This is a genomic window from Pseudomonas sp. NMI542_15 (assembly GCF_021283425.1).
Classification (GTDB): domain Bacteria; phylum Pseudomonadota; class Gammaproteobacteria; order Pseudomonadales; family Pseudomonadaceae; genus Aquipseudomonas; species Aquipseudomonas fortuita.
The window spans coordinates 55,797-96,794 of the sequence record NZ_JAJSRO010000024.1 but is presented as its reverse complement, the minus strand read 5'-3'; the positions used below and the strand labels follow the sequence as shown (position 1 = coordinate 96,794).

Sequence of the window (40,998 nt, the reverse complement as noted above, 5' to 3'; positions counted from 1 at the left end):
CAACTGAGCCTGGTGCAGACCGACCCAAGCGGCAACGCCTCCGCTGCCCTCGAATACGACGTACCGCTGACCACGGCGCCGACTAGCCCAAGCAACCTGGCCATCGATGCCGACGGCACCACCCTCACCGGTTCCGCCCCGGCGGGGACTCGCGTGGAGGTGCATGACGCCAACGGCACCCTGATCGGCAGCGCCATCGCCAATGCCGACGGCACCTTCAGCATCGAGCTGAGCCCGGCCCAGGCCAACGGCGAACTGCTGGATGTGGTCGCCATTGATGACAGTGGCGTTTCCTCACTACCTGCGCAGATCACCGCGCCGGACATCACCGCGCCGGCCGCACCGACCGAACTGGCCGTCAGCGCTGACGGCAGCGTCATCACCGGCCGTGCCGAACCCGGCAGCACTGTGCGGATCGTTGCCGCCGATGGCACCGAACTGGGTACGGCCGTGGTCGGCCCGACCGGCGTGTTCAGCATCAACCTTGCTCCGCCACAGGTAGACGGTGAAGTCCTGCAAACCACTGCGACTGATGCTGCTGGCAACACGTCCGTGGCCAGCTCCGTTACTGCACCGGATATCGACGGTGTGGATACCACACCGCCTGAAGCCCCGACCAATCTGGTAATCGGTCTGGCCGGCAGCCAACTGAGCGGCCGTGGCGAAGCGGGCACCACGGTGCAAGTGCGTGATGCCGCAGGCAACATCATCGGCACGGGTGTAGTCGGCGCCGATGGCCTGTTCAGCCTGACCCTGAACCCTGCGCAAGCCAACGGCGAAACACTGGACGTACGCCTGGTGGACGCGGCCGGCAACAGTTCGATACCACTGGAATTCACAGCCCCGGACATCACCCCGCCCAATGCCGTAACCGACATCCTGGTCGGTGCGGGTGGCGCGGCCCTGAGCGGTCGTGGCGAACCGGGCGCCACGGTCGAAGTGCGCGATGCCAACGGCAGCGTGATCGGCACTGGCGTAGTCGCTGCCAACGGTACCTTCCTGATCGACCTCAGCCCAGCTGCGCAGCCTGGCGAACAGCTGAGCCTGGTGCAGACCGACCCAAGCGGCAACGCCTCCGCTGCCCTCGAATACGACGTACCGCTGACCACCGCGCCGGACAGCCCGAGCAATCTGGCCGTCGATGCCGACGGCACCACCCTCACCGGCTCGGCCCCTGCAGGGACGCGCGTGGAGGTTCATGACGCCAATGGCACCCTGATCGGCAGCGCCATCGCCAATGCCGACGGCACCTTCAGCATCGAGCTGAGCCCGGCCCAGGCCAACGGCGAACTGCTGGATGTGGTCGCCATCGATGACAGTGGCGTTTCCTCGTTGCCCGCACAGATCACCGCGCCGGACATCACCGCGCCGGCCGCACCGACCGAACTGGCCGTCAGCGCTGACGGCAGCGTCATCACCGGCCGTGCCGAACCGGGCAGCACTGTGCGTATCGTTGCCGCCGATGGCACCGAGCTGGGTACGGCCGTGGTCGGCCCGACCGGCGTGTTCAGCATCAACCTCGCGCCGCCACAAGTCGATGGTGAAGTGCTGCAAGCCACCGCAACAGATGCCGCCGGCAACACATCGCCCACCAGCGTGGTGACCGCACCGGACATCGACGGTGTCGATACCACGCCACCGGTAGCCCCGACCGACCTGGTAATCGGTCTGGCCGGTAGCCAGCTGAGCGGGCGCGGCGAGCCTGGCACCACTGTGCAGGTACGCGATGCGGCAGGTACTGTGCTGGCCACCGGCACTGTCGGCGCCGATGGCAGCTTTGCAGTTACCCTGACCCCTGCCGTGAACGACGGCAGCGCCCTGCAAGTGACCCTGACCGATGCCGCTGGCAATGTCTCGCCACCCGCTTCGGTCACCTCGCCAGACCTGCAGGCCCCTGCCCAGCCTACCGAGCTGGCCTTGGCTGACGGCGTGACCTTCACCGGTCGCGGCGAACCGGGCGCTACCGTGCAGGTGCGTGATGCCGGTGGCAACCTCATCGGCACGGGTGTAGTCGGCGCCGATGGTCTGTTCAGCTTGACCCTGAACCCCGCACAGGCCAACGGCGAAGCACTGGACGTACGTCTGGTGGATACCGCCGGCAACAGCTCTGCACCGCTGCAGTTCGATGCACCGGACATCACTCCGCCGACGGCGGTCAGCAACATCGTGGTCGGCAACGGCGGCCTGGCCCTGAGTGGTCGTGGCGAAGCCGGCGCCACCGTCGAAGTGCGTGATGCCAACGGCACCGTAATCGGCACCGGTGTGGTAGCCGCCAACGGCACCTTCCTGATCAACCTCGACCCGGCTGTGCAGCCAGGTGAGCAACTGAGCCTGGTGCAGACCGACCCAAGCGGCAACGCCTCCGAAGCGCTGCAGTTCGAAGTGCCGGTCACCACTGCCCCGGCAAGCCCCAGCGACCTGGTGTTCGCCGAAGACGGCAGCAGCATCAGCGGTACGGCACCTGCCGGCACCCGTGTGGAAGTGCATGATGCCAACGGCACGCTGATTGGCAGTGTCGTGGCGAGCCCCGATGGCAGCTTCACCGTGGTCCTCGACCCGGCCCAGGCCAATGGGGAACTGCTGGACGTGGTGGCCATCGACGATGCTGGCGTAGCGTCCCTGCCAACGCAGGTCACCGCACCGGACATCACCGCACCTGCCGCCCCGAGCGACCTGGCCGTCAACGCTGACGGCACAGTAGTCACCGGCCGTGCCGAACCGGGCAGCACCGTGCGTGTGCTGGCCGCCGATGGCACCACCGTGCTGGGTAGCGTGGTGGTGGGCGCCACGGGCAGCTTCAGCATCACCCTGGACCCGGCACAGGTCGACGGCGAAGTGCTGCAAGTCACCGCCACCGATGCGGCAGGCAACACCTCGACCGCTGGCTCGGTCACCGCGCCAGACATCGACGGGGGCGATACCACGCCACCTGACGCACCGACCAACCTGGTGATCGGCCTCGCCGGCAGCCAGTTGAGCGGGCGTGGCGAGGCCGGCACCACCGTACAGGTACGCGATGCGGCAGGCACTGTGCTGGCAACCGGCACTGTCGGCCCGGATGGCACCTTCGCGGTAACCTTGTCCCCTGCCGTGAACGACGGCAGCACGTTGCAAGTCACCCTCACCGATGCCGCTGGCAACGTCTCGCAACCGGGCTCGGTCGCCTCTCCAGACCTGCAAGCCCCGACACAACCGACCGAACTGGCCCTGGCCGATGGCGTCACCTTCACCGGCCGCGGCGAACCTGGCGCCACGGTGCAGGTGCGCAATAGCGCCGGCAACGTGATTGGTACCGGCCTGGTCAACGCAGACGGCACCTTCAGCGTCACCTTGTTCCCGGCCCAGGCCAATGGCGAGGCGCTGGACGTGCGCTTGGTGGATACCGCTGGCAACAGCTCTGCACCGCTGCAGTTCGATGCACCGGACATCACCCCGCCTGCGGCGGTCAGCAATGTCGTGGTCGGTACCGGTGGCCTGGTGCTCAGCGGTCGCGGCGAGGCCGGTGCCACTGTTGAAGTGCGTGATGCCGGCGGTACCGTCATCGGCACTGCCACGGTCGGCGCCAACGGCACCTTTGTGGTCAATCTCGACCCGGCAGCCCAACCGGGCGCCGCACTGAGCCTGGTACAGACCGACCCGAGCGGCAACGCGTCCGAAGCCTTGCAGTTCGAGGTGCCCGTTACCCCTGCCCCCGCCAGCCCAAGCGACCTGGTAGTGGCCGCGAATGGCACCAGCATCACGGGGTCTGCACCGGCCGGCAGCCGCGTGGAAGTCCACGATGCCAACGGCACGCTGGTGGGCAGTGTGGTAGTGGGCGCTGAAGGCACCTTCACCGTCATCCTCAACCCGGCCCAGGCCAACGGCGAGCTGCTGGATGTGGTCGCCATCGATGGCACGGGTGCATCGTCCCTGCCGGTGCAGATCAGTGCGCCGGATATCACCGCCCCGGCCGCCCCGAGCGAACTTGCGATCAACGCCAACGGTACCGTCGTCACTGGCCGCGCGGAAGCGGGCAGCACCGTGCGCGTGCTGGCCGCCGATGGCACTACCGTGCTGGGTACGGCGGTGGTAGGCGCCACCGGCAGCTTCAGCATCACCCTCAGCCCCGCGCAAGTGGACGGTGAAGTGCTGCAAGTCACCGCCACCGACACCGCCGGCAATGCCTCCAGTGCCGGTAGCGTCACGGCCCCAGACATCGACGGTGTCGATACCACGCCACCCCAGGCGCCGACCAACCTGGTCGTCGGCCTGGCCGGTGGCCAACTGAGCGGCCGTGGCGAAGCGGGCGCCAGCGTGCAAGTACGCGATGCCCAGGGCAACGTGCTGGCCAACGGTACAGTCAACCCGGATGGCACCTTCCAGATCACCCTGGCCCCGCCGGTGAACGATGGCAGTACCCTGCAAGTGGTACTGACCGATGCCGCCGGCAATGCCTCCACCCCTGGCACGGTGGCCACCCCAGACCTGCAGGCCCCCGCCCAGCCGACCGGCCTGGACCTGGCCGGCGGCATTACCTTGACCGGTAGCGGTGAGCCTGGCGCTACCGTGCAGGTGCGCGACGCCTCGGGCAACGTGATCGGCAGCGGCGTAGTCAACCCGAACGGCAGCTTCAGCGTTACCCTGTCCCCTGCCCAAGCCAATGGCGAGGTCCTCGACATTCGAGTGGTGGACGCCGCGGGTAATGTCTCCACCCCATTGCAGTTCGATGCGCCGGACACCACGCCCCCAGCCGTAGTCGGCAACATCGTGGTCGGTACCGGCGGCCTGACCTTGAGCGGTCGCGGCGAAGCCGGTGCTACCGTTGAAGTACGCGACGTCAATGGCACCGTGATCGGCACTGGCACGGTGACCGCCAACGGCACCTTCCTGCTCGACCTGGACCCGGCCGCGCTGCCGGGCGAGCGCCTGAGCCTGGTGCAGACCGACGCCAGCGGCAACGCGTCCGGGGCCTTGACCTTCGATGTACCGCTGGTGCCCACGCCGGCCAGCCCGAGCGACCTGGTAGTCGCTGCGGATGGCACAAGCGTCAGCGGCTCCGCGCCGGTCGGCAGCCGCGTGGAAGTGCAGGATGCCAATGGCGCGGTGGTGGGCAGCATCGTGGTCGGCGCCGAGGGCACCTTCACCGTTGTGCTCAACCCGGCCCAGGCCAACGGCCAATTGCTGGACGTGGTCGCCATCGACAACAACGGGGCTTCGTCACTGCCGGTACAAGTGACCGCGCCGGACATCACCGCACCTGCCGCCCCCAGCGAACTCGCTGTCAGCGCCAATGGCAGCGTGGTGACCGGGCGCGCCGAAGCTGGCAGCACCGTGCGCGTGCTGGCAGCCGACGGCACTACCGTGCTAGGCAGCGTCGTGGTGGGGGCCGGCGGTACGTTCAGCATCGGCCTTACCCCGCCTCAAGTGGCCGGCGAGCAATTGCAGGTAACCGCCACCGATACCGCAGGCAATGCCTCCGCAGCCGGCACCGTCACTGCACCGATCGTTGATAACGGTGGTGATACCACACCGCCAGCGCCTGCCACCCAACTGGTCATCAGCGTCGATGGCCGCACGGTCTCCGGCCGGGGTGAAGCAGGCACCACTGTGGAGGTGCGCAACGACCAGGGCCAGGTGCTGGTGAGCGGCACCGTGCAACCGGATGGCAGCTTCAACGTGCAACTGCCAACCCCGGTGGTGGATGGCTCGTCCCTGCAAGTGACCCTGACCGATGCCGCCGGCAACGTCTCGACACCTAGCCCGCTGACAGCGCCGGACCAGGTGGCACCGCTGCAACCAACCGACCTGGTGCTGAGCAATGGTGACAGCCTGGTCGGCACTGCAGAAGGGGGCGCCCGGGTGGAGGTGAAAGATGCCTTGGGCAACCTGATCGGCAGCGCCATTGCCGGGCCCGATGGCAGCTTCAGCCTGACCCTCGACCCGCCTCAGGCCAATGGCGAAACCCTGTCCATCACTGTGACCGATGCGGCCGGCAACACCTCGGTGCCGCTAAGCTACACGGCGCCAGACATCACCGCACCGGCGATCGTCACCGACGTGGTGGCAGGCGATGGCAGCCTGGCCGTGTCTGGCCGTGGTGAGCCCGGTGCCACGGTGCAAGTGCGTGACACCCAAGGTGTCGTGCTCGGTTCCGGCATCGTGGCGCCCAATGGCACCTTCGTGGTTGACCTGGAGGCACCGCTGGCCGCAGGTGAGAACATCGTCCTGGTGCAGACCGATGCCGCCGGCAATACCTCGGCAGGGGTCAGTGTGACCGTTGCCGATACTCCGCTGCCCGAGAGCCCGAGCGGCGTGCTGGTGGCCGGCGACGGCTCCAGCGTTTCCGGTACCGCACCGGCCGGTACGCAGGTGCAGGTGCGTGACGCACAGGGCAATGTCCTGGGCAGCGTCCAGGCTGGCCAGGATGGCAGCTTCACCATCGGCCTGAGCCCGGCCCAGGCCAATGGCGAGACCCTGGATGTGGTGGCGGTTGATGGCGCTGGCAACAGCTCGCTGCCGACCCAGATCACCGCCCCTGACATCACCCCGCCCAATGAAGCCAGCGAACTGCAACTGAGTGCCGATGGCGGCCTGCTCACCGGCCGCGGCGAACCGGGCACCACCGTGCAGGTCATCAGTGCCGACGGCACTGTGCTGGGCAACGCCCAGGTCGGTAACGATGGTGTGATCAGCGTGGTCCTGAACCCACCGCAGACAGACGGCCAGGAACTGGACGTGGTACTGCGCGACCCCGCTGGCAATACCTCGACCGCCACCATCGTGGCGCCCGATACCGATGGCCCGCTGCAACCCTCGGGGCTGGCCATCGATACCGCTGGCATTCACCTCACCGGCCAAGGCCAGAACGGTTCCATCGTCACCGTGCGTGACGCCGATGGCAACGTGCTGGGCACCGCCACCGTAGGCGCCGACGGCCGCTTCGATGTCACCCTCAATGCACCGCAGCGCAATGGTGAAAGCCTCACAGTCGAAGCCACTGACAACCTGGGCAACAGCGCAGGGCCCGTAGACTTCACTGCACCCGACTCCACCCCTCCGCAAGTGGTCACCACCCCGGCCATCGATGGCACCGGCACCACGGTCACCGGCAACGGCGAACCCGGTGCCACCGTCACCGTGCGCGGGCCGGACGGCAGCGTGCTGGGCAGCACCGTGGTCGGCACTGGCGGCGCATTCGAAATCACGCTCGACACGCCTCAGACCAACGGCCAGGCACTGACCGTGGAGCAACGCGACCCGGCTGGCAACCTGTCAGCGGCGGTCGACTTGCCAGCACCGGATACCCAGGCACCCGATATACCCACCGGCCTGATTCTGGCTGGCGACGGCAGCAGCCTGAGCGGCAGCGGCGAGCCTGGTGCGCAGGTGACCGTGACCGGCGCGGGTGGCGCAGTACTGGGTACCGCAACGGTCCAGCCCGATGGCACCTTCCAGGTGACAATCGACCCGCCACAGCTCAACGGCCAGACCCTGTCCGTCACCCAGACGGACAACGCCGGCAACGACTCACCAGCCGGCACCGTCACCGCACCTGACTTCGAGGCACCGCTGCCGGCGCAAGGCCTGGGCCTCGACCCTACGGGCACGCTGCTCAGCGGCCAGGGCGAAGCCGGGAGCACCGTCGAGGTTCGCAACGCCGCCGGTGACCTGCTGGGCACCATACCGGTGGCGGCAGACGGCACCTTCGAAGTTCTACTCACCCCCGCCCAGACCAATGGCGAGGTGCTGTCGGTGGTGCTGATCGATGGGGGCGGCAATGCCTCGCCGTCGGCTACTTTTACCGCCGACGACAGCACTGCACCGGCCGCACCGAACGGCCTCACCATCACCCCGGGCGGCAACGCCATCCAGGGTACGGGTGAAGCGGGCTCTACGGTGGAAGTGCGGCTGGCAGACGGCACCGTGGTCGGTACCGTAGTCGTGCCGGCAGGCGGCAACTTCACGGTACCGCTGTCGCCTGCGCAACTGGACGGCCAGGCCCTGAACGTGACCTTGACCGACGCGGCGGGTAATGAGTCCCTGCCCGGCCAGATCACTGCGCCGGACATCACGCCACCGGCTGCGCCCACAGGTGTGCTTGTCAGCGACGACGGCACCACGGTCACCGGTAACGCACCTGGCGCGGACTCGGTCACCGTGAGCGATGGGGCTGGCAATGTGATCACTGTCCCGGTCAACCCGGACGGCAGTTTCAGCGTGCCACTGGATACAGCGCAGAACAACGGCCAGACCGTGACCGTGGTAGTGACCGACGCTGCCGGTAACGACTCGGCACCGGTCTCTGTCACCGCCCCGGACACCACTGATCCACTGCCGGCCACCGGCATTAGCGTGAGCCCGGACGGCGGCACGGTCGGCGGCACCGCCGAACCCGGCAGCACGGTAGAAATCCGCAACCCGGATGACACCGTGCGCGGCACAATCACCGTAGGGCCAGACGGTACCTTCGTGGTGCCGGTCGACCCGCCACTGACAACCGGCGAAACTGTCGCTGTGGTGGTGATCGACCCTGCCGGCAATGAGTCACCCCAGGTGCCAGTAGCAGGCCCGACTGGCACGGAAGTGGCCACACCGTCGGCCCTTGCCATCAGCGCCGACGGCTTCCTGCTGACCGGCCAAGGTACGGTCGGCTCGCTGATTACCGTGACCTCCGGGGGCACTACCCTGGGCACCGCCACGGTCGGCAGCGACGGCACCTTCCGGGTGTTCTTCCAGAACGCCCAGCTCAATGCCCAGACCTTGCAAGTCAGTGCCAAGGCTACTGTCGACGGCCAGCCTTCGGTGCCGGCCATCGTGGTGGCCAATGACACCACGGCACCGAACGCGCCGGCCCAGGTAACCCTCAACGCCACCGGCAGCACACTGACCGGCCAGGGCGAAGTGGGCGCAACCGTGCGCGTGACAGACGCTCAAGGCACGCTGCTGGGGACTGCCACCGTCGGCAGCAATGGCCTGTTCAGCGTCAGTTTCTCGCCGGCCGTGGCCAATGGGCAGAACCTGATCGTGACCCAGGCCGATGCTGCGGGTAACGTTTCGCTCGCGGCCACGCTGCAAGCACCTGACCTGCAAGCACCGCTGGCGGCCAGCAACCTCAGCCTCAACAGCGCGGCCACCGTGCTCAGCGGCCAGGGTGAAGCCGGCGCCAGCGTCACCGTCCGCGACGCCAGTGGCGCCATCCTGGCCACCGGCACCGTCAACCAGAGCGGCCAGTTCCAGATCACCCTGCCCAGCGCGCAAACCACCGGCAGCCCGCTGCAAGTCACCCTCAGCGATGCTGCCGGCAACGTCTCCGGCCCGGCCAGCCTGGCCACGCCCGACCGCACGCCACCCGCCGCCATCACCAACCCGCTATTGAGCCAGGACGGCCGCCAGCTGTCCGGCAGCGGTGAAGTGGGCGCTACCGTGCAGGTGCGCAACGCCGCCGGCACCGTGCTGGGCACCGCCACCGTGGGCGCCGACGGCCGCTTCACGGTGACCTTCGACACCCCGCAAGCCAATGGCCAGGCCATCGGCGTCACGCAGGTGGATGCCGCCGGCAACACGTCGCCAGCCATCAACGTGTCGACCCCGGACCTGACCCCACCCGCGCCGCTGACCAATGTGGTGCTGAACAACAACGGCCTGACCCTGACCGGCCTGGGCGAAGCCGGCGCCACAGTCACCGTGCGCGGCCCGGACGGCACCATCATCGGCAGCGGCCTGGTGGCGGCCAATGGCAGCTTTACCCTGACCCTGAACAGCGCCCAGCTCAACGCCCAGCACCTGAACGTTACGCAGACCGATGCGGGCAACAATACCTCAACCGCCGTGCCGGTCACTGCGCCGGACTTCACCCCGCCTGCGGCACCGACCACACTCGCCCTGTCCGGTACCGGGCTGCAACTGACCGGGAACGCCGAAGCCGGCAGCACCGTGACCGTACGCGATGCCAGCGGCAACGTGTTGGGCACGGCGGTGGCCGGCAGCAACGGCACCTTCCAGGTCACCCTGAACAGCGCCCAGACCAATGGCCAGACGCTGCAGGTGACCGCCACCGACGCCGCCGGCAACGTGTCGCCGGCCGCGCCTTACAGCGCAGCCGACACCACGCCGCCAGCGGCCGTGACCAATCTGGCGGTCTCCGCCAATGGCGCGACCCTGACAGGCAATGGCGAAGCAGGCGCAACAGTCACTGTGCGGGCACCCGACAATACCGTGCTGGGCACCGCCACGGTCGGGGCCGACGGCCACTTCAGCGTGGCCCTGTCGCCGGCCGCGATCACCGGTGAAAGCCTGAGCGTGATTCAGGCGGATGCCGCACAGAATGTCTCCCCTGCGCAAAACGTCACCGCGCCGGGTGTTCTGGCACCGGCAACCCCGGACAACCTGGTCCTGGCCGCTGACGGCCTGTCGGTGACCGGCACCGCAGCGGCGGGCAGCACAGTCAAGGTGTATGGCCCCAATGGTGTCTTGCTGGGCAGCAGCCCGGTCGCCAACGACGGTACCTTCACTGTCAACCTGGGCAGTGCACAGGCCAATGGTGAAGTGCTGCAGGTCAGCGCAACGGGCACCGATGGCAGCGTATCGCTGCCTGCCACCTTGCAGGCACCGGACACCACGGCACCGCAACCACTGACCAACCTGGTGCTGTCCAACGACGGCCTTGTCCTCAGTGGCCGCGGCGAGGCAGGTGCCACCGTTACCGTGCTAGGCGAAGGCGGTATCGAGCTGGGTACTGCCGTGGTCGATGCCAGTGGCAACTTCAGCGTCAACCTGAGCGCGCCGCAGATCAATGGCGAACAGCTCAACGCCAGCCAGTCCGATGTGGCCGGCAACGAGTCCAACAGCGTCAGCTTGATCGCCCCTGACCGCGTCGCCCCGGATGCTGCCGGCAACCTGGCCTTCGCAGGGGGCGGCAGCTTGCTGAACGGTACCGGCGAAGCAGGTGCCGGCGTGCGCGTGCTCGCCGCCGACGGTTCGGTGCTGGGCAGTGCAACGGTGCGCGCGGACGGCACCTTCCAGGTCAACCTTGCATCGCCTCAGGCAAACGGCCAGCAAGTGCAAGTGGTACTGACCGATGCGGCTGGCAACCAGTCCGCCGCCAGCGCCATTACCGCACCCGATACCACGCCGCCAACGGCACCAGCCGAACTGGCCGTTTCCGGGGATGGCGTCACCCTCACCGGCCGCGGCGAAGTTGGCGCGCTGGTGACCGTGACCAACCCGGCCGGCGACGAAATCGGCAGCGCCACCGTCGATGCCAGCGGCCACTTCACCATCACCCTGAACCCGGCACTGGGCAACGCCGAGCTGCTTAGCTTTACCCAGGCCGACGCAGCCGGCAACGTGTCGGCAGTGGCAACCCTGCAAACCCCGGACTTCACCCCACCCGCCCCGCTCACCCAAGTGGTGATCAACGCAGACGGCAGCGTTGTCAGCGGCCTGGGCGAAGCCGGCGCGACCGTCATCGTAAGCAATGCCGCCGGCACGGTGCTGGGTACTGGCACGGTGCTCGCCGATGGCAGCTTCCGTGTCGAACTTACGCCTGCGCAAATCAACAACCAGTTGCTGTCGGTACTGCAGGCCGACCCACCCGGCAACGTCAGCCTGCCGGTCAGCGTACTGGCGCCGGACCACACGCCGCCTGCTGCGGCAACCGAGCTACGGCTCAATGCGGCGGGTGACGAACTGGGCGGTGTCGGCGAAGCAGGCGCCACGGTGCGGGTCTACGTTGGCACCACGCAGGTCGGTACCGGTACGGTGGGAGCCAGCGGCACCTTCGTGGTCGAGCTGGATACCGCAAAACTCAATGGCCAAGTGCTGCAAGTGACCCTGACCGATGGTGCCGGTAACATCTCGCCAATCAGTTCGGTCACGGCGGTGGACACCACGCCACCGGCCACCGTGATCGCCACCATCAACGACAGCGGCACCCAGGTGATCGGTACCGCCGAAGCCGGCACCCGCGTCACCGTGGTCAACAACAACGGCGACCTGCTGGGCCAGGTGACGGTCGATCCGGACGGCACCTTTGTCCTCAACCTGAACAACCCGCAGATCAACGGTGAAGTCCTCACCGTCATCGCCCAGGACGCCACGGGCAACCCGTCGGCGCCCCTGCTGGTGAACGCGCCAGACCTTACGCCGCCAGTGCAACCCGATAACCTGTTGCTCAACCCGGCAGGCACGTCGATGACCGGTACGGCAGAAGCCGGCACCACCATCACGGTGCGTGACCCGAACAACAACGTCGTAGGCACCGTGGAAGTGGGTGCAAACGGCCAGTTCACCGTGCCGATCAACCCGCCGCAGAACAACGGCCAGTTGCTCACAGTGGTGTCCACGGACGATGCCGGTAACGCCTCGGTGGTTGTGCCCTATCAGACCAACGACACCTCACCGCCTGGGGTGGTCACCGACATGGCCATCAACAACACGTTCAACGTGCTGACCGGCAAGGGCGAGCCGAATGCCACCGTCACCATCAGCCGCGGCGGATTGGTTATCGGCACGGGTACGGTAGATGCCGCGGGTAACTTCCAGATAACCCTGGTGCCGGCGGCGGGCTCGCTCGCCACCTTGGCAGTGACGCAATCCGACGGCATCAATACCTCTGCGGTCGCCACGTACACCACCCCACTGATCGCGCCACCAGTGCCCCCCACCAACGTGACGCTGGGCAGCGACGGGCTGACCTTGGCCGGTAATGCGCCAAGTGGCGTGGGCATTCGGGTCTACGATGCCGCAGGCAACCTGATCGGCACAGGCGGCGCTACCCTGAACGGCACCTTTACCCTGACGCTGAACACAGCGCAGCTCAACGGCCAGCATATTTCGGTGACAGCTGTAGCACTGGTAGGCGGTGAATCGCAGCCAACCTTCCTGCAAGCCGCCGACATCACACCACCGGCCAACCCGCTGGTGACCGGGCTGTCTCTGAACGGCCTGGTGCTGACCGGTACCGGTGAAGCCGGCGCCACGGTGACCGTGCGCGACGCCAGCAACAACGTGCTCGGCACGGCGGTGGTGAATGGCGGTGGCGTGTTCACCGTCAACCTGAACGCCGCACAGCTCAACGGCCAGGTACTGGGCGTGAGCCAGGCCGACGCTGCGGGTAATGTGTCCGGCAGTACCAGCTACACCGCCACGGACGTGCAACCACCTGCAACACCGACCAACGTCACCATCAACGGCGCGGGTACCGTGCTCACCGGTAACGGTGAAGTGGGCGCCACCGTGACGGTGCAAGGCCCGAACGGCCAGGTCGGTACCGGTGTGGTGCAAGCCGACGGCACCTTCACCATCACCCTGACCTCGCCACAGAACGACGGGCAACTGCTGGTGGTGCGCCAGGCCGATGCTGCCGGCAACCTGTCCGGTAGCACCAGCCTGACCGCGCCCGACACCACCCCGCCAGCCGCCCCGCTGGCCACCATCAACGCCAACGGCACCTCGGTCAGCGGTTCTGGCCAGATCGGCAGCACGGTCACCGTGCGCAACAGCGCCGGCACCGTGCTGGGGACAGCAACGGTGGGCAGCAACGGCCTGTTCGTGGTCAGCCTGACTGCGGCGCAGATCGACAACCAGGCGCTCAGCGTCACCCTCACCGACAGCGCCGGCAACGTCTCCACCGGTACTACGCTGACCGCACCAGACCTGACCCCACCTGCGGCTGCCGGCAACCTGCTGATCAGTGCCGACGGCGGTACCCTGACCGGTACTGGCGAAGTGGGCGCCACCGTGACCGTGCGCAGCGCCAACGGTACCGTGCTGCAAACCGCGACGGTGCAGCCGGGCGGCACCTTTACCGTGACCCTGAGCCCGCCTCAGGACAACGGCCAGATCCTCTCGGTGACCCTCAGCGACCCGCGCGGCAACGTGTCGGGCAACGTCAACGTCACCGCGCCGGATGTGGATGCCAACGCGCCGGTCATCGCCAGCGACAACCTGGCCACGGCCACGGTCAACCTGGCAGCGGTCAGTGCCACCAAGACCTACACCGACAGCTTCACCACGCTGCTGTCGGGCTTCTCCAAGACCTACACCTGGACGGTGGCGGCAGGCACCACGGCCGACCCGACCCTGACACTGACCACCAACAGCGTGCTGGCACTGCTCAACAACACCAGCTTCACCCTGCAGGTAAAAGACGCCAGCGGCGCCTGGGTGACCCTCGCCACCGGCAACACGCAGGGCCTGCTCGACCTGATCGTGCTGCCGATCGGCTTGCAGGTGGACATCGGCGTGCTGCAAGCCGGTGACTACCGGTTGACCGTGGGCAGTGGCGGCATCGGCCTGGTCACCAACGTGAGCACCGCGCTGGACATCACCTCCACCAGCCTGACCCAGTTCACCGGCACCGGCACTGCCACCACCGGCAACGTCATCACCGACGTGGGCACCGATGGCGCGGTGGATGCCCGCGGCCCGGACAGCGCCGCCGTGCTGCAAGTGCTGAAAAACGGCAGTTATGTCTCGGCCGGTACATCGACCACGGTTCAGGGCCAGTACGGCACCCTGGTGATCAGTGCGGATGGCAGCTACACCTACACCCCGAACGGCAGCCCGAACAGTGTCGGCAAGGTGGATGTGTTCAGCTACCAGCTGGTGCACCCGAACGGCCTGTCCGACACCGCCAACCTGTACGTACGCATCGACAGCCCGCAAGCCACGGAGGTCTGGAGCAACACCAACTACGCTGCACCGGCCACGGTGGTCGACGCGGTCAACGATGTCGGGACCAGCCATGTCACCCTGGCCAACCGTGTTGACACCAGCAGCAGTGCGCTGGGCTCGCTGAGCCTGCCGGTGATCGGTACCCGCCAGGCCACCTACACCACCACGGTTGCCGCCGATACCACGGCCAACCTGCAGGTGGTGGTCAACTCCGCCAACCTGTTGAGCCTGCTCAACGGCACCACCATCGAACTGCTCAAGCTCAACCCGGCCACCGGCCAGTACGTACTGGTGCAGTCGGTACCGGGGGGGTCGCTGATCAGCCTGCTCGGTGGCGGCGCGGGCTATACCTTCCAGAACCAGGGGGCCGGCACCTACCACGTACGTGTCACCGCCGGCGGCATCGGCCTGCTCAGCTCCATCACCACCAGCCTCAACGCCACCACCACGCACCTGACCGAGTTCGTGGTCAGCGGCGCGACGGCAGCCACCGGCAACCTGCTGAGTGACGACAACGTCGGTTCGGCACTGACCGTGCTGAGCGTGCTGACAGCGGCCAACACCTACACCATCCCGGGCTACAACGGGGTGAGTGTGGCCGGCACCTACGGCACGCTGCTGGTGCATGCTGACGGCAGCTACACCTACACCCTCAACCCAGGGCTTACCTCGGCGGTGGTCGGCCAGCACGACACCTTCACCTACGAGCTGACCCACCCGAACGGCACCACCGACACCGCCACGCTGACCGTCAACCTGGACAATGCTGCCGGCCTCACCACCTTCACTTCGCTGCAGGCCGACACCGGTGACGAGGCGGTAGCGCTGGCCAGCCTGGCAGCCGCCACCGATGTCATCGCCGGCACCGACGGCAACGACCACCTCGATGGCAGCCAGGGTGGCCACATCACCCTGCAGGGTGGTGCGGGTAACGACACGCTGGTGGTGGTCGACCAGAACTTCGCCAGTGTCGAGGGCGGCACAGGTACCGACACCCTGCTGTGGGGCGGCGGCGATGCCAGCATCGACCTGGGCAACCTGGCCGGGCGCGTGCACGACATCGAAGTCATCGACCTCAACGACACCAGTTCGGTGGCGCTGACGCTCAACCTGGCGGACGTGGTGGCAATCACCGAAACCGGCACCGACACACTCATCATCAAAGGGGACAACAAAGACTCGGTTCACATGACGGACAACTGGACGCTGGTCGGGAACCAAACTGCCGACGGTATCGACTATAACCAATACACGGCCCAGGAGGATCCAAGCCATCACCTGTGGGTACAGAACGGTATCCATGTGGTCTGAGGCCGCTGCAAACCCGCCGGGCAAATGCCCGGCGGCAAGGACGACCAGCAGTAAGGGAACTATGTGAAGCGAAGCAGTCCGCTGTCACCGCTGTTGCTGGGAGCCTTCGGGCTCCTGGCCCTGAACTTCCACCCGGTTGCCCTGGCAGCCGATGACATAGACCCCCAACTGCGCCAGATCGGGCCATCGCTGCTACGCGATGCGCCCGAAGCAGTGCCCGCACGCCCCGCCACCGGCATGGCCCCGGTCGCCAGTGGCGAGCGGCTGGGGCTGACCGACGCGGTGCTGCAGGCCGCTCAATGGCACCCCAGCATCGCCGAGGCCATCGGCAACCTCTATAAGCAGGGCGAAGGCATCAACGTCGCCCGCGCCGGGTATTACCCGCAGATTTCCGGCGGTATCCGCACCGGTTATGACACCGGTTATGGCGGCGACCGCAACAGCCAGGCGCTGAACCTGTCGCTCAAGCAGATGCTCTACGACTTCGGCAAGGTCGACAGCGCCGTCAGCGCGGCACAAGCTGCTGCCGCCCGCGCCCAGGCCAATATCCTGCTGGTGGTCGACGACCTGGCCCGCGACACGGCTTATGCCTGGATCGAAACCCGCCGCTACGAGCAACTGATGACCATCGCCCGCGACCAGATTCGCGGGGTCGGTGACATTGCCGGCATGGCCCGCCAGCGCAGCGACATGGGCGCCAGCACCCGTTCCGACGTGGTGCAGGCCGAGTCCCGTGTGGAAAGCGCCCGCGCCACGCTGGAGGAATACCAGTCGCAGTACGAGCGCTGGCGCTCGACCCTGGCGGCACTGATGGGGCGCATCACTCCACCGGCGCTGGCCGAGGATTCGCCAGCAGCGCTGAACCAGGCCTGCAAGCGGCCCTCGCAAGGCGATGACCGCCTGCCTGCCGTCCTCATGGCCCTGGCCCAGCGCGCCCAGGGCCAGGCCGAGCTGGCCCAGGCCAAGGCCGAGGCCTACCCGACACTGTCGTTGCAACCACAGGTCAACCACTACCTGGACAACGACTACAACCGCGACAACTCACGGATGGACCGCACCCAGGCCGGCATCTACCTGAACGTCGAGGTACCTATCTATCAAGGGGGTGCCATCAGCGCCCGCAGCCGCGCTGCCGGCCACGCCCTGACCGCCGCCGACTCCGCCGAAGACGCGGCCCGCCTGCAAGCCCGTCGTGGCCTGGCCGAGGCCATGGCACAAACCTCCGGGCTAGGCCGCCGGCTGACTTCGCTGGAAGCCCGCCAGGTCAGCATTCAGGAAGCACGCATGCTTTACGGGCGCCAGTACCTGGACCTGGGCACGCGGCCCCTGCTCGACCTGCTCAACGCCGAGCAGGAGATCTACCAGTCACGCTTCGAACTCGCCGGCACCCGCTCCGACCTGCTGCGCCTGGATGTCGACTGCCTGTACAACACCGGCGCCCTGCGCACGGCCTTTGGCCTTGAGGGGCGCAACCTGCAAGGGGTGGAGATCCAGCCATGACCGATTCGATCAATGTGACCCTGCCTGAACAGCCCACTGCCCCCGCGGCCGAAGCGCCTCATCGACCGGACCTTGGACCGTGGCTGGAAGTGATGCTGCAGGTGGCGCACCACTACCGCCTGGACGTGTCGCCCCAGCGTATTCGCCTGGCCGCCGTCGAGGATGCCCGCCCGCTGGATGAAATCCTTCGCCACATGGCGCGCCAGGCCGGCCTGGCCCTGCGCTTCGTGCGCTTCGACGCCAAGGGCTTGCGACAGTGGCGTACACCGCTGGTACTGGAACTGGACGATGGCCAGTTAGCGGTGGTCGAGTCGGTCACCGAAGAGGACGACCTGGCGGTGGTGTTTGCCGGTGACCAGGGCCTGACCTCTCGCCTGCCTCGCGACAGCCTCAAGGGCCGCATCAACCGCGTTGCGCTGCTGCGCCCGGCACGGCCGCTGCGCGATGTGCGCACCGATGACTACACCGCACCCTACGACCGCCACTGGTTTGCCCGCATCGTGCTGCGCGACCTGCGCCCGTATGGGCAGGTGATGGTCGCCTCGCTGGTAGCCAACGTCTTGGCCCTCGCGGGGGTTCTGTTCTCGATGCAGGTGTACGACCGGGTGATCCCGGCCGAGTCGCTGCCCACCCTGTACGTGCTGTTCGGGGGGGTAGTGCTGGCGCTGGTGTTCGACTTCAGCATGCGCCTGCTGCGGCTGAAGGTGACCGACCTGCTGGGCAAACGCGCCGACCTGCGGGTGAGCGACCTGGTCTACGGGCATGCCTTGCGCCTGCGCAACTCGGTGCGCCCTAAGTCCACCGGGTCGTTCATCTCGCAACTGCGCGAGCTGGAATCGATCCGCGACCTGATCACTTCCAGCACCGCCACGGCGCTGGCCGACCTGCCGTTCTTCCTGTTGTTCCTGTTCGTGTTCTGGCTGATCGGCGGCGTGCTGGTGTTCATCCCGCTGGTCGCATTGCTGGCCATGGTGGTGCCTGGGGTACTGGCCCAACGGCGCCTGGCGCGGCTGGCCAATGCCTCCATGCGCGAGTCGGCGCTGCGCAACGCCATGCTGGTAGAAAGCATCCAGGGCCTGGACGAAATCAAGGCACTGCAGGCCGAAGCACGCTTCGAACGGCAGTGGAACCAGTACAACGCCGCCTGCGCCCATACCAACCTGCGCCTGCGCACCCTCACCAACGGCCTGGTGACCTGGACCCAGAACGTGCAGGGCGCGGTGTTTGCTGTGGTCATCGTGGTCGGCGCACCGATGGTCATCGCCGGCGACCTTACGACCGGTAGCCTGGTGGCGGCGTCGATGCTGTCGTCACGGATGATGGCGCCGCTGGCGCAACTGACCCATGTGCTGACCCGCTGGCAGCAGGCCAAGGTGGCCCTGCAAGGGCTGGACAAGCTGATGCAGTCACCGGTCGACCACCCCGAAGGCGAAGCCCGCGTACACCTGCCGGCGATTCGTGGCGAGTACCGCCTGCGCCAGGCCAACTTCCGCTACAGCGAGGAGTCCCCGCCAGTACTGAACATCGGCCAGCTGGATATCCAGCCGGGCGAGCGCATTGCCGTGCTCGGGCGCAACGGCGCCGGCAAGTCGACCCTGCTGCAAGCCCTGGGAGGGGCCATGGACCTGGTGCAAGGCGAGGTCAGCCTGGACGGCATCGCCATGGGCCACCTCGACCCTGCCGACCTGCGCCGTGACGTGGGCCTGCTGCCACAGTACGCGCGCTTGTTCCACGGCACCCTGCGGGAAAACCTCACCCTCGGTGCCGGCCAGGCCAGCGACCAGGAACTGGTGGCCGCACTGGCTGCCACGGGCGCGCTGGACTTCGTCCGCCGCCTGCCCAAGGGCATGGACCACCTGATCCTGGAAGGCGGCCTGGGCTTGTCGGGCGGCCAGCGCCAGGCCCTGGTGCTGTCGCGCCTGCTGGTGCGCCAGCCGCAAGTGTTGCTGCTGGACGAGCCGACTGCGTCGCTGGACGACATGACCGAGCGCAAGCTGCTGGATAACCTCGAACGCTTCTGCCAGGGCCGCACCCTGGTGATCGCCACCCACCGCCTGAGCGTGTTGCAACGGGTCGACCGCATCCTGGTGCTGGACGGCGGGCGCATCGTCATCGATGACACCCGCGATGCCGCGCTGGCCAAACTGCAAGGAGCCCAGGCATGAGCAACCATGAACTCCCGGCCTCCTACCTGGATGGGCAGGACGACCAGGCAGTGTTTCGCGCCGGCCGCATCATTACCCTTTGCGCCTTGATGCTGGCCGCGTTCCTGGCCTGGGCCGCCTGGTTCGAGGTGACCGAAGTGTCCACCGGCACCGGCAAGGTGATCCCCAGTTCGCGGGAGCAGGTGATCCAGTCGTTCGAGGGCGGCATCGTCGCGCAGATGAGCGTGGCCGAAGGCGACCTGGTCGAGCGCGGACAGGTGCTGGCCCAGCTCGACCCGACCAAGACCGCCTCCAGTGTCGGCGAGAGCGAAGCCAAGTACCGCGCTGCCAAGGCCAGCCAGGCCCGCTTGCAGGCAGAGGTCACTGGCAGGCCGCTGACTTTCCCGGACAGCCTGCGCGACTCACCCGACCTGATCGACGCCGAAACCGCGTTGTACCAGACCCGCCGCCGCGGCCTGGAGCAGACCCTGGCGGGTATCCAGGACTCGCTGCAACTGGTGCGCAGCGAGCTGAAGATCACCGAGAACCTGGCAAAGATGGGCGCCTCCAGCCGGGTCGAAGTGATCCGCCTGAACCGCCAGCGTTCAGAGCTGGAGCTCAAGGCCAACGAAGCCCGCTCCGACTACCTGGTGCGTGCCCGGGAAGAACTGGCCAAAGCCAGCGCCGAGGCCGACAGCCTGTCAGAAGTGGTCCGCGGGCGCAGCGACTCGCTTACCCGCCTGACCTTGCGCTCACCGGTGCGTGGCATCGTCAAGGACATTGAGGTCAACACCCTGGGCGGCGTGGTGCAGCCCGGTGGCCAGGTCATGAAGATCGTGCCGATGGACGAACGCCTGCTGATCGAAACCCGCATCGCCCCGCGCGATATCGCGTTCATCCACCCCGACCAGGCGGCCAAGGTCAAGATCAGTGCCTATGACTATTCGGTGTATGGCGGACTGGATGGCAAGGTGGTGGGGATTTCGCCGGATACCCTGCAGGATGAGGTGAAACCGGAAATCTACTACTACAGGGTGTTCATCCGCACCGAGCAGGACAGCCTGCAGAACAAGGCCGGCAAGCACTTCGCGATCGTGCCGGGGATGATTGCCACGGTGGATATCCGCACCGGCGAGAAGACCATCCTCGATTACCTGATCAAGCCGCTGAACCGGGCCAAGGAGGCACTGCGCGAACGCTGATCCAGGCGTTTACACACATCACCTGTGGGAGCGGGCATGCCCGCGAACACCGGCGGAGCCGGTGCCATGTACCGCGTCGCACGCTTCGCGGGCATGCCCGCTCCCACAGGGTCCCAAGCATCCCCAGGTTCTGTGCAAAATGCCTAAAGCCCGACCAAAACGGGCCGATAACCGGTTATCCCCTGTTCCCCACCGAAGGTCACCATGGCCACGCAAAATGCCCGCGCGGACTCGTTGTCCCTGCTGCTGTTCACCCTGCGCAGCGGCAAGTTGATGGCAATCAACCTGCTCAAGGTCAGCGAAATCATCCCCTGCCCGCCGCTGACCAAGCTGCCGGAGTCGCACCCCAACGTGAAGGGTGTGGCGACCCTGCGTGGCCATTCGCTGTCGGTCATCGACCTGTCACGCGCCATCGGCGAGCGGCCCCTGGAAGACCCGCAAGGCGGCTGCCTGATCGTCACTGAAATCAGCCGCTCGCGCCAAGGCCTGCATGTGCAGGCGGTCAGCCGCATCGTGCATTGCCTGAGCACCGACATCAAACCGCCACCCTTTGCTTCGGGCAACCGCTCGTTCATCACCGGCGTGACCCGGGTCGACAACACCCTGGTGCAGGTGCTGGACATCGAAAAAGTCATCCACTCCATCGCCCCACCGCCCGCCGAACCCGCACACGGCACCTTGAGCGAAGAAGACGCCAGCCTGCTGGCCGCCGCCAACATCCTGGTGGTGGACGACAGCCTGGTGGCCCTGCAGCAGTCGGTGCACACCCTGCGCAACCTGGGCATCGAATGCCACACCGCGCGCAGCGCCAAAGATGCCATCAACGTGTTGCTGGAGCTGCAAGGCACCGCGCAGGAGATCAACATCATCGTCTCCGACATCGAAATGAGCGAGATGGATGGCTACGCCTTCACCCGCACCCTGCGCGAAACCCCTGATTTCCAGCACCTGTACGTGCTGCTGCACACCTCGCTGGACAGTGCCATGAGCAGCGAGAAGGCAACCCAGGCCGGGGCCAACGCCATCCTCACCAAGTTCTCCTCGCCAGAGCTGACCGATTGTCTGGTGGTGGCCGCGCGTACCGTGGTGTTTGCCGAGCACTGATATATTAAGCGACAAACTCCCCGGCTTGCCGCCGGGGGTGAGTCGGGCATAATTCGCGCCCCTCGCAAGCAAATTGCCGGAATCGCGTATGAAGTTTTTCAGCTCTATCCTGATCACCTGCGCCCTCCTCAGCGGTATCGCCCAGGCCTCCAGCAGCCAGGCCTGGAACGAGCAGCGCCAACAGATGCTCAAGGCCTGCCTGGCCGCCAGCCAGTTCAAGGATGCCCACGCCCGCGGCAAGCCCGCCGAGTTCGATGACCAGGTCGGCATGAGCGCCCTGCTGGTCGAAGGCGTCTACCCGCAGAAGCACATGCAGCAACGCACCGGCACCGAGCTGTGCCTGTACGACCGCCAGCACCAGCGTGCCTTCATCAGCGAGTGGAGCCCGGAAGCCAAGTGACCGACAACTTGCGATTCGGTTGTACCGGCTGCGGCAAGTGCTGCACCGGGCACCACGTGCCCCTGACGCTGGCTGAGGCACGCCGCTGGGCAGATGATGCCGGCCAGGTGATAGTGCTGATCGAAGCCTTCGTGGCCGATGGCCCCGGCATGCCGCCTGAGCAGCGCGAACATGTGCTGCGCCGCTCGTATCCGGTGGCCTGCGGCGACGGTGAGGCACGCGTGTCGGTGACCTTTGCCGCGTTCAACCCCGGGCGCTGCCGCAACCTGGACGACGACGACCTGTGCACCATCTATGAACAGCGCCCGCTGGTCTGTCGCATCTACCCGGTGGAAATCAACCCGCACATTCCGCTGCGCCCGGACAGCAAGGACTGCCCGCCGGAGGCCTGGCAGCAAGGGCCGGAACTGATTCACGGCACGCAACTGGTCGATGCGGAACTGCAAGCGCTGGTGCAAGCGTCACGGCAAGCCGACCGCGATGACATAGCTGCCAAGGTGGCGGTGTGCCAGGCGCTGGGCATGACCACCAGTGCGCTCAAGGGCAATGGCTTTACCGCCTACCTGCCAGACATGGGCGCGTTTGCCACGGCGCTGGCGCAGGAGCCCATACCTGACGCTGCACAGTGGACCTTGCATGTGCAGGATGAACCGCTGGTCGCGAGCTTGCAGGGGCTTGGTTTGCGCACTACCCACGAAACCCCGGTGTACTACGCCTTCATAGGCTTTTAGCCTGAGCGACTTCAGCAAGCATTCCACGGTAACCTGTGGGAGCGGGCGTGCCCACGAACACCGGCGCAGCCGGTGCCATCCACCGCGTCGTCTTCTTCGCGGGCACGGCCGCTCCCACAGTGGTCCCCTGTCGCATGCCACCCGGTGAAACTGACAGCGCTGTCAGCCAGCCGTCACGCTGCCGACCCGGTGCGGGGGCTATAAGATTGAGTACAGACAACCGTTTCCCTCCCACCTGGCCAAGGTGCCCGCACCGATGCGACGTCCGTCCCGCTCTGCCTTCCTCGCCGCACTGGCGCTCCTGGCCCTGGTGGTAGCAGGCACCTGGTTCAGCCAGCACCAACCCGCACCGGCCGCCCGCGCGCAAACCGCCGTACCGGTGCGCGTGGTCAGCGTCGCCCAGCAGGACGTGCCACGCTATGCCAGCGCCATCGGCTCGGTATTGTCGCTGCACAGCGTCGAGGTCCGGCCCCAGGTCGAGGGGATACTCACCCAAGTGCTGGTCAAGGAAGGCCAATGGGTCAAGGAAGGTGACCTGCTCGCTACCCTCGACGACCGCAGCATCCGCGCCAGCCTCGATCAGGCCCGCGCACAACTCGGCCAAAGCCAGGCACAGATCCAGGTGGCCGGCGTCGACCTCAAGCGTTACCGCCTGCTCAGCAGCGATGACGGCGTGTCCAAGCAAACCCTCGACCAGCAACAGGCGTTGGTCAACCAGCTGCAAGCCACGGTCAAGGGCAACCAGGCGGCCATCGCCAACGCCGAGGTGCAACTCTCCTACACACAGATACGCTCACCGGTAACCGGGCGCGTGGGCATCCGCAATATCGACCCGGGCAACCTGGTGCGCACCAGCGACACCCAGGGGCTGTTCAGCGTGACCCAGATCGACCCGATCGCTGTGGAGTTCTCGCTGCCGCAACAGATGCTGCCAACCCTGCAAGGCCTGCTCAAGGCGCAAACGCCGGCGCTGGTCGAGGCCTACATGGATGCCGATGGTGAGCGCAACCTGCTCGGCGCAGGCCACCTTGCCCTGATCGACAACCAGATTTCGGCCAACACCGGCACGGTGCGCGTCAAGGCCGAGTTCGACAACAAGGACGGCCTGCTATGGCCGGGGCAACTGGTCACCGTGCGCCTGCGCACGGCGATGGACCAAGACGCCCTGGTGGTGCCGCCCCCCGTGGTGCAACGCAGCATCGATGGCCACTTCGTCTACCGCGTCGACGGCGACAAAGTCACCAACGTGCCGGTCAAGGTACTGTATCAGGACAGCACGCTGAACATCGTCGCCGGGGTCAAGGCCGGCGACCAGCTGGTACTCGATGGCCAATCGCGCCTCAAACCCGGCTCCAGGGTCGAGATCACCCCTGACGCCCCGCCGCCTGCCGAGATGGCCGAGCGCAGGAGCCAGCCATGAACACCCGCAATGGCGTCTCGGCGTGGTGCATCGACCACCCTATCGCCACCCTGCTGCTGACCTTCGCCTTGGTCCTGCTCGGCGCCATCGCCTTCCCGCGCCTGCCGGTGGCACCCTTGCCAGAAGCGGACTTCCCGACCATTCAGGTCACCGCCCAGTTGCCCGGTGCCAGCCCGGAAACCATGGCCTCGTCGGTGGCCACGCCGCTGGAGGTGCAGTTCAGCGCCATCCCCGGCATGACCCAGATGACCAGCAGCAGCGCGCTGGGCTCGACCACGCTGATCCTGCAGTTCACCCTGGACAAGAACATCGACACCGCCGCCCAGGAAGTGCAGGCAGCGATCAACACGGCCACCGCCCGCCTGCCCCAGGACCTGCCCAGCCCGCCCACCTGGCGCAAGGTCAACCCGGCCGACAGCCCGGTGGTAATCCTCACCGTCAGCTCCGCACAGATGCCCGGCAACGAGCTCAGCGACTACGCCGAAACCCTCTTGGCGCGCCAGCTCAGCCAGATCGACGGGGTCGGCCTGATCAACATCACCGGCCAGCTGCGCCCGGCCATACGGGTGCAGGCACAACCCGAGAAACTCGCGGCCATCGGCCTGACCCTGGCCGACGTGCGCCTGGCTATCCAGCAGACCAGCCTGAACCTGGCCAAAGGCGCGCTGTACGGCGAGCACAGCGTGTCGACCATCGCCGCCAACGACCAGCTGTTCCACCCCGAAGACTATGCGCAGCTGATCGTCAGCTACCGCAATGGCGCCCCGGTGCACCTGAAGGACGTGGCCAAGGTAATCAATGGTGCCGAGAACGCCTATGTAAGTGCCTGGTCAGGCAACCAACCGGGGCTGAATCTGGTGATCTTCCGCCAGCCTGGCGCCAATATCGTCGACACCGTGGACCGGGTGCTCGACGCCTTGCCGCGCTTGCAAGAGATGCTGCCGGCCTCGGTTGAAGTGTCGGTGCTGCAGGACCGCACCCAGACCATCCGCAGTTCGCTGCACGAGGTCGAGCTGACCCTGATGATCGCCGTGGCGCTGGTGATTGGGGTGATGGCGCTGTTCCTGCGTCAGTGGTCGGCCACCTTCATCGTCTCCAGCGTGCTCGGCGTCTCGCTGATCGCCACGTGCGCGCTGATGTACGTGTTCGGCTTCAGCCTCAACAACCTGACCTTGGTGGCCATCGTCATTGCCGTCGGCTTCGTGGTCGATGATGCCATCGTTGTGGTGGAGAACATTCATCGCCATCTGGAAGCCGGCGACGATAGCCGCACCGCTGCGCTCAAAGGCGCCGGCGAGATCGGCTTTACCGTGGTGTCGATCAGTTTCTCGCTGATCGCCGCGTTCATTCCGCTGCTGTTCATGGGCGGTGTGGTGGGCCGGCTGTTCAAGGAGTTCGCCCTGACCGCCACGGCCACCATTTTGATCTCGGTGGTGGTATCGCTGACCCTGGCCCCCACCCTTTCGGCGCTGTTCATGCGCCGCCCACCCGGCGACCACCAGGGCGGTTTCGGCCAGCGCCTGCTGGGTTGGTACGAAAAAGGCCTGGACCGCGCGCTGGCCCACCGGCGGATCACCCTGGGGGTGTTCGGCATTACCCTGGCGCTGGCCGTGGCCGGCTACGTGGGCATCCCCAAAGGCTTCTTCCCGCTGCAGGACACCGGCTTCATTCTCGGTACCACCGAGGCAGCTGCGGACGTGTCCTACCCGTCGATGATCGACAAGCACCTGGCGCTGGCGAAAATCATCGGTGACGACCCGGCAGTGCGCGCCTATTCGCACTCGGTGGGGGTGACTGGCAGCAACCAGACCATCGCCAACGGCCGTTTCTGGATCTCGCTCAAGCCCCGCGGCGAGCGCGATGTCTCGGCCAGCGAATGGATCGACCGGATTCGCCCGAAACTCGCCCAGGTGCCGGGCATCGTCCTGTACATGCGCGCCGGCCAGGACATCAACCTCAGCTCCGGCCCGTCACGCACCCAGTACCAATACGTGCTCAAGAGCAACGACGGCGTCGCGCTCAACCTGTGGACCCAGCGCCTTACCGACCGCCTGCGGGAAAACCCGGCGCTGCGTGACCTGTCCAACGACCTGCAACTGGGCGCCAGCGTCACCCGCATCGATATCGACCGCCAGGCCGCGGCGCGTTTCGGCCTGACCACCACCGACGTCGACCAGGCCCTGTACGATGCCTTCGGCCAGCGCCAGATCAGCGAATTTCAGACCGAGACCAACCAGTACAAGGTCATCCTCGAACTGGACGCGCAACAGCGCGGCAAGGCTGAAAGCCTCAACTTCTTCTACTTGCGCTCACCGCTGACCAACGAGATGGTGCCGCTATCGGCCCTGGCGCATGTCGCCGCGCCAAGCACCGGGCCGCTGTCGATCAGCCACGACGGCCTGTTCCCGGCCGCCAACCTGTCGTTCAACCTGGCGCCCGGCGTGGCCTTGGGCGATGCGGTGCAGATCCTGGAGCGTGCGCAGCGCGAGCTGGGCATGCCCGACTCGATCACCGGCAACTTCCAGGGCGCCGCCCAGGCGTTCCAGAGCTCGCTGTCGAGCCAGCCCTACCTGATCCTCGCCGCGCTGGTGGCGGTTTACATCATCCTCGGTGTGCTCTACGAGAGCTTCGTTCACCCGCTGACCATCATCTCCACCCTGCCCTCCGCAGGCCTGGGCGCGATCATCCTGCTGTGGGCCAGCGGCCAAGACTTCAGCATCATGGGGCTGATCGGCGTGGTACTGCTGATCGGCATCGTCAAGAAGAACGGCATCCTGCTCATCGACTTTGCCCTCGAAGCCCAGCGCCACCACGGCATGACACCCGAACAGGCGATACGCCAGGCATGCCTGGTGCGCTTCCGTCCGATCATCATGACTACCCTGGCCGCGCTACTGGGCGCGGTGCCGCTGATGTTCGGCTTTGGCACCGGCGCCGAGCTGCGCCAGCCACTGGGCATCGCCGTGGTGGGTGGCCTGCTGGTGAGCCAGGCCCTGACGCTGTTTACCACCCCGGTCATATACTTGGCCCTGGAGCGCCTGTTCCACCGCCGCCAGGCTGCCCGCGCGGCAGCGCCAAGTGCCAGTTAGGACAAGACCATGCGTGTGCTGATCATCGAAGACGAAGAAAAAACCGCCGACTACCTGCATCGCGGCCTGAGCGAACAGGGCTTTACCGTTGACCTGGCACGGGACGGTATCGATGGCCTGCACCTGGCCCTGGAGGGCGACTACGCGGTGATCGTGCTGGATGTGATGCTGCCTGGCCTGGACGGGTATGGCGTGCTGCGCGCCTTGCGCGCACGCAAGCAGACGCCGGTGATCATGCTGACCGCCCGTGAACGGGTCGAAGACCGCATTCATGGCTTGCGTGAGGGCGCCGACGACTATCTGGGCAAGCCGTTCTCGTTCCTTGAACTGGTCGCCCGCCTGCAGGCCCTGACCCGGCGCAGCAGCAGCCATGAACCGTTGCAGGTGCAGGTGGCAGACCTGTGGATCGACCTGATGGCCCGCAAGGCCACACGCGCCGGGCAGCGCCTGGACCTGACGGCCAAAGAGTTCTCGCTGCTCAGCGTGCTGGCCCGGCGGCAGGGTGAAATCCTGTCGAAAACGGCGATTGCCGAACTGGTCTGGGACATCAACTTCGACAGCGACGCCAACGTCGTGGAAGTGGCAATCAAACGCCTGCGCGCCAAGCTCGACGGGCCCTTCGACAACAAGCTGCTGCACACCATCCGAGGCATGGGCTATGTCCTGGAAAACCGCGCGGGGTAATTCCATCGCCCTGCGCCTGTCGGCGCTGTTCATCCTGGTGGCGCTGGGCGTGTTCCTGCTGATCGGCTCGGCGCTGTACCGCCAGGTCGACCGCAGCCTGGACCTGCTGCCGCAGGCGGAACTGGATGCGCGCTTCAGCGTGCTCGAATCTACCCTCAACCGCTTCGGCACGCAGGAACACTGGGCCAAGATCAACAACAAGCTCAACCTGCTCAGCGAAGAAGACAAGCGCATCCGCTTCTGGGTAGTCAGCAGCAACCCGGCCTACGAATACGGCCACCCCAGCGAGCTGGTCCGTGCCTTTGCCGAAGGCCCGCAGGGTATGCGCGACCTGCGCCTGCCCGACCGGCCCTACCCTTACAAGGTGCTGGTCAGCGAGCTACCGGGCCTGGGCGAGCGGCCACCGCTGCGGTTTTTGATTGGCATCGACACCGAAACGTTCTGGCAGGCCCAGCACAGCCTGCTGCTGGCGATTGTCGGGCTGGCGGTGCTTGGCGTGCTGCTGGCTTCAATGCTGGGGTACTGGGTCGCGCGCATTGGCCTGCGCCCGCTGCTGGCGTTGTCCAACGAGGCCCAGGCCCTGGCCCCGCCACGCCTGGATGGGCGTTTGCAAACCCACGCCCTGGCCCCGGAACTGGCACAGTTCGCCGGCGCCTTCAACGCCGCGCTCGACCGGGTCAGCCAGGCCTACTCACGGCTGGAAGCCTTCAACGCCGACGTAGCCCACGAACTGCGCTCGCCGCTGACCAACCTGATCGGCCAGACCCAGGTAGCGCTTACCCGTGGCCGCAGTGCCGAGCATTACTTCGAAGTGCTGCAATCAAACCTGGAAGAGCTGGAGCGCCTGCGCAGCATCATCAACGACATGCTGTTTCTGGCCAGCGCCGACCAAGGCAGCAAGGCCACCGCCCTCACCCAGGCCTCGCTGGCCGAAGAAGTGGCAACCACCCTCGACTACCTGGACTACATCCTCGAAGACGCCCAGGTCAGCGTGAGCGTGATCGGCGACGCCCAGGCGCCCATCGAAAAGGCCCAGTTACGCCGGGCGCTGATCAACCTGCTGAACAACGCCGTGCAGCACACCGCGCCGCACCAGGTGATCCAGGTGCAGATCGATGCCGGGCCCGAGCAGGTCAGCATCGCCGTGAGCAACCCGGGGCCGGCGATTGACGATGAACACCTGCCGTTGCTGTTCGAACGCTTCTACCGCGTGGATGCGGCGCGCAGCAACAGCGGTGGGGGCAACCATGGGCTGGGGTTGGCGATCGTCAAGGCGATTGCGCTGATGCATGGGGGGGAAGTGTTTGTGCGCAGTGGGGCCGGGCTCAATACCTTTGGTATCCAGTTGCCGACCTTGAGGCCTGCGCGCTCTGTGTAGGAGCGGCCTTGTGCCGCGAAAGGGTCGCGAAGCGGCCCCAGACGTTTTGGCAGGGCCAAGATTGCCGGGGCTGCTGCGCAGCCCATTCGCGGCGTAAGGCCGCTCCTACAAGGACCGCGCAGGCTCTCTAGCGCGGGAGTTTGCGGCCAAAGTACTATTGCTTTTTCTTGGATCGTTACCTTTTGCGCAACAGTGCTTATCGCACTTCGCTCTGTTTCAAGTGCACTGAAAGGACTAACTTTACCCCCGTCCTCATTAGCACTTGCACCGCAAGAAGGTAGTTTCAAATGTCCAACAGTATGGGTATTGCCAGCGTCTTCGTTCTGTCTTCCCTGTTGTTGTCGCCCCTGGCCATGGCCGAAGAATCCAGCGCTTTCGTCACCCGCAATGCAGAGCTCGCCGCCGTCCATCAAGAGGCCCGCGACGCTGTAGCAGCAAACAAGGCAGAAGCCACCAAATCCCCAGAACAGACCGCTTCCAAAGTTTCTGTCGATGCCAATGCCGACAGCTGATCAAGCGCTGTTGCTGCTCCCGATTTCCCTTGGCTACACCATGGGCACCACCGGTGCCGATATGTTAGCCTTTTAAAGCCGCTGCCGATCAGCGGCTTTTTTTATGTGCTTTAAACCTCAGCCCGGCTGTAACGTCTACCTAAAAAAAAAGACGCACATTCAAAAATAAAAACTGCCCCACCGTCAGACCAAAGGAGCTAGTACCGGTGCCTTCCGCGTTTCGCTTTACCCCGCTGTTCATTGCGTTGACTGCAACGATCCCTGTCGCCGCCCAGGCAGATGAAGACAAGGCTGATGGCTTCATTGAAGGGTCGTCCTTCAACCTGCACTTTCGTAATGCCTACTTCAACCGCGACAACCACAACGCTGGCGTGCGTGACACCCGCGAGTGGGGCCAGGGCGCGGTTGCGCGCTTCGAGTCGGGCTACACCCCAGGCGTAATCGGCTTCGGCCTGGATGCCCACGCCATGCTGGGCCTCAAGTTGGACGGCGGTGGCGGCCATGCCGGCACCAGCATCCTGCCCGAGCACATCAAGGACGACGGTGAGCTGGGCGCTGCCCCGCATTCGTTCTCCACTGCCGGTGCTGCGATCAAGCTCAAGGCGTTCGACACCGAGCTGAAAGCCGGTGACCTGTTCCTCACCAACCCGGTGATCGCGGGCGGCGAAACCCGCATGCTGCCGCAGACCTTCCGTGGTGTGAGCTTGACCAACACCAGCATCGACGGCCTGCTGCTCGAAGGCGGCCAGGTGAGCTTTACCCACCCGTACAACCAGAGCGGCCACCGCCGCATCGACACCTACTACGGTTCGCTGGACGAGCACGACAAGAGCAAGCACCTGAACTGGGCCGGCGCGTCATGGAGCGGTACCGAGAACATCACCAGCAACCTTTACGCCGCCGAGCTGAAGGACATCTGGAACCAGTACTACGCGGACTTCGACTACACCTACGTGGTCAACGACCTGGTCAGCCTGAACCCGGGCGTGCACTTCTACCACACGCAGGACACCGGCCAGGCCCTGCTGGGCAAGATCGACAACAACACCTACAGCGTGCACTTCACCGTCAATGCGGGCTTCCACAGCGTCACCGCCGCCTACCAGCGGGTCAATGGCAACACGCCATTCGACTACATCAACCTGGGCGACAGCGTGTACCTGGACAACTCGCGCATGTACTCGGACTTCAACGCGCCAAACGAGCGCTCGTGGAAGCTGCAGTACGACTATGACTTCGCCGGTGTCGGCGTGCCTGGCCTGACCACCTCGCTGTCGTACTCGCGCGGCGAGGCCGATCTGACCAAAGCCACCCAGGACACCAGCCACTACGACTACTACCGTGAAGATGGCAAGAACGCCATGCACTGGGAACGTGACCTGGACGTGAAGTACGTGTTCCAGGAGGGTGACCTGAAGGACCTGTCGGTACTGGTGCGCTATGCCACTCACCGTGGCAGCCAGGGGTATGCGTCGATCGACAGCAACAGCGACAACGATGAAGTGCGGGTGATCGTCGACTACCCACTGAACGTGTTCTGATCCAGGACCGCTAGCGAGGGCTGCGCCCTCGATCGCCGGCAAGCCAGCTCCCACAGGTACTGCATAACCGCTAAGCCTGATGCTGTACCTGTGGGAGCTGGCTTGCCGGCAAAGGGCTGCGCAGCAGCCCCAGACGTGATTCCGTCGGACAAATCTTGTCCGACAATCACTGCTTCCCTAGAATATCGCCGCCGCGAATGGCCCTGCCCACGCAGTAGCGAGCATGCCCACCCGATTACCGCGTTTCGCATTTCTCAGGTCGCACCCCGAGCTGGCCCTCAACCTGGGCAGTTGCCTTGCCGTGCTCGCCATCGTGGCCATCGTCAGCTTCCTGCTGGCGCGTGAACGTGACAGCGTCGAGCTGTCAGCCATTCGCTCGTCAAGCAACATTGTCCAGCTGATCGAAAGCGACATCCTGCGCAACGCCGAACTCTACGACCAGTCACTGCAGGGCCTGATCTGGGCCGTCGGGCGCAAGGAGCTGCCGGAAATACCCGGCCCGCTGCGCCAACGCCTGCTGTTCAATGAAGCCTTCGTCGACCGCAAACGCGGCGACGTGCTGTGGCTGGACAAGCAAGGCAATGTGGTGGGCGACTCCACCAGCAGTGTGCCGCGCAAGGCCAACTTTGGCGAAACCGGGGTGTTCAAGGCACACCAGGCCAACGCCAATCTGGGCTTGCTGGTAGGCCCGCCATTCAAGGCCAAGCTCGGCGACCTGGACTGGTGTATCAGCTTCAGCCGGCGTATCTCCGGCCCCGATGGCGAGTTTGCCGGACTGGCAGCAGGCGCATTGCGCCTGTCGTATTTCAGTGAGCTGTTCCAGCGCCTGGACATCGGCGCCGACAGCAGCATCAACCTGTTCAATACCGATGGGCAGCTCCTCGCCCGTCAGCCCTCACGCCCGCAAGACCCGCTGATCGGTTCCAACTATGCCGAGCGGCCCAACTTCAAGCGCATTCTCAGCGAACAGAGCGGTAACTTCACTGCCCGCTCTGGCAGCAACGGCAATCCGCAGATCTACACCTTCGCCCGGGTCGCGCAGCTGCCACTGATCGTGCTGGTGGTGCACTCGGCCGACGAGGTGTTCCAGTCCTGGCGCCGCACTGCGGTTCTGGTCAGCGTCGCCACCGGCGTGCTGTGCGTGGGCATCCTCTGGCTTACCCTGCTCCTGGGCCGCGAACTGCGCCGCCGCCAAGAGGCCGAACAAGGTCTGGCAACGTTGGCCGCCACTGATAGCCTGACCGGCCTGGCCAACCGTCGCCGTCTGGACCAGGTGCTGCGCCAGGAGTGGGCGCGTGCGCAGCGCAATGGCAAGCCGCTGGCGGTACTGATGGTGGATGTGGACCATTTCAAGGCGTTCAACCAGCGCCATGGGCATGCCGGCGGCGACCACGCGTTGCGGGAGGTAGCCAAGACCATCGAGGCGAGCATCCGCCGGCCGGCAGATCTGGCTGCTCGTTATGGTGGGGAGGAGTTTCAGGTGGTGCTGCCGGAAACCGATCTGGCCGGCGCGCGGCTGCTGGCCGAGCGCATTCGTACAAGTGTAGAAGCGCTGGCACCTTTTGCCGATGACGCCCACGCGGTAACAGTGAGCATCGGCATCGGCCTGTCCGGCACCCAGCACGAACTGAGCAGTGTGCTGGGCGCTGCGGACGAAGCCCTCTACCGGGCCAAGGCCAAGGGCCGCAACCGGGTAGAGGGGCCCGACGCTTAAGAGCGGGCGCGGGCGGCGTTGCGCAGGGCTTTGACCTGGTCATGGTTGCGCTGCACGCCTTGCAGCTGTTTTTCCACCAGGCCATAGGTCATGTCACTGGCGCTGCGGCCCAGCTTTACCAGCTTCTCGCGGGCTTCCTTGTAGGCTTTGAGGGCGTGGTCTTCACCGCGTTCGACCTCGTTCAGCACCGCTTCTTCATCCTTGCCGGTGACCAGCGACTTCAGGTTCACCCAGCCGCGATGCAAGTCGCCGCTGATGCTGGTGGATGTTTCCGGGTCGCCGCCCAGCCGGCGCACTTCGCTTTGCAGTTCGCCGGCAGCGTTGGCGCATTCACCGGCACGCTGAACGAAGAACGCTTTGAGCTCGGGATTCTTCACATCATCGGCCGAGGCTTTGAATCCTTTCTCGCCATCCTTGCTGTATTCGATCAGGTCGTTGAGTACGTCAATCACGTCTTTGTTGGGGTTGCTCATGGTCGAACTCCTTGGCAGGTGATAGTCATCTACAGAGTTGCAGCGTTCGTGCCATGCTTTCGAGTAAAATAAATCCTTTGTTTTTCAATTACTTATCTAATATTCAAGAATGGCTGATACCGGCGTTCTGCATGATCGCCGCTTGGGGCTTCGTGCAGATTGCAGTATGGTCGGCACTTTTCCAGTCAAGGTGCGCCGAAGATGAAGCCGGAAATGCTCGAATTGCTGGTGACCCGCAGCATGCCGTTCGGCAAGTACCAAGGGCGCATCATTGCCGACCTGCCGGGGGACTACCTGGCGTGGTTTGCGCGCAAGGGTTTCCCCACGGGTGAGCTGGGCGGGTTGCTGGCGTTGATGCATGAAATCGACCACAACGGGCTGGGGGATCTGCTGGTACCGTTGCGCAACAAGCATGGGCGTTGACCTGCTCCGGCCTCTTCGCGGGCATGCCCGCTCCCACAGGTCTGCATGATCTCGAAATGTGCAGGAACCTGTGGGAGCGGGCGTGCCCGCGAAGAGGCCAGTAAAGGCTACAGAAGTCGCTAGCCTTTGACGGGCGCCACGGCCAACTCTACCCGCTCGCTCTTCTTGATCACTGCATACACCACCGCCGTCACCAGGCTACCCGCGACGATAGCCAGCAAATACAGCAAGGCATGGTTGATGGCATTGGGGATCAGCAGCACGAACAAGCCGCCGTGCGGCGCCATCAGCTTGCAACCGAAGTACATCGACAATGCCCCGGTCAGCGCACCGCCGGCCACGCTGGCGGGGATCACCCGCAGCGGGTCTTTGGCAGCAAACGGAATAGCCCCTTCGGAAATGAAACAAAGCCCCAGGGCCAATGCGGCCTTGCCCGCCTCGCGCTCACTCTGGGCGAACTTGCGCCGGGCCAGGAAGGTGGCGATACCCAGGCCGATCGGCGGCACCATGCCAGCGGCCATGGTCGCCGCCATCGGCGCGTAGCTCGACGATGCCAGCAGCCCCACCGAGAAGGCGTAGGCGGCCTTGTTGATCGGCCCGCCCAGGTCGACACACATCATGCCGCCCAGCAACAGCCCCAGCAGAATGGCATTGGTGGTGCCCATACTGTCGAGGAAGTGCGTGAGGCCTTCGAGCATGGCTGCCACCGGCTGGCCGACCACGTAGATCATCACCAGGCCGGTGACCAGGCTGGCCAGCAGCGGAATGATCAAGATCGGCTTGAGCGCTTCCAGGCTGCTGGGCAAGCGTGCCCAGCGGGCAATGGCCTTGGCGCTGTAACCGGCAATGAAGCCGGCGACAATGCCACCGATGAAGCCGGCCCCCAAGGTACTGGCCAGCAGGCCACCGATCATGCCCGGCGCAAGCCCCGGGCGGTCGGCGATGGACCAGGCGATATAGCCGGCCAGCAGCGGCACCATAAGTTTGAACGCCGCCTCACCGCCTATCTGCATCAACGCTGCCGGCAAGGTGCCCGGCTGTTTGTAGGCCTCAATACCGAACACGAACGACAGCGCAATCAGCAGGCCGCCAGCCACCACCATGGGCAGCATGAACGACACGCCGGTGAGCAGGTGCTTGTACACACCGGTCTTTTCACCCTTCGCCGTGGTAGCAACCGCTGCGGCATCGGCGCTGTTTTCCACCTTGGCTTCGGCCAGGGCCTTGTCCAGGGTGGCACGTGCCTGCTTGAGTGCAATGCCGGTGCCGCATCGGTAGATGCGCTTGCCGGCAAACCGCGCGGTCGGCACTTCAATGTCAGCAGCTAGCAGCACCACATCCGCTTCAGCAATGGCCTGGGCAGACAACGGGTTACGCGCACCGACCGAGCCTTGGGTCTCGACCGTGAGCTGATAACCCATTAGTTGCGCGGCTTGCTGCAAGGCCTCCGCCGCCATGAACGTGTGCGCGACGCCCGTCGGGCAGGCGGTGACCGCGACAATGCGTGCGCCCGTGCTGCCAACCTCGGGCGGCGCACCTGCTGCGGCCAACAGCGGTTGGGCGTTGGCCGCCGCTTCATCGAGGAAGCCCTCGCGGTCGGCCAGTGCCTGGGCGGGCGTGCTCTGGTAAACCCGCTTGCTGACGAAGCGGGCCAGGTCCACCGGGCCGGTGCTGACCACCAGCACCCAGTCGGCCTCGGCGATCTGCGCGGCACTCAGTTGCCGTTCGGGGTGCCCGGCATCCTGCACTTCTACACTGGTGCTCCAGCCGCGCCGCTGGGCAGCGGCAGACAGCAAGCGCGCGCTCAGCACGCTCGACACCTGGCCGTTGGGGCAGGCGGTGACAATGGCAATGTTCATCGGCAACCCTCTTGTTGTTCTGTCAGTTGCACGGCAGCTTCCAGACACGTCAGTTGCTCACGGTCATGGATGCCGAAGCCAACCTGGGTGACGGCCTGGGCGGCAATCGCGGTGGCGCGGATCAAGGTCTGCGCAGGCGCCTCGCCCTGCAGCAGGCCATGGACCATGCCAGCCACCAACGAATCCCCCGCCCCCACTGTACTGGCAACCCGCACGGTGGGCGGGCAGGCATGCAGGGCCAGGTCGCGGGCGAACCAGCTGACGCCCTGCTCGCCGGCAGACACCACCACGTGTTCCACGCCGCTGGCCAGCAACTGCTCGGCGGCGACGCGTTGCTGCGCCGGGTTATCCACAGCCTGGCCAAGCACTTCGCCAAGTTCTTCGGTATTGGGTTTGACCAGCCAGGGCGCGCTTTGCAGGCCGGCGCGCAGGGCTTCGCCGCTGCTGTCCAGCGCCACCTTGAGGCCAAGGGCCTTCAACTGGTCAAGCAACTGGCGGAACCAGTCGGCGCTGATCCCTCGCGGCAGGCTGCCCGCCACCACCACGGCATCGTGCCCCGGGGCGACCTGCTCCAGCCGCTGCATCAAGGCAATGCATGCCGCTTCGTCGACCTCGGGGCCTTGGCCATTGATGTCAGTCACGCGGCCATCGGCTTCTACCAGCTTGATGTTGCTGCGGGTTTCGCCGGGGACGCGAACAAAGCAGTCGGTAAAGCCACGCCATTCAATCAACGATTCAAACGGCTGCAGGTTATCGCGCCCGAGGAAACCGCCAACGGTCACGCGGTGCCCCAGGTCGGCCAGTACCTGGGCAACGTTCAGCCCTTTGCCCGCCGCGTGGCTCTGTTGTGCATGGCTGCGGTTGACCTGCCCCGGGCGCAGGGTATCAAGGCCGATGGTGATATCCAGCGCCGGGTTCAGGGTGAGGGTAAGGATCTTGGCCATTCAGTAACGCTCCACCAGCGCGCGAACCGCTGCGGCGCTGTCTTGTTGCAGGGCCTCTCGCGCCAGGGCGCGGGCCGTCTGATGATCGGCCTGGCGAACCAGGGCCTTGACTTCGGCAATGCTGCGCGCAGACACACTGAGTTCGTCCACGTCCAGCCCGAGCAGCACAGGCACCGCCTGCGGATCTGCCGCCAGCTCACCGCATACGCCCACCCACTTGCCGTGGGCATGGGCGGCGCGCACGGTCATGTCGATCAGGCTCAATACTGCCGGGTGCAGGCCGTCGGCCTGGGCCGAAAGGCTGGGGTGGCCACGGTCGATGGCCAGGGTGTATTGGGTCAGGTCGTTGGTGCCGATACTGAAGAAGTCCACTTCGCGCGCCAGTTGCCCAGCCAACAGGGCCGCCGAAGGCACCTCGACCATGATGCCCAGCTGCAGGTCGGCCACGGGAATTTCTGCCCGCAGGCGCTCGACCATGGCCCGCGCCTCGCGCCACTCATGCACCTGGCCCACCATGGGGAACATGATGCGCAGCGGGCGCTGGTCGGCAGCCCTGAGCAAGGCGCGCAGCTGGTCCTCCATCACTTGCGGCCGTTGCAAGGTCAGGCGTACGCCACGCACGCCGAGGAACGGGTTTTCCTCAGCGGTAATCGGCCAGTACGGCAGCGGCTTGTCGCCGCCGACATCGAGGGTGCGCACCACCAGCGGTCGTCCGTCCAGGCCATCGAGCACGCGACGGTACTCAGCCTCCTGGGTGGAAACGTCCGGGGCCTGGGGGTGGGCCATGAAAATCAGTTCGGTGCGCAGCAAGCCGACACCTTCGGCGCCCTGCTCCACCACCTTGGCGATACCGCTGCTCTCACCGATGTTGGCGAACACCTCCACGGCGTGGCCATCGCGGGTGATGGCCGGTTCAAAACGGTTGGCCCAGGCGGCCTGCAAACGCTGTTCGCGCGCATCTCGCTCGGCCAGGGCGCGCTGCAATTCATCCTCCGGCGGTGCCACGCTGACCACGCCGCGCTGGCCATCAAGCAGTAACGGTGTGCCTGCTTCCAACAGCAAGATCGCCGCCCCCGCACCCACCACAGCCGGGATGCCCAAGGCACGGGCGACAATGGCGCTGTGTGCAGTGGCGCCACCCTGAGCAGTGACGATACCGGCGACCCGGCCTGGGTCCAGCCGGGCAACATCGGACGGGCCGACTTCGGTCATCACCAGTACGTAGGGTTGTTCGGGCTCAGCCTGGGCCTGGACACCGCACAACTGCGCCAGCACGCGGCGGCCAACATCGCGCAAGTCAGCGGCGCGCTCGGCCAGCAGGGCATCGTGCAACGCCTCTTGCTGGCGCGCCGCGGCCTCGATCACAGCCATCCACGCTGCCGCAGCGCTCTCCCCCTGGGCAAGGCGCTGCTCGACATCATCGGTCAAGGCCGGGTCGGCGAGCATTTCCTGATGCGTGACGAATATCTCGCCAATGGCCTTGTCGCTGCGCTGGACCAGCGCCTGAAGCTCGCTGGCCACCGTTGCCAAAGCCTGGTGCAACTTTTGCCGTTCCTGGGCGCAGGATTCGCCGCGCAGTGGGTAGTCGAACTCGCGCTCGACACACACATGGGCAGGTCCACTGGCAATGCCGGGCGCAGCGCCCACGCCCTGAACACGGCTACCGGCGGCGGGGGCTTGCAGCACCTGGGCCGCAACACTGGCAATGGGCTCCATGCTCTGCGGCAGCGGCTCTACCTCTTCACCCAGGCCCTGTTCAATGGCAGCCAACAGCACCGGCAAGGCGTCGGCGGCAATACCCGGCTCGGCCACCAGTTCCAGGAGCTGGCCACGACGGGCGCCAAGGCTGAGCAGCTTGCTCAGGCTCTTCACCGACACCGCCGGCTGCGCGCTGTCGACCAGGCGTACACGGATTTCCCCGTCGAAGCCTTTGGCCAGTTGCGCCAGCACCTTGGCCGGGCGGGCATGCAAGCCATGTGGGTTGGCCAGCACGACGCGCGCGCTGGGCCAATCCGCCGGCGCCTCGCCCCCCAGCACTGCCAGCACAGCTCGGCTGCTGGTGGCCTGATAGAGCATCTGCCCGCGGCCTTCGATCAGCACTTCGCACAGGCGCTCAAGCAGGGCCTGGTGAGCGGCGCCAAGGCTGGCCAGGCAGAACAGGCCATTGAGCGGCTGGTCGCGATAACGCAGGGGCTGCTGTGGAGTAACGAAGGCCAGGCCCGGCTGGCGCACCTGGCGCTCGCTGTGCAGCCACCACAGGCCCTCGCCCAGCGGCAGCGGCTCGGCCTGCTGCAGCACCGCGGCAAAACCACTGTCGACGCAGTCGGCACGCTGCAACAGGCGGGCGCCGCGCCAGGCCAGTTCGTCAAAGTCTTCAGCCGGCAGGTTCAGGCCGACCAGTTGTGCATCCAGTGCCAGCTCCTGTGGCGCGCCTTGCAGCAGCTTGAGCAGCGCTTCGGCGGAACTGGCCCGGCGCAGCGCTTCGGCCAGGTCGGTTTCGCCCAAGGCGCGGGTCAGCAGCTGCAGCAAGCGCAGGTGTTCGTCGGAACGGGCGGCGATACCGATGGCCAGGTAGACCATTTGCCCATCGCCCCAGTCTACGCCCTCGGGAAACTGCAGCAGGCGCACGCCGGTGGCATAAACCAGGTCACGGGTTTGCGGCGTGCCATGGGGAATGGCGATGCCCTGGCCAAGGAAGGTGGAGCCTTGCCCCTCGCGGTCCTGCAGCCCTTGCAAGTACCCCTGTGCGACCAGGCCATCAGCGACCAGCCGGTCAGCCAGCAGGCGCAACGCCTCGGCCTTGTCGGCGGCCGTCTGGCCCATGGCTATCTGCTCCTTGGCGAGTTCGAGCATGACCTTCTCCTTTTGCAGTTCCCGGTCGGGTACTGGAGTATTGTTGTGAAATTCACATGAAGGGCCAGTTCAACAGCCTTGCACAGATGGCAGCCGAGGCAGAAAATTCGGCAGCTGAAACGTTTAACCTGACCAGGCGGCCACGTTACTCGATAATCTGCCCGGTAAAAAGCCCCATCCTGTCGGACAATTGCGACAATGGTCGTCTGCGCATGGCGCCAGTACCGGGTCAGAATACCCGGTCCGGCCTCACAGCCAGCCCCGGAAATAACAAGGAAAATTCGGTGAAACTCAGCGATATCGCCCGCCTGGCCGGTGTGTCCGTGACCACTGCCAGCTACGTCATCAACGGCAAGGCTGAACAGCAACGCATCAGTAACAGCACTGTAGAACGGGTACGCGCGGTGGTTGAAGCCCACGGCTTTACCCCCAACCCGCAGGCTGCGGGCCTGCGCAGCCGGCACACGCGCACCCTGGGCTTCATTCTCCCGGATCTGGAGAACCCCAGCTACGCCCGCATCGCCAAGCAGCTGGAACAAGGTGCCCGCGCCCGTGGCTATCAGCTGCTTATCGCCAGCAGCGATGACCAGCCCGACAGCGAGCGCCAGTTGCAGCAACTGTTCCGCGCGCGCCGTTGTGATGCCCTGTTCGTCGCCAGCTGCCTGCCGCCGGAAGACGACAGCTACCGCGAAATGCAGGACAAAGGCCTGCCGGTGATAGCCATCGACCGCCGCCTGGACCCTGCGCACTTCTGCTCGGTTATCAGCGATGACCGCGATGCCAGCCGCCAACTGGCCGCCAGCCTGCTCAGTGCAGCCCCGCGCAGCATTGCCCTGATTGGCGCACGCCCCGAGCTGTCGGTCAGCCAGGCACGTGCCGGCGGGTTCGACGAAGCCCTGCAAGGCTATGCCGGTGATGTGCGTCGCTACCAGGGCGAGGCATTCAGCCGTGAGTGCGGCCAGCGCCTGATGCAACAGCTTATCAATGACCTGGGCGGCCTGCCGGATGCCCTGGTGACCACCTCGTACGTGCTGCTGCAAGGGGTGTTCGACACATTGCAG

20 protein-coding genes (1 of these 20 cut by a window edge) are annotated in these 40,998 nt (G+C 65.8%); 16 read left to right on the top strand and 4 right to left on the bottom strand.

Annotation, left to right across the window (positions count from 1 at the left end; translation table 11 throughout):
- From LU684_RS25595 to LU684_RS25530, 14 genes are all read left to right on the top strand, one after another.
- A partial coding sequence (locus tag LU684_RS25595; RefSeq protein ID WP_232895192.1) for a BapA/Bap/LapF family large adhesin occupies window positions 1-15,966 on the top strand: 15,966 nt, incomplete at its 5' end.
- A gap of 63 nt (window positions 15,967-16,029) precedes the next feature.
- Window positions 16,030-17,466 (top strand): TolC family outer membrane protein, encoded by a 1,437-nt coding sequence (locus LU684_RS25590; RefSeq protein ID WP_016484935.1) that lies wholly within the window; start codon window positions 16,030-16,032, stop codon window positions 17,464-17,466.
- Window positions 17,463-19,631, top strand: coding sequence for a type I secretion system permease/ATPase (locus tag LU684_RS25585; RefSeq protein ID WP_016484934.1), 2,169 nt, complete (start codon window positions 17,463-17,465; stop codon window positions 19,629-19,631). Before LU684_RS25590 ends, LU684_RS25585 begins: the two co-directional genes overlap by 4 nt.
- Window positions 19,628-20,812, top strand: a complete 1,185-nt coding sequence (locus tag LU684_RS25580; protein WP_016484933.1) for an HlyD family type I secretion periplasmic adaptor subunit — start codon at window positions 19,628-19,630, stop codon at window positions 20,810-20,812. Before LU684_RS25585 ends, LU684_RS25580 begins: the two co-directional genes overlap by 4 nt.
- A gap of 204 nt (window positions 20,813-21,016) precedes the next feature.
- On the top strand, window positions 21,017-21,916 hold the full coding sequence (locus tag LU684_RS25575) for a chemotaxis protein (protein WP_016484932.1): 900 nt from the start codon (window positions 21,017-21,019) through the stop codon (window positions 21,914-21,916).
- 88 nt (window positions 21,917-22,004) lie between these two features.
- The gene (locus LU684_RS25570; protein ID WP_016484931.1) at window positions 22,005-22,316 is read left to right on the top strand and encodes a hypothetical protein; all 312 of its coding nucleotides are present in this window, start codon (window positions 22,005-22,007) and stop codon (window positions 22,314-22,316) included.
- Window positions 22,313-23,047: a YkgJ family cysteine cluster protein gene (locus tag LU684_RS25565; protein WP_095115839.1), complete on the top strand. Its 735-nt coding sequence runs from the start codon at window positions 22,313-22,315 to the stop codon at window positions 23,045-23,047. Before LU684_RS25570 ends, LU684_RS25565 begins: the two co-directional genes overlap by 4 nt.
- A gap of 256 nt (window positions 23,048-23,303) precedes the next feature.
- Complete coding sequence (locus tag LU684_RS25560; protein ID WP_016484929.1) at window positions 23,304-24,467, top strand: efflux RND transporter periplasmic adaptor subunit; 1,164 nt, start codon at window positions 23,304-23,306, stop codon at window positions 24,465-24,467.
- Complete coding sequence (locus LU684_RS25555; RefSeq protein WP_060517664.1) at window positions 24,464-27,556, top strand: multidrug efflux RND transporter permease subunit; 3,093 nt, start codon at window positions 24,464-24,466, stop codon at window positions 27,554-27,556. Before LU684_RS25560 ends, LU684_RS25555 begins: the two co-directional genes overlap by 4 nt.
- A gap of 9 nt (window positions 27,557-27,565) precedes the next feature.
- Window positions 27,566-28,240, top strand: coding sequence for a heavy metal response regulator transcription factor (locus LU684_RS25550; RefSeq protein WP_012270545.1), 675 nt, complete (start codon window positions 27,566-27,568; stop codon window positions 28,238-28,240).
- The gene (locus LU684_RS25545) at window positions 28,215-29,618 is read left to right on the top strand and encodes a heavy metal sensor histidine kinase (protein ID WP_016484927.1); all 1,404 of its coding nucleotides are present in this window, start codon (window positions 28,215-28,217) and stop codon (window positions 29,616-29,618) included. The genes LU684_RS25550 and LU684_RS25545 overlap by 26 nt, the downstream gene beginning before the upstream one ends.
- A 287-nt stretch (window positions 29,619-29,905) precedes the next feature.
- Window positions 29,906-30,130, top strand: a complete 225-nt coding sequence (locus LU684_RS25540) for a hypothetical protein (protein WP_016484926.1) — start codon at window positions 29,906-29,908, stop codon at window positions 30,128-30,130.
- Between the two features lie 206 nt (window positions 30,131-30,336).
- Window positions 30,337-31,671, top strand: a complete 1,335-nt coding sequence (locus LU684_RS25535; protein ID WP_102667826.1) for an OprD family porin — start codon at window positions 30,337-30,339, stop codon at window positions 31,669-31,671.
- A 223-nt stretch (window positions 31,672-31,894) separates the two neighbouring features.
- Window positions 31,895-33,385 (top strand): sensor domain-containing diguanylate cyclase, encoded by a 1,491-nt coding sequence (locus tag LU684_RS25530; protein ID WP_016484924.1) that lies wholly within the window; start codon window positions 31,895-31,897, stop codon window positions 33,383-33,385.
- On the opposite strand, the gene LU684_RS25525 is transcribed toward LU684_RS25530, so the two are convergent.
- Entirely contained in the window at window positions 33,382-33,858 is a 477-nt protein-coding gene (locus tag LU684_RS25525; RefSeq protein ID WP_016484923.1) for a ferritin-like domain-containing protein, read from the bottom strand. The genes LU684_RS25530 and LU684_RS25525 overlap by 4 nt on opposite strands.
- Window positions 33,859-34,059: 201 nt before the next feature.
- On the opposite strand from LU684_RS25525, the gene LU684_RS25520 reads away from it, so the two are divergent.
- Window positions 34,060-34,281 (top strand): DUF3820 family protein, encoded by a 222-nt coding sequence (locus tag LU684_RS25520; RefSeq protein WP_016484922.1) that lies wholly within the window; start codon window positions 34,060-34,062, stop codon window positions 34,279-34,281.
- 119 nt (window positions 34,282-34,400) lie between these two features.
- Here the strand turns inward: LU684_RS25520 and LU684_RS25515 are convergent, their stop codons facing one another.
- The 3 genes from LU684_RS25515 to ptsP are packed head-to-tail and all read right to left on the bottom strand — an operon-like array spanning window position 34,401 to window position 39,937.
- The gene (locus LU684_RS25515; protein WP_232895191.1) at window positions 34,401-36,140 is read right to left on the bottom strand and encodes a PTS fructose-like transporter subunit IIB; all 1,740 of its coding nucleotides are present in this window, start codon (window positions 36,138-36,140) and stop codon (window positions 34,401-34,403) included.
- Window positions 36,137-37,084, bottom strand: coding sequence for a 1-phosphofructokinase (gene pfkB / locus LU684_RS25510; RefSeq protein WP_016484920.1), 948 nt, complete (start codon window positions 37,082-37,084; stop codon window positions 36,137-36,139). Before pfkB ends, LU684_RS25515 begins: the two co-directional genes overlap by 4 nt.
- Window positions 37,085-39,937, bottom strand: a complete 2,853-nt coding sequence (gene ptsP, locus LU684_RS25505; protein WP_232895190.1) for a phosphoenolpyruvate--protein phosphotransferase — start codon at window positions 39,935-39,937, stop codon at window positions 37,085-37,087.
- A 284-nt stretch (window positions 39,938-40,221) separates the two neighbouring features.
- Between ptsP and cra the strand changes: the two genes are divergently transcribed.
- Window positions 40,222-40,998: the 5' portion of a catabolite repressor/activator gene (gene cra / locus LU684_RS25500; RefSeq protein ID WP_024717667.1), read on the top strand. 219 nt of this gene lie beyond the right edge of the window; only the first 777 of its 996 coding nucleotides appear in the window; its start codon is at window positions 40,222-40,224; the stop codon falls past the right edge of the window.

Coding starts and splice junctions, on each gene's coding strand:
- LU684_RS25585 (WP_016484934.1), top strand. CDS start 17,463: ATGACCGATTCGATCAATGTGACCCTGCCTGAACAGCCCACTGCCCCC.
- LU684_RS25580 (WP_016484933.1), top strand. CDS start 19,628: ATGAGCAACCATGAACTCCCGGCCTCCTACCTGGATGGGCAGGACGAC.
- LU684_RS25575 (WP_016484932.1), top strand. CDS start 21,017: ATGGCCACGCAAAATGCCCGCGCGGACTCGTTGTCCCTGCTGCTGTTC.
- LU684_RS25570 (WP_016484931.1), top strand. CDS start 22,005: ATGAAGTTTTTCAGCTCTATCCTGATCACCTGCGCCCTCCTCAGCGGT.
- LU684_RS25560 (WP_016484929.1), top strand. CDS start 23,304: ATGCGACGTCCGTCCCGCTCTGCCTTCCTCGCCGCACTGGCGCTCCTG.
- LU684_RS25555 (WP_060517664.1), top strand. CDS start 24,464: ATGAACACCCGCAATGGCGTCTCGGCGTGGTGCATCGACCACCCTATC.
- LU684_RS25550 (WP_012270545.1), top strand. CDS start 27,566: ATGCGTGTGCTGATCATCGAAGACGAAGAAAAAACCGCCGACTACCTG.
- LU684_RS25545 (WP_016484927.1), top strand. CDS start 28,215: ATGTCCTGGAAAACCGCGCGGGGTAATTCCATCGCCCTGCGCCTGTCG.
- LU684_RS25540 (WP_016484926.1), top strand. CDS start 29,906: ATGTCCAACAGTATGGGTATTGCCAGCGTCTTCGTTCTGTCTTCCCTG.
- LU684_RS25530 (WP_016484924.1), top strand. CDS start 31,895: ATGCCCACCCGATTACCGCGTTTCGCATTTCTCAGGTCGCACCCCGAG.
- LU684_RS25525 (WP_016484923.1), bottom strand. CDS start 33,858: ATGAGCAACCCCAACAAAGACGTGATTGACGTACTCAACGACCTGATC.
- LU684_RS25520 (WP_016484922.1), top strand. CDS start 34,060: ATGAAGCCGGAAATGCTCGAATTGCTGGTGACCCGCAGCATGCCGTTC.
- LU684_RS25515 (WP_232895191.1), bottom strand. CDS start 36,140: ATGAACATTGCCATTGTCACCGCCTGCCCCAACGGCCAGGTGTCGAGC.
- pfkB (WP_016484920.1), bottom strand. CDS start 37,084: ATGGCCAAGATCCTTACCCTCACCCTGAACCCGGCGCTGGATATCACC.
- ptsP (WP_232895190.1), bottom strand. CDS start 39,937: ATGCTCGAACTCGCCAAGGAGCAGATAGCCATGGGCCAGACGGCCGCC.